Annotated in this window: 54 protein-coding genes and 2 tRNA genes (1 of these 56 cut by a window edge); 34 read left to right on the forward strand and 22 right to left on the reverse strand. The window is 46.2% G+C overall.

Going from position 1 to position 53420, the window contains the following annotated elements; all coding sequences use genetic code 11:
• Positions 1-1011, reverse strand: the 5' portion of a protein-coding gene (locus tag ACQY3H_RS04155) for an ankyrin repeat domain-containing protein (protein WP_428075154.1). Its footprint begins 57 nt before the window's first position; 1011 of the gene's 1068 nt are visible here — the first part of the coding sequence; the start codon lies at positions 1009-1011; its stop codon lies beyond the left edge, outside the window.
• Positions 1012-1199: 188 nt separating this feature from the next.
• On the opposite strand from ACQY3H_RS04155, the gene ACQY3H_RS04160 reads away from it, so the two are divergent.
• The 3 genes from ACQY3H_RS04160 to ACQY3H_RS04170 all read left to right on the forward strand — a co-directional run bounded on the left by ACQY3H_RS04160 (position 1200) and on the right by ACQY3H_RS04170 (position 3126).
• Positions 1200-1733 carry a chromate transporter gene (locus tag ACQY3H_RS04160; RefSeq protein WP_428075156.1) on the forward strand — a complete coding sequence of 178 codons (534 nt, stop codon included), beginning with the start codon at positions 1200-1202 and terminating at the stop codon, positions 1731-1733.
• The gene (locus tag ACQY3H_RS04165) at positions 1730-2251 is read left to right on the forward strand and encodes a chromate transporter (RefSeq protein WP_428075158.1); all 522 of its coding nucleotides are present in this window, start codon (positions 1730-1732) and stop codon (positions 2249-2251) included. Before ACQY3H_RS04160 ends, ACQY3H_RS04165 begins: the two co-directional genes overlap by 4 nt.
• A 137-nt stretch (positions 2252-2388) precedes the next feature.
• A complete protein-coding gene (locus ACQY3H_RS04170; RefSeq protein WP_428075160.1) occupies positions 2389-3126 on the forward strand; it encodes a hypothetical protein in 738 nt (245 codons plus the stop codon).
• A 103-nt stretch (positions 3127-3229) separates the two neighbouring features.
• Here the strand turns inward: ACQY3H_RS04170 and ACQY3H_RS04175 are convergent, their stop codons facing one another.
• Both ACQY3H_RS04175 and ACQY3H_RS04180 read right to left on the reverse strand, forming a co-directional pair.
• A complete protein-coding gene (locus ACQY3H_RS04175) occupies positions 3230-3844 on the reverse strand; it encodes a hypothetical protein (RefSeq protein WP_428075162.1) in 615 nt (204 codons plus the stop codon).
• Between the two features lie 2 nt (positions 3845-3846).
• Complete coding sequence (locus ACQY3H_RS04180) at positions 3847-4515, reverse strand: M48 family metallopeptidase (protein ID WP_428075164.1); 669 nt, start codon at positions 4513-4515, stop codon at positions 3847-3849.
• 104 nt (positions 4516-4619) lie between these two features.
• On the opposite strand from ACQY3H_RS04180, the gene gcvT reads away from it, so the two are divergent.
• From gcvT to ACQY3H_RS04230, 10 genes are all read left to right on the forward strand, one after another.
• Positions 4620-5702 carry a glycine cleavage system aminomethyltransferase GcvT gene (gcvT, locus tag ACQY3H_RS04185; protein WP_428075166.1) on the forward strand — a complete coding sequence of 361 codons (1083 nt, stop codon included), beginning with the start codon at positions 4620-4622 and terminating at the stop codon, positions 5700-5702.
• A 9-nt stretch (positions 5703-5711) separates the two neighbouring features.
• Entirely contained in the window at positions 5712-6092 is a 381-nt protein-coding gene (gcvH, locus tag ACQY3H_RS04190; RefSeq protein WP_428075168.1) for a glycine cleavage system protein GcvH, read from the forward strand.
• Positions 6093-6133: 41 nt separating this feature from the next.
• Positions 6134-7459: an aminomethyl-transferring glycine dehydrogenase subunit GcvPA gene (gcvPA, locus tag ACQY3H_RS04195; RefSeq protein ID WP_428075170.1), complete on the forward strand. Its 1326-nt coding sequence runs from the start codon at positions 6134-6136 to the stop codon at positions 7457-7459.
• Position 7460: 1 nt separating this feature from the next.
• On the forward strand, positions 7461-8894 hold the full coding sequence (gene gcvPB, locus ACQY3H_RS04200; protein WP_428075172.1) for an aminomethyl-transferring glycine dehydrogenase subunit GcvPB: 1434 nt from the start codon (positions 7461-7463) through the stop codon (positions 8892-8894).
• A 150-nt stretch (positions 8895-9044) separates the two neighbouring features.
• Positions 9045-9743: a lipoate--protein ligase family protein gene (locus ACQY3H_RS04205; protein ID WP_428075174.1), complete on the forward strand. Its 699-nt coding sequence runs from the start codon at positions 9045-9047 to the stop codon at positions 9741-9743.
• Complete coding sequence (locus ACQY3H_RS04210; protein ID WP_428075176.1) at positions 9743-10426, forward strand: M50 family metallopeptidase; 684 nt, start codon at positions 9743-9745, stop codon at positions 10424-10426. The genes ACQY3H_RS04205 and ACQY3H_RS04210 overlap by 1 nt, the downstream gene beginning before the upstream one ends.
• A 3-nt stretch (positions 10427-10429) precedes the next feature.
• Positions 10430-12724 carry an AsmA family protein gene (locus ACQY3H_RS04215; RefSeq protein ID WP_428075178.1) on the forward strand — a complete coding sequence of 765 codons (2295 nt, stop codon included), beginning with the start codon at positions 10430-10432 and terminating at the stop codon, positions 12722-12724.
• Positions 12711-13298: a phosphoribosyltransferase family protein gene (locus ACQY3H_RS04220; RefSeq protein ID WP_428075180.1), complete on the forward strand. Its 588-nt coding sequence runs from the start codon at positions 12711-12713 to the stop codon at positions 13296-13298. The genes ACQY3H_RS04215 and ACQY3H_RS04220 overlap by 14 nt, the downstream gene beginning before the upstream one ends.
• A 3-nt stretch (positions 13299-13301) precedes the next feature.
• Positions 13302-14474: a class I SAM-dependent rRNA methyltransferase gene (locus ACQY3H_RS04225; RefSeq protein WP_428075182.1), complete on the forward strand. Its 1173-nt coding sequence runs from the start codon at positions 13302-13304 to the stop codon at positions 14472-14474.
• A gap of 8 nt (positions 14475-14482) precedes the next feature.
• Positions 14483-15682, forward strand: coding sequence for a hypothetical protein (locus tag ACQY3H_RS04230; protein ID WP_428075184.1), 1200 nt, complete (start codon positions 14483-14485; stop codon positions 15680-15682).
• Positions 15683-15747: 65 nt separating this feature from the next.
• On the opposite strand, the gene ACQY3H_RS04235 is transcribed toward ACQY3H_RS04230, so the two are convergent.
• Positions 15748-16266, reverse strand: coding sequence for a type II secretion system protein (locus ACQY3H_RS04235; RefSeq protein ID WP_428075186.1), 519 nt, complete (start codon positions 16264-16266; stop codon positions 15748-15750).
• Positions 16267-16305: 39 nt separating this feature from the next.
• Between ACQY3H_RS04235 and ACQY3H_RS04240 the strand changes: the two genes are divergently transcribed.
• The 6 genes from ACQY3H_RS04240 (at position 16306) to ACQY3H_RS04265 (ending at position 20383) form a co-directional block, all read left to right on the forward strand.
• Positions 16306-17475, forward strand: a complete 1170-nt coding sequence (locus ACQY3H_RS04240; RefSeq protein ID WP_428075188.1) for a spinster family MFS transporter — start codon at positions 16306-16308, stop codon at positions 17473-17475.
• A gap of 84 nt (positions 17476-17559) precedes the next feature.
• Positions 17560-17766: a 4Fe-4S binding protein gene (locus ACQY3H_RS04245; RefSeq protein ID WP_428075190.1), complete on the forward strand. Its 207-nt coding sequence runs from the start codon at positions 17560-17562 to the stop codon at positions 17764-17766.
• A gap of 15 nt (positions 17767-17781) precedes the next feature.
• Positions 17782-18945, forward strand: a complete 1164-nt coding sequence (gene vorB, locus ACQY3H_RS04250) for a 3-methyl-2-oxobutanoate dehydrogenase subunit VorB (RefSeq protein ID WP_428075192.1) — start codon at positions 17782-17784, stop codon at positions 18943-18945.
• A 2-nt stretch (positions 18946-18947) separates the two neighbouring features.
• Positions 18948-19691, forward strand: a complete 744-nt coding sequence (locus tag ACQY3H_RS04255; protein ID WP_428075194.1) for a thiamine pyrophosphate-dependent enzyme — start codon at positions 18948-18950, stop codon at positions 19689-19691.
• Positions 19691-20227 (forward strand): 2-oxoacid:acceptor oxidoreductase family protein, encoded by a 537-nt coding sequence (locus ACQY3H_RS04260; protein WP_428075196.1) that lies wholly within the window; start codon positions 19691-19693, stop codon positions 20225-20227. Before ACQY3H_RS04255 ends, ACQY3H_RS04260 begins: the two co-directional genes overlap by 1 nt.
• 84 nt (positions 20228-20311) lie before the next feature.
• Positions 20312-20383, forward strand: a tRNA-Phe gene (locus ACQY3H_RS04265).
• Between the two features lie 124 nt (positions 20384-20507).
• On the opposite strand, the gene ACQY3H_RS04270 is transcribed toward ACQY3H_RS04265, so the two are convergent.
• The 9 genes from ACQY3H_RS04270 to ACQY3H_RS04310 form a co-directional block, all read right to left on the reverse strand.
• A complete protein-coding gene (locus ACQY3H_RS04270) occupies positions 20508-21026 on the reverse strand; it encodes a type IV pilin protein (RefSeq protein WP_428075198.1) in 519 nt (172 codons plus the stop codon).
• Between the two features lie 60 nt (positions 21027-21086).
• A complete protein-coding gene (locus ACQY3H_RS04275) occupies positions 21087-21545 on the reverse strand; it encodes a tRNA (cytidine(34)-2'-O)-methyltransferase (RefSeq protein WP_428075200.1) in 459 nt (152 codons plus the stop codon).
• Between the two features lie 374 nt (positions 21546-21919).
• Positions 21920-24475 carry an alpha-glucan family phosphorylase gene (gene glgP, locus ACQY3H_RS04280; RefSeq protein WP_428075202.1) on the reverse strand — a complete coding sequence of 852 codons (2556 nt, stop codon included), beginning with the start codon at positions 24473-24475 and terminating at the stop codon, positions 21920-21922.
• A 112-nt stretch (positions 24476-24587) separates the two neighbouring features.
• Entirely contained in the window at positions 24588-25646 is a 1059-nt protein-coding gene (locus ACQY3H_RS04285; RefSeq protein ID WP_428075204.1) for a DUF1646 family protein, read from the reverse strand.
• Positions 25647-25667: 21 nt separating this feature from the next.
• A tRNA-Glu gene (locus ACQY3H_RS04290) sits at positions 25668-25741 on the reverse strand.
• Between the two features lie 50 nt (positions 25742-25791).
• Positions 25792-26217 (reverse strand): GDYXXLXY domain-containing protein, encoded by a 426-nt coding sequence (locus ACQY3H_RS04295; protein ID WP_428075206.1) that lies wholly within the window; start codon positions 26215-26217, stop codon positions 25792-25794.
• Positions 26214-27191, reverse strand: a complete 978-nt coding sequence (locus ACQY3H_RS04300) for a DUF2157 domain-containing protein (RefSeq protein WP_428075208.1) — start codon at positions 27189-27191, stop codon at positions 26214-26216. Before ACQY3H_RS04300 ends, ACQY3H_RS04295 begins: the two co-directional genes overlap by 4 nt.
• Positions 27192-27236: 45 nt before the next feature.
• Positions 27237-28697: a hypothetical protein gene (locus ACQY3H_RS04305; RefSeq protein ID WP_428075210.1), complete on the reverse strand. Its 1461-nt coding sequence runs from the start codon at positions 28695-28697 to the stop codon at positions 27237-27239.
• A 16-nt stretch (positions 28698-28713) separates the two neighbouring features.
• The gene (locus tag ACQY3H_RS04310) at positions 28714-30249 is read right to left on the reverse strand and encodes a hypothetical protein (RefSeq protein ID WP_428075212.1); all 1536 of its coding nucleotides are present in this window, start codon (positions 30247-30249) and stop codon (positions 28714-28716) included.
• A gap of 185 nt (positions 30250-30434) precedes the next feature.
• Here ACQY3H_RS04310 and ychF point away from each other — a divergent pair, with 185 nt between their 5' ends.
• Genes ychF through ACQY3H_RS04335 form a run of 5 tightly spaced genes read left to right on the forward strand, consistent with a single transcriptional unit; the run spans position 30435 to position 36028 of the window.
• Positions 30435-31508, forward strand: coding sequence for a redox-regulated ATPase YchF (ychF, locus tag ACQY3H_RS04315; protein ID WP_428075214.1), 1074 nt, complete (start codon positions 30435-30437; stop codon positions 31506-31508).
• A complete protein-coding gene (gene rlmD, locus ACQY3H_RS04320; protein WP_428075216.1) occupies positions 31501-32721 on the forward strand; it encodes a 23S rRNA (uracil(1939)-C(5))-methyltransferase RlmD in 1221 nt (406 codons plus the stop codon). The genes ychF and rlmD overlap by 8 nt, the downstream gene beginning before the upstream one ends.
• An 8-nt stretch (positions 32722-32729) precedes the next feature.
• The gene (locus tag ACQY3H_RS04325) at positions 32730-33260 is read left to right on the forward strand and encodes an RDD family protein (protein WP_428075218.1); all 531 of its coding nucleotides are present in this window, start codon (positions 32730-32732) and stop codon (positions 33258-33260) included.
• Positions 33261-33263: 3 nt separating this feature from the next.
• Positions 33264-33584 carry a TfoX/Sxy family protein gene (locus ACQY3H_RS04330; protein WP_428075220.1) on the forward strand — a complete coding sequence of 107 codons (321 nt, stop codon included), beginning with the start codon at positions 33264-33266 and terminating at the stop codon, positions 33582-33584.
• Positions 33581-36028 (forward strand): ATP-dependent helicase, encoded by a 2448-nt coding sequence (locus ACQY3H_RS04335; RefSeq protein ID WP_428075222.1) that lies wholly within the window; start codon positions 33581-33583, stop codon positions 36026-36028. The genes ACQY3H_RS04330 and ACQY3H_RS04335 overlap by 4 nt, the downstream gene beginning before the upstream one ends.
• A gap of 35 nt (positions 36029-36063) precedes the next feature.
• Here the strand turns inward: ACQY3H_RS04335 and ACQY3H_RS04340 are convergent, their stop codons facing one another.
• The gene (locus ACQY3H_RS04340; protein ID WP_428075260.1) at positions 36064-36195 is read right to left on the reverse strand and encodes a type IV pilin protein; all 132 of its coding nucleotides are present in this window, start codon (positions 36193-36195) and stop codon (positions 36064-36066) included.
• A 44-nt stretch (positions 36196-36239) separates the two neighbouring features.
• On the opposite strand from ACQY3H_RS04340, the gene ACQY3H_RS04345 reads away from it, so the two are divergent.
• The 6 genes from ACQY3H_RS04345 to ACQY3H_RS04370 all read left to right on the forward strand — a co-directional run bounded on the left by ACQY3H_RS04345 (position 36240) and on the right by ACQY3H_RS04370 (position 42234).
• A complete protein-coding gene (locus tag ACQY3H_RS04345; RefSeq protein WP_428075224.1) occupies positions 36240-36521 on the forward strand; it encodes an Asp-tRNA(Asn)/Glu-tRNA(Gln) amidotransferase subunit GatC in 282 nt (93 codons plus the stop codon).
• 4 nt (positions 36522-36525) lie between these two features.
• A complete protein-coding gene (gatA, locus tag ACQY3H_RS04350; protein ID WP_428075262.1) occupies positions 36526-37938 on the forward strand; it encodes an Asp-tRNA(Asn)/Glu-tRNA(Gln) amidotransferase subunit GatA in 1413 nt (470 codons plus the stop codon).
• On the forward strand, positions 37935-38420 hold the full coding sequence (locus tag ACQY3H_RS04355; RefSeq protein ID WP_428075226.1) for an NUDIX hydrolase: 486 nt from the start codon (positions 37935-37937) through the stop codon (positions 38418-38420). The genes gatA and ACQY3H_RS04355 overlap by 4 nt, the downstream gene beginning before the upstream one ends.
• Positions 38421-38536: 116 nt before the next feature.
• A complete protein-coding gene (gene pheS, locus ACQY3H_RS04360; RefSeq protein WP_428075228.1) occupies positions 38537-39577 on the forward strand; it encodes a phenylalanine--tRNA ligase subunit alpha in 1041 nt (346 codons plus the stop codon).
• A 10-nt stretch (positions 39578-39587) separates the two neighbouring features.
• Positions 39588-41972 carry a phenylalanine--tRNA ligase subunit beta gene (gene pheT / locus ACQY3H_RS04365; RefSeq protein ID WP_428075230.1) on the forward strand — a complete coding sequence of 795 codons (2385 nt, stop codon included), beginning with the start codon at positions 39588-39590 and terminating at the stop codon, positions 41970-41972.
• 1 nt (position 41973) lies between these two features.
• Entirely contained in the window at positions 41974-42234 is a 261-nt protein-coding gene (locus ACQY3H_RS04370) for a hypothetical protein (RefSeq protein ID WP_428075232.1), read from the forward strand.
• A gap of 57 nt (positions 42235-42291) precedes the next feature.
• Here ACQY3H_RS04370 and ACQY3H_RS04375 read toward each other — a convergent pair whose 3' ends face one another.
• The 6 genes from ACQY3H_RS04375 to ACQY3H_RS04400 all read right to left on the reverse strand — a co-directional run bounded on the left by ACQY3H_RS04375 (position 42292) and on the right by ACQY3H_RS04400 (position 48430).
• Positions 42292-42840: a type IV pilin protein gene (locus ACQY3H_RS04375; RefSeq protein WP_428075234.1), complete on the reverse strand. Its 549-nt coding sequence runs from the start codon at positions 42838-42840 to the stop codon at positions 42292-42294.
• Between the two features lie 131 nt (positions 42841-42971).
• Entirely contained in the window at positions 42972-44357 is a 1386-nt protein-coding gene (locus ACQY3H_RS04380; RefSeq protein ID WP_428075236.1) for a peptide MFS transporter, read from the reverse strand.
• Between the two features lie 92 nt (positions 44358-44449).
• Positions 44450-44761: a hypothetical protein gene (locus tag ACQY3H_RS04385; protein WP_428075238.1), complete on the reverse strand. Its 312-nt coding sequence runs from the start codon at positions 44759-44761 to the stop codon at positions 44450-44452.
• The gene (locus tag ACQY3H_RS04390) at positions 44758-46209 is read right to left on the reverse strand and encodes a RelA/SpoT family protein (protein WP_428075240.1); all 1452 of its coding nucleotides are present in this window, start codon (positions 46207-46209) and stop codon (positions 44758-44760) included. The genes ACQY3H_RS04385 and ACQY3H_RS04390 overlap by 4 nt, the downstream gene beginning before the upstream one ends.
• A gap of 2 nt (positions 46210-46211) precedes the next feature.
• Positions 46212-47369 (reverse strand): lipid-A-disaccharide synthase, encoded by a 1158-nt coding sequence (gene lpxB / locus ACQY3H_RS04395; RefSeq protein ID WP_428075242.1) that lies wholly within the window; start codon positions 47367-47369, stop codon positions 46212-46214.
• Positions 47369-48430 (reverse strand): Gfo/Idh/MocA family oxidoreductase, encoded by a 1062-nt coding sequence (locus tag ACQY3H_RS04400; protein WP_428075244.1) that lies wholly within the window; start codon positions 48428-48430, stop codon positions 47369-47371. The genes lpxB and ACQY3H_RS04400 overlap by 1 nt, the downstream gene beginning before the upstream one ends.
• Positions 48431-48520: 90 nt before the next feature.
• Between ACQY3H_RS04400 and ACQY3H_RS04405 the strand changes: the two genes are divergently transcribed.
• Positions 48521-49381 (forward strand): alpha/beta hydrolase, encoded by an 861-nt coding sequence (locus ACQY3H_RS04405; RefSeq protein ID WP_428075246.1) that lies wholly within the window; start codon positions 48521-48523, stop codon positions 49379-49381.
• Positions 49382-49390: 9 nt separating this feature from the next.
• Positions 49391-50329, forward strand: a complete 939-nt coding sequence (locus ACQY3H_RS04410; protein WP_428075248.1) for a glycoside hydrolase family 3 N-terminal domain-containing protein — start codon at positions 49391-49393, stop codon at positions 50327-50329.
• A gap of 112 nt (positions 50330-50441) precedes the next feature.
• Here ACQY3H_RS04410 and ACQY3H_RS04415 read toward each other — a convergent pair whose 3' ends face one another.
• On the reverse strand, positions 50442-50756 hold the full coding sequence (locus tag ACQY3H_RS04415) for a YtxH domain-containing protein (RefSeq protein ID WP_428075250.1): 315 nt from the start codon (positions 50754-50756) through the stop codon (positions 50442-50444).
• 92 nt (positions 50757-50848) lie between these two features.
• Between ACQY3H_RS04415 and gltA the strand changes: the two genes are divergently transcribed.
• Together gltA and ACQY3H_RS04425 are read left to right on the forward strand one after the other, a co-directional pair.
• Positions 50849-52240, forward strand: a complete 1392-nt coding sequence (gene gltA, locus ACQY3H_RS04420; RefSeq protein ID WP_428075252.1) for an NADPH-dependent glutamate synthase — start codon at positions 50849-50851, stop codon at positions 52238-52240.
• Position 52241: 1 nt separating this feature from the next.
• Entirely contained in the window at positions 52242-53096 is an 855-nt protein-coding gene (locus ACQY3H_RS04425; protein WP_428075254.1) for a sulfide/dihydroorotate dehydrogenase-like FAD/NAD-binding protein, read from the forward strand.
• A gap of 56 nt (positions 53097-53152) precedes the next feature.
• Here ACQY3H_RS04425 and ACQY3H_RS04430 read toward each other — a convergent pair.
• Positions 53153-53420, reverse strand: a 268-nt coding sequence (locus ACQY3H_RS04430) for a hypothetical protein (RefSeq protein ID WP_428075256.1), incomplete at its 5' end; no start/stop codon positions are given.

Consider the following 53420-nt stretch of genomic DNA (forward strand, 5'->3'; position numbering starts at 1 on the left):
TTGATTTTCCAGGGAAAGATACAGCAACGAATATGGAGTCACGCTTACCCAATATTCATGTGCTTGAGTGCGTTCTGCCACCTGTTTCCCGAATATATATATGGATTTATTATTCGGACATTGTTGTTCCCAATATCCTTTGTCTTTGGCGGAAGGAAATTGTTTGCGCCACGTTTGTACTCCTTCTCTGGCCAGACTTACATTATATTGTAAGCGATCTTCTATGGTTTCTATGAAACCCCACGAAAAAGTTTCGGGGTTTGAAGAACATTCCCAATGTGAAAAATCATTATCCTGGCGTTTGGTTATGCAGTGGTGTTGAATTCCAAAAAGCATACGTGTGCGCGTGGCGGAAGAACGGGCACCGAATTGTTGAAGTAATTTGACAATTTGTTTGCGCTCGGCGGTCGGGTCTTTCCTAAAGTGGCTTTTTGCAAAATCTAACAGGGAATCTCCGTTACTATCTTGCGAACTGTTTATGTCTGCATGGGCTTGTAATAGGTATTTAACGGCTTCTACGTCTCCCCGTGCTATTGAGTAAATCAGCGTAGAGATTCCTCCCGCAAATTTTCCGTTGATATCGGCTCCATAGGATAAAAGCAATTGGGCAATATCAAAATGATGATGGGCAACCGCGGTAAAAAATGCGGTGGTACCATTTTTGGGGTGATGGTATATGTCTGGCGGAATATGGTATTTTTCTACGTAATTACGTACGGAATTGATATCTCCCATTTCGGCGTTAGAGTACATATTGTCTGCTAAGTTCATGTAAGTCAGGGTATCGATGTAATCTTCGCAATGTTCTTCCTGTCCGTTTGAGCGGGTGCATTTGCGCACCGGCATACGTAATGCAATATCATCCGGGCGAGAAGTTGAAGTATAGGGTATTATCTTATGTGTCTGCGGTTGTGCTTGGGAAGTCGCAGGCTCCTCTAGGCCGCTTGTTATATCTTTTTTAATGTGATTAAAAAGTTTTTCCGGGATCTTCTTAAAAAAAGGCCCTGTCAAAAAGAGACATGCTATTAAAGTTCCAGTACCTAGTAAGAGTGCGAACGCAAAGATAAGCGGTTTCTTCATTTTTTCTCCGTTTGATTGTGATATCAATAATTATATTATAAATTATCTCTGTATTGCTGAAATTAAACTAACCCAAGGGAATACTTAAAAGAGCCGTGGTGAAATAGTAAAATAAAAATATGTTGTTTTCTTTATTTTACACATTTGCCAAAATCGGGCTATTTACTTTAGGCGGCGGATACGCGATGTTGCCGCTGATGGAACAGGAAATCGTAGAGAAACGTGCTTGGCTGAGTCGCACGGAATTTTTAGATACGGTCGCCCTTGCGCAAAGTGCGCCGGGTATTTTGGCAATCAATATGGCTATTTTGGTGGGATATCAACGCGCCAACGTGCGGGGGAGTATTTTTGCGGCGTTGGGGGCGGCGCTACCATCGTTTATCATTATTTTACTGATTGCCGTTTTCTTTCATAACTATCAACAAAACCCGGTCATTAACCGCATTTTCAAAGGAGTCCGCCCGGCGGTGGTGGCGCTGATTGCCGTTCCTGTTTTCCGGTTGGCGCGTGCGGCTGATATCGGGTGGAAAAATGTATGGTTGCCGATAACGGTGGTGGGGCTGGTGTGGGGGTTGCACGTTTCTCCGATATATGTGGTGTTGGCGGCGATAGCGGGCGGCTTTTGGTGGGCCGTTAGACGGGAGCGCGTATGATATATGTAAAATTGTTTCTCACGTTTTTCAAAATCGGTCTGTTTAATTTCGGCGGCGGATACGCCATGATTTCGTTTCTGCAAAACGAAGTTGTTTTCAAAAGCGGTTGGTTGACTACGGCACAATTTACCGATATCGTAGCCGTTAGCCAAGTTACGCCCGGTCCCGTCGGTATCAATATGGCCACTTATACGGGATACACAGTGGCGGACGCATGGGGCGCGGCGATAGCCACCTTTGCGGTATGTCTTCCGTCGTTTTTGTTGATGATTTGGTTAGGAAGTTTTTTACTCAAGCACCAACACTCGCCGCGTATGCAAGGCGTTCTTGCCGTATTGCGTCCGGCGGTAGTAGGCCTGATTGCGGCGGCCGCGCTTGTGTTGTGTAATAGCGAAAATTTCATTGATTACAAAAGTTATTTCTTCTTTGCACTCGCCTTTTTGCTTGTCTATCTGCGCAAAATCGGGCCCGTCGGTGTGCTGCTCTTTAGCGCCGCGGCGGGGCTTATCTGCTACTAAAACTAGTTTAGACTAACTTTTATTATACATCTTAAAATATGTTTTTTAAGAAGTAAAAAATTTTTTTTAAAAAAATACTTGTTAGTCTTTCCTAACTTTTGTATAATATATCTATCTTACTTAAAAGGAAAAGGAAAATGAAAAGAATTATTGTTGTATTTTTACTTACCGCAGTATTGGGCAGCACCCAACTGGCTGCGCATCACGTAACGTCTGCCGAACTCAAAACCGAGTTAGCCCGCGCCGTTGCGCAAGAAACCTTAAAAAATTCGCTTAATGTCTATGAGGTGCAAGCGACGGTTTCTTTTGAGAAAAAAATTTTACTGAAGGATACGATGTTCCGTCCGGCCCGCCATCCGGCAGATAGCAACCAAGTACTGTCTGTAGAAACCGCGCAGAAACAATGCCTAGGGGTATTGGTGTCTAAAGGTTCGCAAGTTGTCTTGCCCGCCGTTTGTTTGGAACAAGGCAACTATCAGCCCACCCGTATTGTAATGAAATTTAAGCAGGGAAACGAGGTGTCCGTTAAAGCCGATGACTTAGTCATCCGGGAAGATGTCGCTTGGGTAAATGTAGATGCTGCTTTGACGAAACAAAATCCCTATGTGATTTTTACACGTACGGAACAAGGAAAAACGTTGCAAGATAAATTCGGGGAACCGATGTCGGAACACTTAAAACAATTCTTCCGTAAACGCGGTGTAGTAGAACGCCGCCGTTGCCGAATGGGTATGGTATATAGCGACTCGCGCTTGCGCGTGGGGGAACCGGTATTTTATCAAGGCAAATTGGTGGCGTTAGTGAAAGCGCGGACCAAAACCTATGGCGGTTTGTTGGGCGGCGTATCGGAAAGCGCTCTTGCCGTCATCCGCTAGATACTTTTGAGTTACATCCGCTGTTTAGCCATAGCGGACTCCTATAGAAAACCGCCGGGTTAAGCCCCCGGCGGTTTTGCATATTATAACGATATAATAATTCTTATTTGTTTGATTTTAGTTTAATCGGTGTTACCGGCGTTTTGGTCTTCTTTGAAAGTTTCTTTTCATTTTCCTGACGAACTTGCAAAAACGAAAACGGCGCAATTTTTTGCTTTTCAAACAAGGCTTTCGGGTTGTAATATAAGCACAAATAAGTGATAAAGTTTTCTGTGGTCATGCGGACCAAAAAATCGTCGGAAGGCAAGCCGGTATCTAAATAAGAATAGACGAAAAAAGAAGAAATAAAGTCGGAGTCATATACATTGGTTTCAAAGACGGCTATGTCCGATAAGTACTTCCAACCGATCTGGCGGTCTTTATTTTTACAACGGTGAAAAGATAACGTGGTATCTTTTTTGGCAGTTTGCAATTCTTCTTCCACGGTTTGCCCAAACCATTTAGAAACTAACACGGTTTGGTCTTCTTGGCAGACACCGTCCATTTCATAATGCTTGCAATGCAAATCAAATTCATCGTTTTTACTGCAGCAAAATTTCTCAAAGAAGATGTAAGTCGTGGTTCCGTTACACGGCGGCGGGCACGACTTTTTGGATTGGGCATAACCCAAATTGCATAAGACAATACACAACGAAAAAACAAATCCTAATTTTTTCATCATTATTCTGCCGGGTTGTTTTCAGTTTTCTCTTTCGGGGTATTATCCGGCGGAAGCGTAATGTTAATTTCTTCAAAGACGGCGTCTTTATGCTCGTTTAGCCAACGACGGTGGAGTTTGTAATCGGGGCTAAACTCGCCCACAAGTTGCCAATACTCTTGCCCGTGATTCATAAACCGCAAATGGCATAATTCGTGAATTACTAAATAATCTTGCACCACCGGCGGCATTTTAATAATGCGGTAAGAATAATTGATATTTTTTTGCGATGAGCAACTGGCCCACAGCGTGCGCTGATCTTTTAGCACAACGCGATTATATTCCACGCCGATTTTTTCCGCCCACTCTTTGGTTTTTTGCGGTAAAACTTCGGCGGCCTTATCGCGTAGCCACTGTGTAACAAGTGCCGATGGATTGCTTTCTTTGTTTTGCAGATAGACGTGGAAAACGGCGCCGTCAAACGCCACGCCTTCTTCTTGGTCGGGCGTTATATAGGTGCGTGCTTCCAATAAATCGCCGTTAAAAAGCACTTTGTTACCGGCGGTTTGCGTGGGCGCGTTACCGTTTCCTTCGGTGGTTTTTTCATCCGTACCGAAGATTTCCGGCATTTCTTTTTTTAAGCGTTCTAAAAATAATTTTACGTCGCTGACGACGCTCTGTGTATCTGCCATAATTTTATTATAGCAGTTTAGGGTAAATTGCGGTTTGAATTACCGCGGGGTGGTGCCCAAAAATTATATGAATGTTTGATATAATAACCGTAAGGAGAAATAACGTGAGCGAAACTGCAACTCTAAAAACAACCGCCCTGTGCGAAGCCTGCAAACAGGCCGGCGGTAAAATGGTAGATTTCCACGGGTGGCTCTTGCCCGTTCAATATGATGGCATTTTAGCCGAACATAAAGCCGTACGCGAAAGCGCGGGAATGTTTGATGTGTCCCACATGGGCCAATTGTTTGTGGAAGGCAAAAAAGCGTGGGAGTTTTTGCAATATATTGCTTGCAATAATATCAAAAATGGCCCGGCCGAGGGAACGTACTTTCATATTTTAACCGAAGAAGGCACTATCATTGATGACGCCATCGCCTTTTGTTTATCCACCGAAAAATTTTTAGTGGTTGTTAATGCCGCTTGCGTGGAAACCGATTTTAATTGGTTTAGAAAACAGGCCGGAGATTTTGGTGTTACCGTTCGCAACGAAAGCGAGAAATGGAGCATGCTGGCCGTGCAAGGCCCTAAAGCGGTGGAAACGGTTAATCAACTGTTGCCCGGCGTGAAAGATTTGCCGCGTTTTCACATTTCGCCGATCACGATGTTCGGGGCGGACGGTTATGTAACCCGCACCGGATATACGGGCGAAGACGGGGTGGAAATTATGCTCCCCAATGCACAAATTACCGAGTTATGGAACGTATTAAAGCAACTCGGTGTAAAACCGTGCGGGCTGGGCGCGCGCGACGTATTACGCTTGGAAGCCGGCTATTTGCTTAACGGCGAGGACGCCAACCCAACCAAAACCCCGTACGAAGCCAACTGCGGGTGGGTGGTCAAACTGGCTAAAGAAAATTTTATCGGTAAAGCGGCACTTGTTGCCAAAAAAGCCGCCGGTTTTCAAAGCCGTTTAGTCGGCTTTGTGTTGAAAACCGCGGGCGTGCCGCGTGCTAACTGCAAGATTTTTTGTGATGGAAAAGAAGTAGGAATTTTGACAAGCGGCACTTTTTCGCCGCTCTATAAGGGGATTGCCGTTGGATATTTAGCCAGCGAAATTCCCGTCGGGGCAGATGTAGAAATTGAAATTCACAGCCGTCGCGTTCCGGCGCAAGTCGTTAAACCGCCGTTTTATAAAAACCGAGTTTAAGGAGAAATTATGTATAACGAAGAAAATTGCCGTTTTTTGAAAACACACGAATGGGCCTGTAAAGAAGGCGAAAATGCCGTCATTGGTATTTCTAACCACGCCCAAGAAGAAATCAGCGATATTGTATTTGTAGATTTGCCTAAAGTAGGCCGCGTAGTTAAAGTAGGTGAAAACTGCTGCGTGATTGAATCTGTCAAATCCGCTTCCGAAATTTATGCCCCCGTCAGCGGCGAAATCGTCGCCGTCAACGAAGCCTTAAACGGGGACCCGGCCCTTGTCAACCGCGAGCCGCACGGAAACGGTTGGTTATTCAAAATCAAAATGACAAACCCCGCCGAATATGATGTCTTATTAGATTTGGCGGCTTATAAAGCAACTATCCAAAAATAAAAATTATCCCCCGGTTTGTCCCGGGGGTTTTTGTTATATTTATGTTTACTCCACATACGTCCAAAGACGAACAAGAGATGTTAGACGCTATCGGCGTCCCGTCCATACACGCCCTGTTGCAAAAAATTCCGGCCGATTTGTTGTACCCCAAATACAACTTACCGGCCGCCTTAACCGAACAACAGTTGACCGCACATATGCACGCGTTAGCCGCTAAAAATAAACCGCTGAAAAATTTTATCGGAGCGGGGGCTTATTCCCATTTTATCCCGGCGGCTGTGCCTGCTTTATCGGGCCGCGGTGAATTTTTAACTGCTTATACCCCCTATCAGGCCGAGGCCAGCCAAGGAACCTTGCAAACGATTTACGAATTTCAAAGTTGCATGTGTGCGCTGTTTGATATGGACGTAGCCACGGCCTCACACTACGACGGGGCTACCGCTTTGGCCGAAGCCGTTTTGGCAGCCCACCGCATTACCGGGCGCGAAGAAGTAATTGTGTCCGGCTTGCTTCACCCGCATTATAAAGAAGTGTTAGACACGTACACCCGCCATAGTGCCATCCGTTTGACGGAAGCCAAGCCGACTTCAAACGGTACGCTGGACGTGCAAGCCTTAAAAAATCAGATTTCGCAACAAACGGCGTGTGTAGTTATTTCCACCCCCAACTTTTTAGGATATGTGGAACAAGCAAAGGCCATTTCTCAACTAGCGCATGAACAAGGTGCGCTACTGGTGGCGCAAGTGAATCCGATGTCGCTGGGAGTATTGCAAACGCCGGGTTCGTATGATGCTGATTTCGCCGTGGCCGAAGGACAACCGCTGGGCAACCCGGTTAGTTTCGGTGGCCCGGGGCTTGGTATTATGACCGCCAAAAAAGCCTATATGCGCCAACTGCCCGGACGTATGGTAGGAATTGCGAAAGATAAAAACGGCCGTCGTGCTTTTGTACTTACGTTACAAGCGCGCGAGCAACATATCCGTCGCGAAAAAGCCGCTTCCAATATCTGCTCTAACGAAGCAATTTGTGCATTAAATGCCGTTATTTATTTAACCTTACTTGGCCCGCAAGGTCTCAAAGAAGTAGCCTCTCTTAATGTGGAACGCGCCCACCAACTGGCGGACCGGATACATAACATTAAAGGGTTTAACGTACTGTCGGGAGCGCCGTTTTTTAACGAGTTTGTGGTGTTTTGTCCTGTTCCGGCCGCGCAAGTGATTGAAAAGTTAGCCGCTAAAGGAATTGCCGCCGGGTATGATTTGGGCAAAACCGGTGAAGCCATGAAGAACGCCTTGCTCGTTTGCGCTACCGAATTAACTACGCCGCAAGATATCGCCGCGTACGCAAGTGCCTTGGAGGAAATTTAATATGGAAAATTTACTCTCTATTGAAAAATCGCAACCGGGCCGCCGGGGAATCCGGTTTGAAAAAACCGTCCACGCGCCCGAAGCCTATTTGCCGCAAGATTGTTTGCGTACTTCCGCCCCGCGTTTGCCCGAAATGAGTGAATTTGATACGGTACGCCATTTTACACGGTTATCGCAGAAAAATTATTCGTTGGACGGACAATTCTATCCGCTCGGCTCTTGTACGATGAAATATAACCCCAAGGCCTATGATGTGCTTTCTGTATTAGACGCGTTTGCTAATGCTCACCCGTTTGCACCGGAAAGTGCGGTACAAGGCACGCTTCAGGTTATGTATGAATTGCAGGAAATGCTGAAAGAAATTACGGGGCTTTCTGCTTTTACTCTGCAACCGGCCGCCGGAGCGCATGGGGAATTAACCGGTATTTTGACGGTGCGTGCTTATCACGACGCCCGCAAAGATACGGCGCGTTGTGAAGTGATCGTGCCGGACACCGCCCACGGCACAAACCCGGCTACGGCAAATATGGCGGGATACCGGGTGGTGAATATTCAATCAGCCGATGACGGTTGTGTGGATAAAGCGGCGTTGCAAGCGGCTTTATCTGAAAAAACCGCCGCCGTCATGCTTACTATTCCCAATACGGTGGGACTTTTTGAAAAAGATATCCGCGAGATTGCCGATATGGTACATAAAGCGGGCGCACTACTCTATATGGACGGCGCCAATTTTAATGCGCTGATCGGGGTATGCAAACCGGCTGATTTCGGAGTAGATGTCATGCACTTAAATTTGCATAAAACCTTTGCCGCACCGCATGGCGGCGGCGGGCCGGGAAGTGGTCCCGTCGGAGCGGCACCGCATGTCGCACCGTTCTTACCACACCCGATTGTGGAAAAACACGACGGAAAATATACGCTTAACGGTCAAATGCCGCAAAGTTTGGGCAAGATGAAAGCGTTCTATGGGAATATTGCGGTTTGCTTGCGCGGGTATTGTTACTTGCGCCAATTTGATGCAAAAACGCTCAAAAACATCGCCGAAAAAGCCATTTTAAACGCCAACTATGTGCGTGCCAAACTTAAAGGCAAATTTGACGCATTTTTTGACGAAAACTGCATGCACGAATGTGTGTTGTTTGTCAAACCCGATGACATGAACGGCGTGCATACGGCCGATGTGGCTAAACGGTTGTTAGATTACGGTTTTTATGCACCGACTATTTATTTCCCGCTGATTGTGCCGGAAGCCCTGATGATAGAGCCGACGGAAACGGAAAGTAAGGAAATGTTAGATGCGTTTGTGGGGGCGCTTGAAAAAATCTACGACGAGATTTTTACAAACCCGCAACTGGTGCATGATGCACCGCATACGCAACCGGTGGAACGGATTGACGAGGTGTCGGCGGCACGCCAGCCGAATTTGCGTTGGTAAGTTCATAATCTTATTAAGGCACACTTAACGCAACGTCCGCAAAAGGCAATGTGCTTTTGCGGACGTTTCCATATATGTTTCTCATTAAATCGGTTTATCGGCAAGCAGGGGAATTTGATATAATTTTTTAACGTCATAACGAGGTGTTTTATGGATGTGTTACTTAATACTCCACCGTTAAATGTATTTGAACACATGGCACTTGACGAGCAAATGGTACACTTGCGCCCGCGTGCCGTTACGCTCCGGTTTTATAATTGGACACCGCAAGCGGCGGTGACGTTTGGTTACGCACAGTTTGTTAGTGAAGTAAAAAAAACACTTTCGGCACAAAATTTCTCCGGTCAATTTACCCGCCGTCCGACCGGGGGCGGTATTGTGTTTCATACGGACGATTTAACGTTTTCTCTGGTGTTTTCCTCTCCGGAACGCCCGACGGAAATTTACCGCAAACTGCATACGTTTATTTTAACCCAACTCGCTCAAGCGGGTATTTCCGGGCATGTATTAACTGAAAAATTACCGGCTTCTGCGTATGCGCCAAGTGTCAATCACGAGGCAACGGCGTGTTTTATTCGTCCGGTGGAAAATGATCTCTTGGCTGATGACGGTCATAAAATTCTCGGTGGGGCGATCCGCCGTTTTGAAGAAAATGTACTCTACCAAGGCTCTTTACAACTGCCCGGTGCGCGGGAAAACCCTATTCTGAAACGTGCTGTGATTGATGCCGTGCGCGCGTTTTTAGCAGTAGATTTGCGCCCGGTATCGTGTTGTGCCGGTCGTCTGGCTGCGGTGCGTCAACAAGCCGCCTTGCAATACGATAGCCCCGGCTGGGTGGAGAAATTTTAATGCGGTTTCTCAAATTTGTACTTGCCGTTATTTTACTTCCCACTGTATTTTTTGTACTTGTTCAAACGGGCCATATCTTGCTAACTGTGCTTGGCCATTTTCAAACGGCCGCTGCCTTTGTGGCCGGCGCGGCAGGATATGCGATTTTACACTATACGGTATATGATTTTTCACGCCCTTATGTTTTTATGCACGAATTTACCCACGCACTTGCCGCGTTTTTGTGCGGGGCACGCGTGAAAGATATATGTGTCAAGCGCGATAGCGGATATGTCAAAATGGATAAAACCAATGTTTTTATCGTGCTTGCGCCTTATTTTGTGCCGGGATACGTTTTACTTACAGCATTTATCTATGTGGTGCTTGGACTATTTTGGAACGTCACGCCGTACCGTTCGTTATTTTTAGGGCTATTGGGTTTTTTTATGGCGTTTCATTTTATTCAAACGTTTAAGACGTTGTTTGAAGCCGACCAACCCGATTTACAACTGGCCGGAGGAAAAATATTTTCCGTAGTGATGATTGTGCTGGCCAATTTAGTGGTGCTGGCTATTGTGCTAAAAGGGGGCTTTGCCGAGCAAGTCCACCTAAAAAGTGCCGCGATAGCGGTTGTAAAAGATACAGTCAACCTATGGCGAAGTTTGATAAACTATATCTACATGTGGTACGCGCGCATGGCGTAATGTATGGCTGAAGAAAAAAAACGAGCAAAGTGGACAAAAAAATCAGCAAAAGCACTTAAATCTGCCTTTATAGTGTGTTTGCGTACGGTGTTATTTTTGTCTATGCTTGCGCTGCTTCTCTTTGCGGCGGCATGGCTGTTTTTAGTTAAAACCTTTAATGCACAACACGTCAGCGAAGTATTGGCCGAAGAAATTCAAAAACGTTTGCAACGGCCGGTGGTGATTTCTTCGGTAGATGTTAAATTTATCAATACGTTGGAAGTTAAAGGCTTTCGTGTCTTGGATACGCAAGGCGTACCCGGGCAAGATTTATTATCTGCCGATTCGCTTACCTTCCGGTTCAAATTGTTGCCGCTATTAGACCATCAACTCGTTATTGATGAAATCGCCCTGAATGCCCCTCGCTTTAATATCATTCGCGCGGCAGACGGAAAGCATAATTTGCCGCCGTTGCGGGCACACCAATCATCTGTTTATACCAATAAATCTTCGGGGCAAAAATTTACCGTTAGCGTAGAGGACTGGACACTCAAAGACGGTGTTATCAGTTACAAAGATTTATCTTCCGGCGTTACACACGCGGTGTACGGACTCAATATGCACTTTGAGCAATTACGGTTTGATGAACTGTCGCGCTTTACGCTGGAGATGGTATTACGTAACGAATGGGCATCGGGCATGTCGGATATGGAAATTAGCGGAACGGGACATGTTAATTTTGCCGGATTTGATTGGACAAATTTTGCCCTTCGCAGTTTACGCGCCCAACTGTATTTATTCCAAAAACCGGTAGAAATTACATTGGATTTAGATAATTTACGTACCCCGTTTTTTAATGTAAAAGCCACGGTGCCGGCCTTTGAAAGCAAAAGCCTGTCCGTCTTTCACTTGGAAAAAACACCTTTTTCCGTTCCGAAATCTACCGTTACGGCTAAAGGGGTGCTGACCAACAATTACAGTTTACTCAAGGTTAATCAGTTTACGGCTTCGGCGGCTGATGTAAAAGCCGACGGTAAAGGGAATATGAACTTTGCTAAGCAACCCTATACGGCCGATTTTTCTGTTTCCACGAAACCGTTTGACCTTAAAGGTAAACAAAAATACTATGAACCGCTTAGCCGTTATAAACTTACCGGGAAAGCCTCTTTGAGCGGTCAGTTGGTGCGTCAAGACGGTAAATATACGTTCCCGCTTATTACCATAGATGCGCAACAAGCCAGCGGCGATATTTACGGTTTTTTGGCTGAAAACGTAACGGGCCAATTCCGCGCGAAAAAAGATTTTTCCGATTTGTATGCCGAAACTTCCACCGGCAAATTGACCGTTCATAAAACGGTGTTTGATAAATTAAATTTAAGTGCCAGTTGGCGCGGCGGCAATTTGTACGGATACATTGCCTCTACCGAAGTGAACGGCGTACCCCTTAAATTAAGTCTATCGGTAAATAACCTAAAAAGTGCGCGCCGCCGTATTCGTACGGCAATGCATTGGCAACATTTTAACCCGATGGATTTTATCGATACGGTGCAAGATTTTGTGACGGTTATTGTGCCGCTGGTGCCGGGCGGAACAGGTAATACGCCCGACGTTACCGGTGATTTGGCGTGGCTGCGTAATTTTAGAAAAAACTTGCCGAACTTTATGAGTAACTTTGGCGGAAATATTTCTGCCGATACGTTTTCCAGCCCGGTGCTATCGGGCAACCGCTTTAACGGAGAGTTTGAATTGACCGGTCTGCGTGCGGGAATGAATAAATTATCCGGCAACATTGAAGCGCGTTTAGAGGGTGGTGTGGTACACCAAATGGAGAAATGGGCCGAAGAACAAGAGGCCTTAAACATTACCTTCCAGCCGTTTATCATTATGCACCGTATGGAACGGGCGGGAAGTTTCAAAATCGGCAAGGTGTTAAAAGATGTACCGTTTAACGATATGGCAGTGTCGGTATCGTTTGAAAACGGGCAAATGCAAATTAATAATGCCTATACGGTGGGGCCGTCCATTTCCGCTACGGTAAGCGGATGGATTAACTGGGTAAGCGAAAATTTTGATATTATAGTATGGACGATGTTTTCTAATACCTCTCGTTCGGGTGCGCTAGCGGAAAATTTAACAGATGAGTCCGGCAACCCCGCTTTAGCGTTTCGGATTTCGTCGTCTATGTTAAAACCCAAAGTGGAAATGTTGCGTGCTAAAAAGACGGGGGAAACGATCCGCGCCGCGCAGACCAAAGGGTTACAAACCGATTTCAAAGCCGGACAAGAGTTCTATCAAGGAGATTACCATGCCAAGAAATAATATGGATATCTTGTGCCTGTTACAAGAACACGGAGCCATTTTAGAAGGCCACTTTGTGATGCCTTCGGGCTTCCACAGCCAGACGTATATTCAAACGTCTTTGCTGATGCAACATCCGCATTTAGCACAAAAAATTGCGGGCGCGTTGTCTGATAAATTCACGCAAAAAGTAGATGTGGTGATGGCGCTTACGCCATCGGACTCGGTACTCGCGCAAGAAGTAGCGCGTGTGCGCGGGGTGCGTGCCATTTTTGCGTCTAAAGACGAAAACGGCGTGATGATTTTTAAGCATAATTTCACGATTAAAGAAGGCGAAAATGTGCTTATTGTTGACGATGTAGCCGTTTCGGGCCGCAAAATTAACTCTGCTATTGATTTAGTTAATAAATTAAACGGAAATGTAATTGGAGTAGGTGTAATTGTGGACCGCTCTATGGGCTACTTACCTTTGACGGTACCGTTGCGTTCGCTCTTGTCATATCCGATGCAAACATTCACAGCCAAAGAATGCCCGCTCTGCGCGGCTAAAATTCCCTTTACCGAAGTGGAAGAAATGCGCGAAAAAGGGATGTAAGGTATGCAGCAAATCAAACTAAAAGCCAAAGAAGAACGTCGCTTAAAAGCCGGACACTGGTGGGTGTTTTCCAACGAAATTGACGGGTTGGATACGTCTATTGAACCCGGTACGTTGGTGCGTGTGATGTCCAGCGAAGGCGTACAAGTTGGTATCGGTACGTTTAATCCACACAGTTTAATTGCGGTGCGGCTACTTCAAAAAGGCGAAGATGATTTGCCGAAAGATTTTATCTTTGAAAAATTAGACGAAGCCTATTCGCGTCGCAAAGAAATCGGTGTGCGCAAATACGGACGTATGTGCTATGGCGAGGGAGATAATTTGCCCGGACTCGTCATTGACCGTTACGGAGATGTTTTAGTGGTGGATGTTTTAACGGCTGGCATGGAGTTGTTGAAACCGCAAATCACTAAAGCACTTCAAAAGATTTTCAAACCCACCGGCATTTATTACAAAAACGACAGTGCTTTCCGCGCGTTAGAAGGTTTAACTAATACGCCGGAAATTATCGGTGAAGTGCCCGAAACGGTAGAGATTGAAGAAAACGGCGTTAAATATATCGTGCCGATTCGCGGCGGCCAAAAGACAGGTTTTTATTTTGACCAACGTGAAAACCGTGCGTTTTTGAAACCGTATTTCAAGGATAAACTGGTGCTTGATTTATATTCCTATATCGGTTCATTCGGTATCACGGCGGCAAAAGCCGGCGCGGCGCAAGTGTGGGGATGTGATTCTTCCGCAGCGGCCGTTGAACTGGCCAAGAAAAATGTCGAACTTAACGGCGTAAGTGATATCGCTGTTTTCCATCGCGATGATGCCGAGCGGTTGCTTTCTGCTATGAAAAAAGGCGAACTACCCGACCAACCCGATATTGTTTTATTAGATCCGCCTGCTTTTGTTAAAAGCCGCAAGGCCTTGCCGCAAGCGGTGGGGTTGTATGTCAAACTTGTCAAAATGGCGTTAGAAGGGTTGAAACCCGGCGGCTATTTGGCGTTTTCCACTTGCTCGCATCATGTATCGCGCGAGTTGTTTGTGGATATTATCCGCCAAGGCGTGAGTAAATCAGGCGTGCAAGCCGCGCTGATTGAACTGCGCGGGCAAGCCAAAGACCACCCGGTTTTAATCGGTATGCCGGAGACGGAGTATTTGCATTTCGCATTGGTGCAAGTGCGGTAGGAAATAACATGAAAAAAGTAATGAGTGTAGTGCTGATGCTGTTGTCAGTTGGTGCGGTAGCGCAGGAATTGAAATTGCCATACTATAACGCTCGCCCGCAAGCGGCTGATTTTTCGGGACTATGCAAGCAATTTTCCCCCGACGGACAACCCGCTAAAGTGGTTCCTCCGGCGGAATTGGATGTCCGTTCATGTGATATTTCTTCGTGGAATTTGACAGAGTATACCGCACAAGAGTTGTCTGATGTCATTTCATTTGACAGCAAAACTAAATTTCCGAAAAAGAAAAAACTGCCTAAAGGTTTTTCTCCTAAAAAGATTTTAGCCAACGGGAAAAATCCCGGATTAAATCTGCGCGCGTTGCACAAACAGGGTATTACGGGAAAGGGTGTTTCCATAGCAATTATTGACCAAAATCTTTTACTTAATCACAAAGATTATGCCGCAAATGTGGTCTTTTATGAAGAAGACCCGTTTTGGAGTCACATAGAAGAGGCAAGTATGCATGCACCGGCGGTTGTATCTATTGCGGCGGGCAAGGAAATAGGTGTTGCTCCGTCTGCCCGTGTGTTTGTGTTTGCCCCATCCTTTGGCGAAACGACGAAAGAGCAATATGACGCCCGCCCGACGGCACAGGTGTTACGTCGCGTGGCCGAAGTAAATTCTCAACTTCCGGCAGAGAAAAAAATCCGCGTCGTTTCCATTTCGCGCGGGTTTAGTCCGGACGATTTGGGCGCGGAAGAATTTGAAGCCGCCAAAAGTGCGTTAGAAAAAGACGGCGTAGCCGTTTTTACCACAAATGATGTGTTTACGTTAAGCCGAAATCATACCTTAGATAACCCGGACAGGGTGGCTGATTATTGCCGTACGGCGTATTGGTTCGATGAAAATGACGTTGGATTTTTGTCAGCCGATATGCAAGACGTGATTGTGCCGACTGATTTTCGTGTGATTGCTTCTCCGACGGGGAAAAACGATTATGTGCATTACACTAACGGCGGTTTGTCGTGGGCGGTGCCGTATGTGGCCGGGTTGTATGCGCTAGGGGTGCAAGTGTATCCACAACTGACCAAAGAGATATTTATGCAAGCGGCGCATGAAACAGTCTCAGTGCGAAATTGCAAGTTGCAAGGCAAACCGTTTTCGGTGCCGCTAGTCAATCCTTCGGCGTTACTTAACAGATTGCAAGCATTACATACCGATAAGTAATAGGAATACTTTATTCCATAAAAAACCCCCGGATAAATTCCGGGGTTTTTTTGTTACAAAAGGGTTTAATTACCGTATGTAATTCTATATTCTTCCCCAACCAGTTCCGCGCCGACATTTTCGCAAATGTTTGCGGCGGCTCCCGTGCCGGCAACGCAAGTGATGTATTTAAGTTCTCCGGCTTGGTTGACGGCCGTTAAGGTGTATGGTTCGGGCCCGTTGCGTACAATGTCAATATAAACGGTAGCAGCAGTAGCGGACGTGCAGTTGGCCCATCCGGTGGTGCCGGATACGCGTAAAATCGGTTCTCCAAAGTAAGTGGGGCGGGTAAAGTTCCCGGTAGAGGCGCCGGCTATTACAAACCGTCCATTGGTGGCATTAGCCGCTCCGCTGCAACGATACGTATTTCCGTTCATTACATAACGTGCGTTAAGCACTTCGCTGGCGGCTTTCAAATTGTTAATCCCTTCCATGGAACGTCCATGTTCCATAGCCGCATAATACTTCGGTAATGCTACTGTAACTAAAATACCTACTATGACCATTACAATCAGTAATTCAACAAGTGTAAAACCTTTTTTCATAATTCCTCCACTAGGTTTATTATAATAAAATAAATGGGTATGCGGCGAATTTTTTGGATCTTGTTTTTACTGAACCTGTTCAACTATATGGACAGGCAAGTTTTGTATGCCGTTTTTCCGTTGCTGCAACTTGATTTGCATTTAGCCGATTGGCAACTGGGCACGCTGGCTTCCGTATTTATGGTGGTGTATATGTGTTATGCACCGGTGATGGGGGTGTTGGCAGATCGCTTTTCCCGCACGCGGTTAATTGGAATAAGCGCACTTATTTGGAGTGTGGCTACTTTATTAAGCGGAGCCGCTAAAAATTTTTCGCACTTGTTGTTTGCACGCGGGCTGACCGGTGTAGGCGAGGGTGGTTTTACAACGATTGCCCAACCTTTTCTAGCGGAGCACGCCCCGAAAGAAAAACACGCTTTGTTACTGGCGCTATTTGGTCTTGCGTTGCCGCTTGGCAGTGCCTTAGGGTATGGACTTGGCGGCGTGATCGGGCAGACGTGGGGGTGGCGGATGGCCTTTATCGGACTGGGTGTGCCGGGAATATTGTTGGGGTTATGTGCCTTCTTCTTACCGGATAAAGGCCGCGCATTACCAGAAAAACCTCGCCCGTCTTTAGCCGAATATACACAACTGTTGCATCATAAACCGTTTTTGTTTGTGTGTTTAATTCAAACGGCGGTAACATTTTTGATGGGAGGATGTTCGGCTTGGGTGCCTACGTATTTTGTGCGTTACTTGCATGTGAACGCGGCGCAAGCGGGAGTATGGTTTGGAATTTTAGTTATTATGTGTGGCGCTTTAGGTACGCTAGTGGGGGGAAAGTGGGCCGAAAAACGGCTTGCCCATTCGGCGCGTGCATATTATGAAGTAATGTTTATTAGTTTGGCGGGTTGTATTGTTCCGTTGTGGTTAGGTTTGCAAAGTGCACATGTTGCTACCGCGCTTGCGTGGTTTGGCCTTACTATCTTTTTCTTATTTTTGCCGACGGGTGCAATTGCCGCGGCACTGGTGGCTACTTCTCCCGTTTCGGTACGCGCCACCGCCTTTGCGCTTAATTTACTTATTATTCATTTGTTGGGGGATGCTCTTTCTCCCGTGCTTATTGGTATATTGTCCGGCGTATGGAGTTTGAAAGTGGCCATTGCCTTGTGTTCGTTGGTAGTTTTCCCCGGACTTGTTTTGTGCCATTATATAGGCCGTCAAAAATAATCCACTTTGTCGGTTGCGCCCGTAGTCCTAAAAGACATATACTATATATAAGCCGGTTTTTTGTCCCCGGCTAACAGGAGACTTATGCCTAGAATAGAAGTGGACGCCAACCGCTGCAAAGCGTGTTATTTGTGCGTAAGTGTGTGCCCCAAAAAATGTTTGGGTCCGTCTAAAACAATCAGCAAAAAAGGATATTTTCCGGCCGAAATGATTCACCCGGAAAATTGTATCGGCTGTGCGATGTGCTACCGCATGTGTCCGGACATTGCCATTACGGTAATCAAAGAATAATTTTGAGGTTTTTATATGACAGAAAAAGCATTACGAAAAGGCAACGAAGCACTCGCTGAAGGTGCTATTCGCGCCGGGGTGCGTTTCTTTGCGGGATACCCGATCACGCCGCAAAACGAAGTGCCGGAATATATGTCTGCCCATATGGCAGATAACGGCGGCGCATTTGTGCAAGCCGAAAGCGAAGTGGCCGCTATCAATATGGTCTATGGGGCTGCCGCTACCGGTACGCGCAGTATGACTTCTTCTTCATCGCCGGGAGTGAGTTTGAAACAAGAAGGTATCACCTATTTAGCCAGTGCCGATTTGCCGTGTTTGATTGTCAACGTAATGCGCGGCGGGCCGGGTTTAGGCAGTATTTCCGGTGCGCAAGGCGATTATTTTCAAGCCACGCGCGGCGGCGGTAACGGCGATTATCACGTTATTGTACTTGCACCCAACTCCGTAGAAGAATTGGGCAATTTCCCTAAACTCGCGTTTGATTTGGCGGAAAAATATCGCATGCCTTGTATGATTTTAGCCGACGGCATTTTGGGGCAGATGATGGAAAGCATGTCGTTTAATTTTGAACCGGTGGATCCTAACAAACTCGGTAAATTTGACTGGGCCGTAGATATCAACAAACAAGGCCGCGGCAAAAGCAAAGTGTTTTCCTACAAAGGCGATAATTTAATTGCCGATGTTATCGAACGTGCCAAACGCTACGGACTCATTGAAAAAACCGAAGCGCGCTTTGAAGAACGCAATACGGAAGATTGTGATATTTTGCTCGTAGCGTACGGGCTTTCTTCCCGCGCGTGTTTAGAAGCCGTCAATATGGCTAAAGCGCACGGAGTAAAAGTGGGCCTTTTCCGCCCAATCACCTTGTGGCCGTTCCCGTCTAAACGGTTAGCCGAACTGGCCAAAAAAGCCAAAGGAATTGTGGTCGTGGAGCAAAGTTTAGGCCAATTGGTGCAAGATGTAAAATTAGCCGTAGGCGATCGTGTGCCGGTGGGACTTAATGCGTATCCCGCAGGCGGACAACCGGACGGCGAAAAGATTTTAACGGCAGCCCGCTCGCTCTTAACAGGCAAAAAAGAAGGGCTGTTTGATTTACAGGAACACGCTACTAACTTTACTTACAACTGTCAGCGTGATACGTCGTTAGGAATGCAAGGCGACGCCAAAGGAGGCAAATAAGTATGACGATTATTGCCCAAAAACCGAAAAGTTTAACAGATGTGCCTATGCACTATTGCCCCGGTTGCGGCCACGGTATCGTGCACCGCTTGATGGGGGAAACCTTTGATGAACTCGGTATTGCAGACCGCGTGATTGGGATTGCTCCGGTAGGTTGCGCGGTGTTTGCCGATGACTATTTCAAATGTGATACGGTGCAAGGGGCGCACGGGCGCGGCCCGGCCATTGCTACGGGTGTCAAACGCTCTAAACCCGGTGCGATTGTGTTTTCGTATCAGGGCGACGGCGATCTGGCTTCTATCGGCATGGCGGAAATTGTGCACGCGGCTGTTCGCAGTGAAAACATCACCGTTATTTTTATCAATAACGCCATTTACGGTATGACGGGCGGGCAGATGGCCCCCACCACACTGGTCGGACAAGTAGCCACGACGGCCCCCAAAGGGCGCGATCCGAAGTTACAAGGCTGGCCAATCAATATGTGCGAAATGCTGGCGCAAATTACCGGCAGTAAGTTTTTGGCGCGTGTGGCGGTGGACTCTCCGCAAAATGTTATCAAAGCCAAACAGGCCATTAAAAAAGCGTTTGAAAATCAAGTCAATAATGTTGGGTTTTCTATGGTGGAAGTGTTAAGCCAATGCCCGACCAACTGGCATGCCAGCGTGCCGCAAGCGCTTGAATTTGTGCGCACTAAAATGATGCCGCAATATCCGCTGGGTATTTTTAAGGACGAGGGGGCGAACTAATGTATCAAGGTATTCGTATAGCCGGATTTGGCGGGCAGGGCGTTGTTTCCGCCGGAATTTTACTCGCTCAAGCGGGCGTAGAAGATAAAAAGAACGCCAGTTGGTTGCCTTCCTACGGGCCGGAAATGCGCGGCGGTACGGCTAACTGTTCCGTCGTGGTAACAGATGGCGAAGTATATACGCCGATTGTTTCCGTCCCCGATACGGTAATTGTAATGAACGAGCCGAGTTTGCCCAAATTTGAGCCGCTGCTCAAAAAAGGCGGACTACTTATTTTGAACAGTTCGCTCGTTAATTCCCGCCCGACGCGCAAAGACATTACCGTGGTTTGTGTGCCGTGTAACGAGATCGCCAAACAAGTCGGTATGGACCGAATTGCCAACTTGGTGGCTTTAGGTGCGTTTGTCAAACTAACGGGTGCCGTTACTTTAGATAGCGTGGCCGACGCCATGAAAAAAGTATATAAACGTGCAAAACCGGAAATGTTGGAACTTAATAAAAAAGCCTTACAAGCCGGCTTTGACGCGGTGAAATAAAACGAAGTTGATTTTGCCAAACGGCAGAGATTTTTTTCTGCCGTTTGCGTGTGAAGTAAAAATTTAGTATTATATATAAGTAATGCCGAGGTAGCTCAGTGGTAGAGCACTGGTCTGAAAAACCAGGTGTCGACAGTTCGATCCTGTCCCTCGGCATTTCTTTTTTGTCTAATTTGCCGCATTTCGTTGTTGTTTGTCGGCTTGAATATCTCGGTGCTATCGCGCCGCTTTGCGCGGTACGCTTTATTGAAAAACACCCCGCTTATACAGCGGGGTGTTTTTATCTAACCGTATATACTCTGCAAGGGACTGACGAGCCACCGTTAGGGTTGCAAGTGGTGGTAGTTTTGAACGAGCCTGTGTTGTTGCAAACCTTATCAAATCTGGAACCCGCTTCGTTAGTCAGACTTACGCAATACGCATGGTCTTCCCACCCGCTTCTGCTACTGTGAATATAGTACACGGTATAGGCGTTGTTCAAACGGGCGGTGTCAAAACAGATTACTTCTTGTTGAGCGGCTAATCGACACGTGCCCCAGTCAAAAGTGGCTGTATTCCCGGAAATACTGGTAGCGGGGATATCCACAGATAATGCCTCGAAATCAGTCGTATATTCTCCGTTAGCCAAATAATATACTTCGTTGGCTTGTGCTAAGGCATTTGTAATGGCCATTAAATTAGAAAAACGACTTTTGTCCACCGCTTTTTGGTATTGCGGTAAAGCCACTGCCGCTAAAATACCGATAATGAGTACCACCACTAATAATTCAATGAGCGTAAATGCTTGTACGTTTTTCATAAAACTCCTTTTCGTTTGTACGGCTAAGAACATTATATCTTTTATTTGTAAAGATAAAAATTACTTGTTGCGGTTTTGTCGTAAGGCTTCAAATAAAACAATCGCCGCGGAAGAAGATAAATTAAGCGAGCGTACCGGGCCTGTCATCGGAATAGTAAATAAACGGTGTGCGTAGCGCGTATAAAAATCTTTCGGTAATCCGCACGATTCCGCACCAAAAATCAAATAACCGTCTGCAGGAAATTGTGCATCCCAATACGATTTTTTACCTTTGGTAGATAGAAAGAACATTTTATCTTCCGTCGGTTTTTCTTCCGCTAAAAAATCTTCCCACGTATTATGTCGTTTATAATCTAAATTGGGCCAATAATCTAACCCCGAGCGGCGAATTTCTTTAGAAGCGATGATGAAACCAAGTTTGCCGACAAGGTGCAACCGCGTACCGGTGGCTACACAAGAGCGGCCGATATTACCGGTATTAAAAGGAATTTCGGGGTTAATGAGTACGATATTTAACATAATAATAACTGTTGGTATCTTATGCTTTACGCACAATGCACAAAATTAGTTCATTTTGTGCATTGTTGCTTTTTAGGATAAACAATTTTCCAAATTTGGACTATTTTGCGGTCTCGCGGCCTTGACGTAACTGCCATTACGCCTAGCGGCCGCCTACATCCCGCAAACTAGACTCAAATTTGAAAAATCATATAATCTTCCGCTTTGACTCGTCTTGGGGGAAGTGGGCTGTTTTAACAGTTCCCGGGTAAGTTTTCAGTTTTGGGATAGATAGCCGCCGTAAGTTGGCGCGTAGCGTACAAAGAAAAGTACGTAAGAGCCAAGTCGGCGGCTAGATGCTCAAAAATGAAAACCGTTACTTTGCATCTATTACGTTACTCTTCCCAGCGGATAAATAACGGTGTAAGCACGTTGGGAATTGCGTTATTGGCCGGTAAAATACGCAACGCATAATCTTGCCGTCCGCTGTTAAACGGAGCGATCGTTACTTCGTAATTATACGCATTGTCTTTTTGGCCTACGCATTTCATAGCCACCGCGTTTTCTTTAACCATATCACCGCGCGTGCCGCGTTTGCCCAAATACAATTCTACTTGCACGTCTTCGGGCGATAAACCGCCTAACGTTACGCGGGCGGTAAATTTGACTTGTTCGCCCATAGAAATTGCTTTTTCCGGAGCGGCGGTCGTGTCGGTTACGCTTACGCGGTACCAATTTTCGGCAATTTTTTGACGCCATGCCGCTACTTCGGCGGCTTTGCCGTCTTCGCTTAAGATTTGACCGTAGTTATTGGCGGCCACATAAAAGCGTTCGTAATATTCTTTGACCATGCGGTTGGTGTTAAAGAACGGAGCAATATGCTTGATAGATTCTTTCATCAAGTTGATCCACGTTTTAGACATACCGGCTTCGTCTTTAGCATAATAGGCAGGGGCAATTTCCTGTTCAATTAAACTATATAACGATTCGGCTTCTACGGCATCGCGTTCGGCGTCCGATTTGTAATTTTCCGGACCGCCGATAGACCACCCGAATTCACACGGACCGACTTCATCCCACCAACCGTCTAATACGGAGAGCGCAAGTGCGCCGTTAAGTGCGGCTTTCATGCCGCTTGTACCGCTGGCTTCCATGGGGCGAATCGGGTTATTGAGCCATACATCTACCCCTTGTACCATATAGCGTGCGGTGTTCATGTTGTAGTCTTCCACGAAAACGATTTTCCCTTTGAAGCGCGGGTCGTTTTGCGTAAGGCCGACGATCAGTTTAATATATTCTTTTCCGGCGGTATCGGCGGGGTGGGCTTTACCGGCAAAGACGAATTGTACCGGGCGGGCCGGGTTGTTGACAATCTTGTCTAAGCGGTTCAAATCTTTGAATAACAAAGTCGCGCGTTTGTACGTTGCAAAGCGGCGGGCAAAACCAATCGTTAATACATCAGGTTGTAAAACATTGCTGGCTTTTTTGACGGTCATTACGTCAAAGCCTTGACGTTTGAGTTGGCGTTTAAGGCGTTCTTGTACCAATGTGATCAGTTTGTTTTTGCGTTCATTGTGTACTTTCCACAATTCTTTATTGGGGATCGTATCAAATTTTTTCCATAACTTTTCGTCAGACGGATCAAATTCCCCGAATTGGTCGTTATCAAAAAGGTATTTGCGGAATAATTCGTTGTGTTCGTGTGAAATCCACGAAGAACTGTGGATACCGTTGGTGATGCTGGTAACGGGCACTTCGCTGACCGGTAATTCCGGCCACAAGTTGTGCCACATTTCGCGGCTGACGGCTCCGTGTAGTTTGGCTACCCCGTTGGAATAGGCAGATAAGCGTAATGCTACTACGGTTAAACAATACGTAGCCGAAGTCGGTTTTTCTTTACCCAGTTCCAAAAATTGTTCCCATGAAATATGCATTTGGTCCACATAGTATTGCATGTATTTGCGTACGAGTTGCGGATCAAAATGTTCGTTTCCGGCGATAACGGGGGTGTGAGTCGTAAAGACGGAAGAACCCCATACGATTTCGCGCGCTTGGGCGAACGTTAAATTCTTCTCTTGCATGATATCAATAATGCGTTGGAAGAGTAGGAACGCGCTGTGCCCTTCGTTAATGTGATAGACGGTGGGTTTAATGCCCATCGCGGTTAACGCGCGCACACCGCCGATACCTAATACGATTTCTTGGCGGATGCGGTTTTCGCGGTCGCCGCCGTAGAGTTTTTCGGTAATGGCACGTTGGGCGGGGGTGTTTTCCTGCAAATTCGTATCTAACAAGTAAAGCGAAGTGCGGCCTACCGGTACGCGCCAAATGCACGCTTTAACCGTTTCGCCGCCTAAAGGAATATCAACTACTACGTCTTTGCCGTTTTTATCTAATACACGTTCTACCGGCATGTGGGCCCAGTCGTTATCGGGATATTCTTCATTTTGCCAGCCTTCGCGGTTAAGCACTTGTTGGACGTAACCTTGTTTGTAAAATAACCCTACCCCGATAATCGGCATACCAAGGTCGCTGGCGGATTTCATGTGATCCCCGGCGAGCATCCCTAAACCGCCCGAATAAATCGGCAACCCTTCGCCAATACCGTATTCCATGGAGAAATAGGCCGTTAATAATTTGCCGTTTTCGTGTTTGTGGTCGTTATACCAAGTATGGGGGTTGTTTTTGTAGTTGTAATACGATTCTTTGACTTTGTTGAGTTGTTCTACAAAATTTTTATCTTTGCTAAGTTCTTCAAAGCGTTTTTGCGGTACGCTGCCTAAAAACCATTTCGGGTTGCGTTTGGAAGCCGTCCATAATTCATCATCTACTTGTACAAAAAGCAAAATGGCTTGCCAATTCCACGTGAACCACATGTCGTTGGCCAGTTCTTCTAAAAATTTAATATTTTCGGGTAAGTGCGGTTGCACATTAAAAGAATGGATTTTCATCATTTCTCCTTAATTACTAGTAAAATACACGTTATATTATATAAAATTCGTACGCGTATTAGGGAAAAGAAAAACCCCGGTTGCCCGGGGTTTTTGTAAGAAACGACTCGGTTTATAAGATAGCGGAAAGCAATACGAAGTACGCTACCATCAGCGCAAGGCCCAAACCAAAGGCGGCTTTCACCCACTCTTTGCTCTTAATGCCCAGTTTAGAAGCACAGATAATGTTAGGAATATTGCCCGGAATCAGCATGCCGCCGGATACTACCAAACTCATGAGCAGAAACGTAAGTGTGCGATCGTCAATGGCGGGGGTAACTTCAATAGCGGCCAAGGTGGCATTATCCAATACCGCAGAAAGCATATTGATCCAATACAACCACGAAGCGTGTAGGTGCGTAATCGTTTTAAGGGCTAACGGTTTTAAGCCATCTCCCAAAAAGGTTAAAGCCATTACAAACAGATAGACTTTTCCGGCGCGGATAACAATACCTTTAACGGTGTTGTCGCTACCGATATCGGCGGCTTTTTCACCGGGAGCGCGGGTAATGGTGCTTTCGCGTAGTGAACTGGCCATGCCCGCCATAAATAAAATACCGCCCAGCACAAACCAACCTAAATGGTTGATTAAGTAGAAAAAACCGGCATAATGTGGCGCTCCGGATAGTTTGGAAATCACAATCGTTCCCAACGGCTCCCCTACGGCCGTAAGTACCGCACCCATACCAATAGCATAACAGGAAAAAGTGACCAGTTTAATGCGTCCTTTGCGTTCAAGCGGTAACATGACGGTAACTTCCGCCAAGATGAGAGCCGCAATAATAGCCGTAATCAAACTGGAGGCAAGGCCTAAAATAACAACAATTAGAAATAAAGTCCAGCGTAGCCCGATGGTTTTAACTGATTTTTGGGTAAGTTTTTGTAAGTGGGTATTAAACTGACGGAACAGTAAACCGGCAATGAGTACGGCGAAGGTAATAACAAGGGGATCTTTTATGGCTGCCCAGATTAAATGTCCGCTCCAAACGTGTGAGACGGTTACGGCAAATATACCGCAGCAAAACAAAAAGGCTTCTAAATTTTCTTCTACTTTGTGTATAGTGAGTGGTAGGAAAAGTACAACAACAATAAGTAGCGATAATAACACCGTTTGCACAACCGATAATTCCATAATGCAACCCCCATAAAAATACGTCCCGTACGAGATTCGAACTCGTGATCTCCGCCTTGAGAGGGCGGCGTCCTAGACCACTAGACGAACGGGACCTATACTGTTATTTTAGCAAATTAATAGCCAAAGAATAAAACCTTATCGGCTATTTGATGGCAGCTTTCCACGCGCGGCCGTTGATTAACATTTCTTTCGCAAGCGGCTTATGTCCCGGCCGGTAAGAATATATGATTTCGAAAACGGTATCGGTGGAATTGCGTTTGCGAAACAGATCATCCAATTCTTTAGCGTATTGTTCCGGTATATAAAACCGGCATTGGCGGCCCCAACGTGCCTGATGACAGAATTTTTCCTTGGGGCAAATGCTGTCCGGGAATTGGTCGCAATCGGTTTTTGCCCAATCAATTTGGTAAGCAATGTAATGCCCGGAAAGTAAATCGCGCGGGTCGTAGCCTCTGACGGCTACTTTTACTTCCGTTCCTTGGTTGCGTGAAACGGTTAGAAAAATTGTCCACCCTATCAAACAAATAAGCGGTAAGAAAAATACCGCAAGCAACAGGCGTTTTTTCATTGGAAGGCCTCCATGCTTTTAATATAACGCGTGGTTCTGCGTAATACATAAATCAACCCCAGTACGAGAAGCCCGCCTATAATAAATCCGAAACCGGACGCTAATAAATTGCCAAAGCGCGAGGCAAAAATACCGAATACATACACTTCCGCTAATATCGCATTGCGCTTAAAGGAGATGCGGTTTTGGGTTTGTACCGCCAGATACATGCGCGCGCCTAAAAAAGCAAATACAATTAAATAGGCGAAGCATTGCAAGAAAAATGTATTTTCCCACCGTATCATTCCCCAACGGATGCCTACAAAAGCAACCGTCGCATAGGTACACCACATCATGACTTTTTCAAAGGCCGCCGCCAAACGCGTGTAAACGGATAGTTTTTCGTTGGCTTTTCCGCCGGCGTAACTGAGGAGCCATAACCCGGCGATAAGTGCTAAGGCCGTAGCGTCCAAATGTTTGCCTAAATATTCAAAAAGCGATTCTAGCCACTTCCCTTTTAATACACCGCTTAAAAGAAGAATCCACCAACTCATTCCTATAAACAGCACCCGGCTTGCCCATACATATACCAGCCCCAACAATGACCAAAATACCGCAAACGATTGCCACCCGCCGTCTAATTGAAATACCTGGGCGATTAGCCCGATGGAAGCCCCCGACAACAGAAAAGCAATAACAATAAACAATTCTTTAAGCCCGCTGCGTTTTTGGCAGATGCTCCAATATACGGCGTAACTAAATCCGCCCAAGAGCAAAAAATCGCCCGTTAGTTTTACGGGAGCGCCCAGCGCATCCCAATTAGAGGCCACGATCAGGCAAATGCCCAGCCCGATTAAAAGCCCCGCAAAAATAAAAGCGGTTCCCCAAAAGGTGCGGTTACCGCGGGCACGTTCAAAAGCCAAAATTTGTTCGGCTTGCTGTTCGGAAAGAAATTTATTTTCTTGCCAAGTTTTAATTTTTTTTGCAATTGACATAACGTTCCTATAATCAACTTATTATATCAAATGCTTAAATGAATTTTACGGAGCGAACGGAATGGTGGGCGTCGGCTTGAGCATGGCGGGCATCTGCCGCTTAAGTTCTTCTGCATACGCCCGGCGCTGCGGAGTTTGTATTAAGGGTTGGTAAAAGTCTTTATCAAAACTGATGGCATAGCGGGTTTGTCGGTCCAATTCCTGTTTTAATTTGAATAATACAGGGCCGAACGTTGGATGGACCCGTAATATTTCCCCATTGTTATGTAACGGGACGGTGGTAGAGAAATGCTCTCCGTTGTCGTAGATATCAACTTCGGTGTAGGGTTGTTTGCTGAGCAATCTGTTTGCTACCGTCATGGAAATATGACTATGCCCGGCTACATTGGTGTGGATCAGCGAAAGAGATACAGCCCTGAGTTTTTGTTTGAAAAAATCCAAATGTATTGTATTTTTGTCATGAATTTGAATCTGCCATTCCGCTGCCGTAGGAAGCGGAAAATGGAAATCGGGCTCTTCCTCGGGCTTGGGGCGGCTGTTGCCTTTAACGCAGTAAATGTTCAGTTGTTCGTAGGCCTTGTCGTAGGTAAATACACGCCACCTGCCGGAACCGGCCGGACAGGGGGGCACGGCACTGCCGTCATTTATGTCCGTTACTATTTGGGTATCTTTGTCACGCCGAATTGCACGGGAATTTGAGGTGAAAAATAACGGCAAGACATTGTGAGAAATACTGAAGATTTTCCCGTTAAAAGATGATCCCTTGCTTTTGGTGCTTTTTTGATATTCCAATTTATCGGTACATAAACTTTTCCACCCATAAATGGCCCGGCTGGGGAATTTGCCGTTCTTTTGGAATAAACGTAAATCAACCAAATTGATAAATCCGTCAGCGTCGTCGCAAGTAAATTCCTGGTGGAAACTGTCGTTTGGCAACGAGTACATAACACTATACTCGGTTTTGTTGACGCTGCCGTAATACTGTTGGCTGGCATTGTGGGCTTCGGGGTATTGGTCGGCTAATCCGTAAAAGTGGCCGATTTCGTGTAAAGAGATTTCATCAAACTTGTGTCGGCAAGCGGGATTGATGGAAATGACATGCGGATAGGAAGAAGTATGTGTCCCGCAGGCGTCATAGCCCAGGTCCTCTCTGGCAAAATCAGATTCTTTTCCGATATTAAAGATGACATCGGCCTGTTGGGAAGTTGTTTCTTCTAATTTCACCGGCCGTTGCAACAACGGTAAAATATCGCTAAATTCGTTTTTGCGGTCCTGGGGAATCGTCTGCCAGGTTTTTTTCGGCCAAGCACGTAAATTATTTAAGAACAACGTTCGTTCTTGGGGGGTAATGTCCGACTCAATCGCATAACGGATAGGCCGCCCGGATAAAAAAATATCAATACCATAAGAATGGTTTTGTTCGGCATTTTTCAATACGGCATACGGCTCACTTTGTGCTGTCAATGTGCCGATAAATAATAATATTATTCCGCAAAACCATTTCATAACTATTACTCCATATTTATTTATGTTTGGATAGTTTCTTTTGTAAAGCACGGTTTACCTGTTGCCATTTGGCCAGGCCGAAAGCCGGCTTGTAAAAGTTTTCGTAAAAACTCCATGCGTATGGGACAACTTGATCATACGCGGTTTTGGCTTCCATTAACACGGAGCGGTGATTAGGTAAAATATGTGCGCCGAGTAACTGACGTTTGAAATCGTTGGCTGTTAAAAAGTAGTTCAGTGTTTGATTTCCTTCTACTTCGGCTATATAATTGAATTTAGAGACCGGGCGTGATAAACGAAGCCCATGATGTTCAAATTCGTTGCCGACAGGTATCATATCGCCGCCCGATACGGAAAATTCGGTCGCGTGATTTTTATCAAACTGAATGACTACGTTATAAGAATTATCGCTTAACGGAAATTCTTTGCGCCAGTAGGGTATTTTCCCCGCAACGGGCACGGGCACAAACAATATCCAGTCGTTGTCTTTTACTATAGGAACGGAATAATTTTTCTTCGTGGAAGCACATTGAATATGAATTTCCTGAATTAATGCATCCTTTTTTACATATTCAAATGTCCGCACCGACTTCTTGCCCATGAACGGACACATGGGTGATGATACGCCGGACTCAATACGGGAAATTCGGCCCTGCTTATCGCGGGTAATCTGATCTCCTTTGTTCACGGCAAACAACGAAAAGGGGTTGCTGTCTATAAAGAAAGTATACTCTGTTCTAATGGGGTTACCTTTTTTATCGTATTCTGTGGATATCTGCGTGTTATCATTGAGTTCCACGGAGTCGAAAGACTCGCTACGGTTCGTAGTTTTGGCTTCTTGGTAGAAATTTTTTGTTTTCTTACACAAACTCCACCAACCGTCACTGGCCCGCTTGGAAAACTGACCTGTGTTTTGACTGATACGTAAATCAATTAAGTTAATCAAGCCGTCATAATCGTCACAAGTAAGGGTGTCGGCGTCATTCATAATACTGCCTTCGATAAAGTTGGCTTTGCTCGAATAGATTCTGCTGGAATTATGACGCGCGTTCGCATATTGGTCACCAAGTCCGTAATAATGCCCTATCTCATGCGTGAGAACAGAGGCGGCTTGCTGGCGGAATTCTTGCACAAGGGCAATTTGGTTGGTCGTTGAAGAAAAACAGCCCATGGCGACTTTGCTGCACAAACTGTTGTTTTTGTCTATAAAGAAATAGATGTCGGCATGCTCCTCGTCGGTTTTAATAAGCGTTACCCCACGTTGCAAAAGATCGGTAATATCCTTAAACTCATTGGCGCGTCCCAATTGCTGGATAGCCCGTAATGTCTTTTTCGGCCAGAGATGAAAACCATTGATAAAAGTTCGTTCTTCCTGCGGGGTAACATCGGCAGAAACAGCATAATAAATCGGTTCATTAGCCAACAGTTTATCCACGCCGTACGAACGACCGTCCACGGCTTCCTCAAGCACGCCCCACGGCACTGCATGACTTAACATAGGCGCGCTTACACACAAAATTCCTATTAAAAATAAGTAAAAAATACGTTGCATATGTTTTCCCCTAATACTAAGTATAAATAGTATAAGGAAAAAGCATATAATCGTCAAGGGACAAAGGGCCTAACCCGATATGGGCCCCCGAATTATGTATCCTGTCGGGACAAAATGCTAAAATATTTATTAAAGGGAACATCCTTTCGGGTGTTTCGGCATTTTTTTCTTCAAGGAGTATTTTCATGGAAATCGGTATCGTCGGACTACCTAACGTCGGCAAATCTACTTTATTTAACGCACTTACGTGTGCGGGAGCGGAAGCAAGCAATTATCCGTTTTGCACTATTGAACCCAACGTCGGCATTGTGCCGATACCGGATAAACGGTTGGATAAACTCTTTGACATGTTTAAGCCACCTAAGAAAACCGCCGCGTTTATCAAGTTTGTAGATATTGCGGGTATTGTTAAAGGGGCCAGCCAAGGCGAAGGACTCGGCAATAAATTTTTAGCCAACATCCGCGAAGTGGACGCCATTATTCACGTGGTGCGGTTATTTGAAGACGAAAATGTCACCCACGTGATGAATTCCGTAGATCCTTTGCGCGATATTGAAGTGATTAACACCGAGTTAATGCTGGCCGATTTGGAAAGTGCCACTAAAATCTGCGACCGTTTGGCCAGTAACGCTAAATCGGGCAAGAAAGATGCCGTGGCTGCCTTTGAGCGGATGAAAGAAATTAAAGCCGCGTTGGAAAACGGTAAGCCGGTTTCGTCTTTAGGTTTAGAGCCGGAAGAATTAAAAGAGTATCAATTTTTAACTTCCAAACCCGTTTTGTATGTGGGCAATAACAGCGAAAAACGCAACGCGGAAAATGCCGCCAAAGTAGCCGCATACGCTAAAGAAAACGGGGCGGGATTTGTGGAACTTTGCGTAAAATTTGAAGCCGATATCGCCGAGTTTAGCGAAGAAGAAAAACATGCTTTCTTGGCCGAAACGGGTAGCGATTACACCGGGCTTGAAAAAGTGGTGCGCGAGGGGATGAAGTTATTAAATCTCTGCACGTATTTTACCGCCGGGCCGGAAGTGGAAGTGCGCAGTTGGTTAATTCCCGTAGGGTGTACGGCTCCGCAAGCCGCCGGCAAAATTCACAGCGATTTTGAAAAAGGTTTTATCCGCGCCGACGTCTATACGTTTGACGATTTAGTCAAATACGGTGATGAAAAAACCTTGCGCGAACATGGGCTAATCCGCAGCGAAGGAAAAGACTATATTGTAAAGGACGGCGACGTTTGCCTGTTTAAGATCAATGCCTAATCCGACTTGCAAACATTTCGGCGTGTGCGGCGGGTGCGCGCTACTTAATTTATCCTACGACGAGCAAGTGGCTCAAAAACAAGCCAAATTGCAAGAAACTTTGCGCGAATTTTGGCCGCACGAAATTTCCGTTACCAAAACGGACGAGCCGTTTTATTTTAGAAATAAAGTAGAGTTGGGTTTTTGCCACCAAGTCAAATGGCGCGAAGATTACAATAAAAAAGATCCTGCCAACAAAACCCGCCCGCTGGAGTTTGAACAGGCTCTCGGCTTTAAGTATAAAGGACGTTTTGATAGAGCCGTAGAAATTAGCGAGTGCCTTTTATTTAGCCGGCAATTAGTGCCGCTTTTGGATGCCTTGCGCGTGTGGGCCGCCGCCGAAAATTTACCGTATTACGATACGCGCAAACATACAGGCGTCTTGCGCCACCTTTTGGTGCGTGAAGGCAAAAATACCGGCGAGCAAATTGTCGTTTTATTTGTAACGGATGATTTTAACGAAAAAACGTTTGTGTCCGCGGTGGAGTCCGTGTTGCCAAACGCCAACATTATGGCCGCGGTAAATACGGGGTTGGCCGACACTGCCGCGCCGGAAAGTTTGCGTGTGTTAAAAGGCAAAGACCATATTTTTGAAAAGATTATTTTAACGGGCGAAAACGGCACGCAAGAGCGCGAAGTTTTATTCAAACTTTCTCCGCAGTCGTTCTTTCAAACCAATACCAAAACGGCGCAAAAAATGTATTCCGTCGTGCGCGGGTTCGTTAAAAAACTCGCCCCGAAGAAAATTTACGACTTATACGGCGGCGCGGGGAGTTTTTCTTTGTCTTGTGCCGACTTGTGTGAAAAGTCAATTTGCGTGGAAAGTGTCGCGCCTGCTATTTACAACGGCATTGAAAACGCCAAACTAAACGGCGTGAAAAATGTGCAATTTTTCTGCGCCAAAGTGGAAGATTTTGTTAAACAACAACCGATTGAAAAGAAAGACGCCTTGATTATTCTGGATCCGCCGCGCGGCGGTATGCACCCCAAAGCCGCCAAGGCGGTAGCGGAGTCGGGCGTGGAAAATGTGCTTTATATTTCGTGCAACCCGGTTACGCTGGCTAACGATCTGAAAATTCTCACGCAGCATTATGAAATTCTACACGTGGAAGCGTTTGACTTCTTCCCGCACAGCGAGCACATTGAAACGTTTGTGCAGTTGAAATTAAAATAGGGGTAAATATGAAACGTATTTCAGCAACAAAAAAAATATCTTGGTGGCGCGTGTTGCTAGCCTATTTGTTGGATACATTTATGATATTTCTGTCTTCGCTGATTGTTATATTTAGTTGGGGAATGTTTTGTATGCAGTGGGGGATAGAAGTCCACAGTACGGATATGTTTATCGGTAAGTGCTTTTGGCGAGGATTGGGCGTATGGTTGGCTTTAGGATATTTTGGCTGGTATGAAAAAAAACACGCTACTTCTATTGGTAAAAGTGCGGTTGATCTAAAAATCGTTGCCGCTAAAACTAACCGGTGGAATGTCTTTGGGGCGTATCTGATAGATTTTATTTTAATGGCTTTATTTTGTGCCGCTTGTGTGATGTTCCGTTTCGTCCAACCGGGAGACGGCCTATGGTTTTTAGCGTGGAGTACCCCTTTTGTCTATTTTACTTTGACGGAAGGAATTACCGGTTCTTCCGTCGGTAAAAAATTATTTAGGATACGAGTTCGTAACGAAAGGATCTCTCGTAAATCACGCAAGAACTAATGTATGGCAACCGGTAAAGAGTTTGTAGATTTTATTTTAGACCAACTGTCCGGCTTGCCGGGAGTGCGTACGCGCGCCATGATGGGCGAGTATGTGTTGTATTATCAAGAAAAAGTAGTCGGTGGGTTGTATGATAACCGCTTACTCGTTAAGCCGGTTTCATCGGCCCTTGCGTTGGTAAAAAACCCGGTGTTAGAGCCGCCTTATCCGGGGGCGAAACCGTTACTGCTTATAGAAAATGTAGAGGACCGGAAATTTTTAACAGATATAGTCAAAACAGTTGCCGCGCAATTACCCGCGCCAAAACCTAAAAAATCAAAATGACCTTACAAGACGCTCTAAATTCGCTTAACCCCCAGCAACTTTCCGCCGTTAATTATGACGGCGGGCCGTGCCTGATTGTGGCCGGGGCCGGAACGGGAAAAACAAAAACGTTAACCACCAAAATCGCCAAACTGATTGCGGATGGGTATAACCCCTCGCGCATTTTAGCGGTTACATTTACGAACAAAGCCGCCGGAGAAATGCGGGAGCGTGTAGAGCAACTTGTTCCCGGTAATGCCCGGCGTGTGTGGATACATACATTTCACTCTTTTGGGGTGCGGCTCTTACGTCAACACGCAGAAACGTTGGGTTTGTCAAAAGATTTTGCTATTTACGATGAAAACGACCAAAAAAAGGTAGTTACTTTACTGCTTGAGCAAATGGGCGTTAAAGAGCCTAAAAAAGAAGTGGGGCAGATTGTCAGTGCGATTTCCCGCGCTAAAGACGATATGATTTCGTCCGATATGTTCATGCAATCGGCTACTGCGTCCGGGTTAGACGGTAAAATCCGCGCCGCGGAAATTTACCGCCGCTACGAGCAAAAATTAAAAGAAGCGGGCGCGTTAGATTTTGGCGATCTTTTAGTAAAAACGGCCGTTTTATTGCGCGATCATGAAGATATCCGTACATACTATCAATCTTTCTTTCAATATGTTTTAGTGGACGAATATCAGGATACGAACCGTACCCAATACTTAATTACCAAAATGCTCGCGGCGCAACACCGCAAATTGTGTGTAGTGGGCGACCCGGACCAGAGTATTTATTCGTGGCGTGGTGCGAACATCCGCAACATTTTGGACTTTGAAAAAGATTTCAAGGACGCTAAAATCATCACGCTGGAGCAAAATTACCGCTCTACCAAAGTTATTTTGGATGCGTCAAATAAACTGATTTGCAAAAATAAACAACGCAAAGAGAAAAACCTCTTTACCGAAAAAGACGCCGGCGACCCGATTGAAGTGCGCCAATTAGAAAGCGAAGGGCGCGAAGCGCGTTGGGTTAGTCAAAATATTAAGTCGCTCGTGGAAGTGGAAGGGGAAAGCCTAAAAGATATTGCTGTTTTCTATCGCACCAACGCACAGAGCCGCAGTTTTGAAGACTCGTTTAGACGTTATCAAATTCCGTATCGTTTAATCGGTACGGTGCGCTTTTATGACCGTAAAGAAATTAAGGATATGATGTGCTATGCGCGTATTTTAGTTACGCCGCAAGATGACGTCAGTTTGCTTCGTATTATCAATACTCCCACGCGAGGTCTTGGTAAAACGGCGCAAGAGCGGTTGGTGGCTCACGCGCAGGAAAAACAGATTTCTTTGTACGATGCGCTTAAAAATGCGGCCTATGTACCGGGGTTGAGTTCGGCGGCTGTCAAAGCATCTATCAAATTCGCGCAACTGTTTGAAAAGTGGCGTAGCGAAATGCTTTTTACAACGCCTACCGATATTTTCCAAAAAATTTTGGCCGAATCGGGCTATATGGATAGTGTCAAAGCCGATATGGAAAAAGACCCGGAAGCCGAGAGCCGTTTGCAAAACTTGGACGCTTTAATCAACGCCGTTAAAGAATATGAAGAACGGTGCGAAAAAGGCGAAAAGCAACCTTCCGTAGCCGATTTTTTACAGGAAATTTCACTTTTGTCCGGCGATGATGATTCGCAAGCCGGCGAGGGCGGAGCGGTAACTTTGATGACCGTGCACCTGGCTAAAGGGCTTGAGTTTGAGGATGTGTTTGTAACGGGTTTAGAAGAAAATCTTTTCCCCATCGGGCGCGATAATGACGATGAATTGGAAGAAGAACGCCGCCTTTGCTACGTGGCGATGACGCGCGCGCGCAAGCGGTTGTTTTTAACGTACGCCCAAACGCGTCGTAAATTCGGGCAACTGCAGGAAAATTTACCGTCGCGCTTTTTGTTTGAAAGCGGTTTGTTAGACGAAAACGAAGTGGAAGAAACCGCGCCGCGCGCACGTTTTGCGTGGGGTGGAAATTCGTCTTATTCCGGCGGTAATTACGAACGCTTTAGAGAGCGAAAACGCCAATACGGCGGTTTTGAGGGCGCAGTACATAAGAGCCGTTTCCAAAAACGCTATGATGAGGACGGCTATGAAATTCAAGAAGATGACAATTTAGATTATACGTCCTATTCCTATCCGCAGACGCCAGGCGTCGGCTCGCTATACGCCAAACCGCAAAAGCCGTCTAATTCTTCCGGCTATAAATTGTCCGATCCGCGCCGTATTTTAGGTGAGCCGCCCGCTCCCAAACCGGCTGAAAAAAACGCGGACGGAGTTGCGGTGGGCGGCATGGTAAAGCATGGTGTTTTCGGGCAAGGCAAAATTGTGCAGATTGCGGGCAGCGGCGAAAGTGCCAAAATTACGGTAGTATTTGGTAACGGAACCCGCCGGACATTTATGCTCAAATTTGCGCCGTTAGAAATTTTATAGAAAGTGATTTCCCCGCGGGTGTAGACTTATCTTAGTTATTCCAAAATACATGGCTTCTTTTGGGTTATAGTGCCGTCGGCTAAAATGCCGATAATTAACACAACGACTAATAATTCTATCAACGTGAAACCGATTAGATTATTTTTTCCATCGGTTGCTCCTTGTATAAGGTTGTCTTATTATATAAAATAAATTTTAAGGAGCCTTTTTTATGGAAATTACAAAAAAAGATGTAGAATTGGCGGGCAAACTCGCCAATATGCGTATTAACGAAGAAGAAACCGCTTTGTATGAAGCCCAATTAAAAGCGTTGTTTAATTGGGTGCAAGAATTATCCGCTATCAATACAGATGGCGTGAAACTGACGAACGTCAATTTGGCCGCACATATCCGCCCCGACGTGCCGGTGGAAAACGAAGCGCTCGCGCAAGAATTGCGTAACGATTTTGCCGCCGAAGAAAACGGCTGTGCCAAAGTAAAAAAGGTGCTTTAATATGATGACGATTTCCCAAATTATTGAGTCCATTTCGTCCGGTAAAAAAACCGCCGAACAAATTACCCGCGAGTCGCTGGCCGTCATCGCCGATAAAAACCCTACCATTAACGCGTTTGTGGAAGTGTTTGAGCAAGACGCGCTCGCACAGGCCAAAGCAGTAGATGAAAAACGTGCGCGCGGGGAAAAATTAGGCCCGCTTGCCGGTGTCCCTGTGGCTATTAAAGATAACATTTTATACAAAGGTCACAAAGCCACCTGCTGTTCCAAAATGCTGGCTAATTATGTGGCGCCATATACTTCTACCGTCGTAGAAAAATTGCTGGCGGCCGATGCGGTCATTATCGGGCGAACCAATATGGACGAATTCGCTATGGGCAGCACGAACCAAACTTCGGCTTGGGGTATTGTGAAAAACCCGGTAGATATTGAGCGCGTCCCCGGCGGAAGTTCCGGCGGAAGTGCGGCTGCGGTAGCGGCGGGCATGGTGCCGTTAGCCCTCGGTACGGATACGGGCGGCTCTGTCAGACAACCGGCCAGTTTTTGCGGTATCGTCGGTGTAAAACCGGGGTACGGACGTATTTCGCGTTACGGAGTGATTGCGTTTGCTTCCAGCGCGGACCAAGTCGGCGTGCTCGCGGCAAACGTGCATGACGCCGCTTTGGGATTAGAAGTGTTATCCGGTAAAGACGAACACGATTCTACTTCGTTAGAAGCCCCCGTGCCTGCTTACACAAAACAATTCACGGCAGACTTAAAGGGGGTAAAAGTCGGTCTTCCCAAAGGATTTTTGGACGGGCTGTATGAAGATATCAAAGCGCGTATTGTGTTGGCTGCCGAACACGTTAAAAAATTAGGCGCAGAAGTGGTGGAAGTAGATGTGCCGTATGCTAAATACTCGGCGGCGTGTTATTACATTATTACCAGCGCGGAAGCCAGTTCCAATTTAGGACGCTTTGACGGTATCCGTTACGGATATTCGGCCCAAAACGCACCCGATTTAAATGCTTATTACCAAGATTCCCGCGCGGAGTTTGGTATAGAAGTTAAAAAACGCTTGATGATCGGTACGTTTGCGCTTACATCCAAACGCTATGAAGAATGTTTCTTAAAAGCGATGAAAGTGCGCGAACTCATCCGCGACGATTTCAAAAAAGTATTTGAAAAAGTAGATGTTTTGTTAACACCCACTTCGCCGATGACCGCATTTCGTATCGGCCAACACAAAGATAATCCGCTTGCGCTCTATCTGGCGGACTTATATACTTGCCCCGGCAATATCGGCGGCTTGGCCGGTATCAGCGTGCCATTTGGGTTAGATAAAAAAGGTCTTCCGGTAGGGGTACAATTCTACGGGCCGATTTTACAGGAAGAAAAAATCTTGAACGCAGCACATGCGTTGGAGCAAAGTTTATGATCGTTTCCGAATTTTCGTGCGGTGGCGTGGTCTTAGACGGGAAAAAAGTATTATTGGTCCAAGTCAAAAATATGAAAGGCAAAAAGATTTGGACGTTCCCCAAAGGCCATATTGAAGCGGGGGAAACACCCCGTCAAGCGGCACTGCGCGAAGTGTTGGAGGAAACAGGCTATCGTGCCAGTATTATTTACCCGATGATTCGCGTGCATTACGCATTTACGCTGCAGGGAAACTACATTAAAAAAATGGTGCAGTGGTATTTGATGAAAAAGTTGGGCCGCATCGGCAAACACGACGCCTCCGAAATTATTGCGATACGGTGGGTATCTTTGCCCAAAGCCCACGAACTGGTACAATATCCCAGCGATATCCGTTTGTTGGATATGCTGATGTCGTCTATGCATATCCGCCGTAAAGAGGAAGAAATGCCGGAAGATTCGGAAAACACGCAGTTATTGCGTGAGCACGGTGCTAAAGAATAAACGTTGCATTATTCTTATTTCAAAAAGTCCAACCGGTGCGGTTGGACTTTTTGTTGTCAGGCGGGGATTGTATCTCGCACTATACGCGCGCGTGCGTAAAATACTATAATATCATTATGACTATTGCCGAATTTCAAACCGCTTGCGACACTATTGCGCAAGAATATACTGATAAAATTGCCCACGCCGCCGATCTCGCCGCCGTGGAAGAACTGCGCGTAGCCTCTTTAGGGCGCAAAGGCGCGCTGACCGAACTACTCAAAAATCTCAAAGATTTTTCTATTGAAGATAAAAAAACAGCCGGGCCGCTCGGTAATGCCTTAAAGGCTAAACTAACCGCTGCGTTAGATGAAAAAACCGACTTGCTCGCCGCCAAAGAAATCAACGAAGAATTAAATAAAGTAGATTTGGATTTAACACTCCCCGGTTATCCCGTTGCAAAAGGCCATCGTCATCCGTTATCGGTGGCGCAAGACCGCATGACCGAAATTCTGTCGCAACTCGGTTTTGAATGGGCAGAAGGGCCGTGGGTGGAAGACGAAAAGCACAATTTTGATTTGTTAAATATTCCTTTGCACCATCCGGCGCGTGACGCACAAGATACTTTTTTTGTAGATAGCAAAATGCCGTTGGTGCTTCGTACGCATACGTCCAATGTGCAAAGCCGGTATATGGAAAAACACAAACCGCCGCTTCGCATCATGGCCCCGGGCCGCGTGTTCAGAAACGACAGTTTAGACGCTACCCACAGCCCCGTGTTCCACCAAATTGAAGGATTGTATGTGGATAAAAACGTTAGCATGGCCGACTTAAAAAGCGACTTAACTGCGTTTATGAAAGGGTTATTTGGGAACAAGGCCGAAATCCGTTTTCGCCCGTCATTTTTTCCGTTCACAGAGCCCAGCGTGGAAGTAGATGTTAAATGCGTATTTTGCCAAGGCAAAGGCTGTAACGTGTGCAAAGGCAGCGGATGGATTGAAATGCTCGGCGCGGGCGTAGTCCACCCTAACGTCTTAAAAAACTGTGGCATTGACCCGAATGAATTTAGCGGCTACGCGTTTGGTATGGGCGTGGAAAGATTAGCGATGATGATGCTGAATATCAAAGATATCCGCACTTTTTACGAGAACGATTTGCGCGTACTCAAACAATTTTAAGGAGTCTTTCATGAAAATTCTATACTCTTGGCTTAAAGATTTTATTGATCTGGATTTAACGCCCGAAGAACTGGCGCAAAAATTAACCGATTTGGGTATTGAAGTCGCTTCTATGGAAACGACCGGGGCCGATTTTGAAGGCGTGAATGTGGCCCAAATTACGCAGATTGAAAATCACCCCGATTCCGACCATTTACATTTAGTGACGTTAGATCTTGGCGGCGGAAAAACGCAACGCGTCGTGTGCGGTGCGCCGAATGTGGCCGTCGGGCAAAAAGTGCCTTTGGCGCGCGTAGGTGCACGGCTTGGCAAGAATGTGCTAAAGCCGGCAGTTATCCGCGGTGTACAATCGGAAGGAATGATTTGCTCGTCTGATGAACTCGGACTTACTAATACCCGTGCCCGCGGTATTATGGTGTTGGATGAAAACCTGCCGCTCGGCACAGATGTTTCGTCGTTATATGGCAAAGCCGATACGCTTTTTGATTTGGAAATTACCTCTAACCGTCCCGATTTGCTCTCGCATTTAGGTGTAGCCCGCGAACTCGGGGCTTTATTAAATAAGCCGGTCAAACTTCCGGAAATCAAAGATATTGCCGGGCAAGGCAAAGCGCTGGATATTGAAATTCAAAATCCGCAAGCCTGTACGCGCTATATCGGGCGCGTGATCCGCGGTGTAAAAAATACCGAGTCGCCCGAGTGGCTTAAAATGCGTCTTTCCGCCATGGGCTTAAACCCCAAAAACGCGCTCGTGGATATTACCAACTATGTGATGTTTGAACTCGGCCACCCGATGCACGCGTTTGATTTGCGTTTGGTAGAAGGCGGAAAAGTGATTGTACGCAACGCACAAGAAGGTGAAAAATTTACTATTTTAGACGGCAGAGAACTGACGTTAAATGCTAATTGTTTGTTAATTGCCGATACCAAAAAGGCCACCGCGCTTGCCGGTATTATGGGTGGGCTTAACAGCGGTATCCAAGAGGATACGACGGATATTTTTGTGGAAGCCGCCCACTTTGACGCGCCGACCATTAACAAAACCGTTAAGAAATTCGGCGTGTCGTCCGATTCGTCCCAACGCTTTGAACGCGGTACGGACGTAAATGGGGCGTTACTTGCCATGCGCCGCGCCAGTGAACTTTTTGTGCAACTTTGCGGCGGAACAGCCAGCGAAATTAATGACGTATATCCTACGCCGTATAAGAACCCGACGGTGGAATTTACGCCCGCGGAAATTAACAAAATTCTGGGTACGCAAATTTCCGAAGAACGGCTCAAAGAAATTTTCTCGCGCTTGGCGCTTGAGTTCCATGCGGACGGCGACAAATGGACGTTTGTAGCGCCTACGCACCGGCGCGACTTAAATCATAAGTGGGATCTTGCCGAAGAAGCCGCCCGCTTTGCCGGCTACGACCAAATCCCCGTGCATGCCTCGCGCGCGTTTGTAGCGTTTACCGATGCGCCCAAAGGGATTGAACTGGGCCGGCGGTTTGCCAAAACGCTTATCGGCCTTGGTTTCTGCGAGTGCAAAAACATTGATTTTGTGGGAGAAAAAGAATTAAAAGCGTTTGGGCAAAACCCGCAATTTTGCATTAAAATAAAAAACGCTTTGGCGCAAGGGTGGGACTATTTGCGCCCGGTGCTACTGCCCGCGTTACTGAAAAACGTAGAGAGTAATTTGCGTTTCGGTAACCGCAATTTGGCGTTATTTGAAACGACCAAAACTTTCCAAAACATCAAAGGTTTCCCGGTGGAAAATTACGGCGTAGCCGGAGTGTTATGCGGAACGTTGGAACAGGAAAAATTCTTCGGTATGTCCGAAAAACCCGTTGATTTTTACTTGTTAAAAGGGCTCATGCAGGCGGCATTCTCAAGCGTGGATGGTATTAGTTTTGCGGTGTCTAAAACGGTGCCGTGCTATATGCATCCCAAAATCTGCATGGATATCGTTTTGGGCGGAAAAGTAATCGGGCAATTCGGTAAACTCCACCCGCTTACGTTAAAAGCGTTTGGTATCAAAACCGCAGATGTGTGGGCGTTTGAATTTGCTACCAAACAAATTGAAAAAAGTTTTTCCGCGCAAGATTTCAAACCCGCCAAAGATGTAGCGGTATTCCCGCCGTCTTTGCGTGATTTGTCCGTAGTGGTGGATAAAACCGTCACGTACGCACAAATCGTATCTGCGTTGGATAAAACGCCGCTGGATGTTGATTTAGCGTATCATCTGATTGATAAATACGAAGGCGAACATTTGCCCGCAGGGAAAAAGAGTGTCACGTTCTCGCTCGCATTTTCCAATCCGGCGCGTACGCTTAAAGATAAAGAAACCGACGAGGCCTTTAACCGCATTGTAGAGCAGTTAAAAGCGGCTGTCGGCGCGGAATTACGCTAATATGCAAGAAAAATTAAAAGAGTTAGAATTGCTTGCTTCTCAACTACTTGCGCGCCAAAAAGACGCGCAAGCGCAAAACGCTGCCTTAAAACAACGGTTGCGTATCTTGGAAGAAAGCGTAGAAAAACTCAAAAAGACGGAAGCCGAATTGCGTGCGCTTAAAGAATGGAAAAAGAACACGCAAACGGTGTTGCGCCGTCTGGCTACGCGTGTGGATAAAGAATTGGAAAAAGCCAAACAAGAAGAAAATAAGATTGTGTAAAGGTATTTGGTACCAATTTTACATCCCTTTTATCGTGAGATAAAAGGGATGTTTCGTTTAAGGCATCGTGTACCAACGCAATTGGGGATTTCCCGCAATAAAAGAGCCCTTCATTATTTGGGTACAGTAAGAACCTGCTGTGCCGGAAAAACTGTAACCGCCGGAAATGCGCTCTACGCAAAGAGGCACTTCTTTAGGCAAAGAATGTTGGGCTGTTGATAAATAGATCATAAATCCGCATCCCGTATATTTACCGCTAATATGCCCGACCGAAACCCCCGGTTCTTGGCCCCCGGTGGCATTATACAACTGCAGACTCCATTCCCCGTTAGATTTGGCATCGCCGTCCACCGAAGAAGTCCATTTGGCTGTTCCCGTCCACGGGATATCTATACTTAATTCATCAATAGAAGTGGCATGTGTACCGTTGGCTAAATTATAAGCAGTGGCCGCATCATACGTAGATTTTAACAGTGTGAGTGCTTGCGCCGAGCGTGATTTTTCTACCGCTTTATTATACTGCGGCAACGCCACGCCGGCCAAAATACCGATAATTAAAACTACTACTAACAGTTCAATTAACGTAAATGCTTGGGTGTTTTTCATGTTGGATATCCTTTTTCGTAATTTTCTACGGATATTTTATTGTTTTTATAGGCTATTATCAAGGGGCGCTCTTTTATCAGGCGTAAAAAAAGGCCTTCTTTACGAAGGCCTTTTTTGTGTCTGAAAACTACTTAATGTACCCCATGCATCCAGTGTAAGATTTTGCGGGTCATTATCCACATAATCACACCAAATAGCATGGATCCGATGGCCGGCACAGAGAACAACGTGGCTAAACTCCACGATTCGTACTGGCTGGCGAGCATACCGGCTAAAATGTTACCGAAGAACGAACCCATTAACCATATACCCATAAACAAGGACATGAATTTAACAGGGGCCAGTTTGGTAACCATGGAAAGCCCCACCGGGCTTAAGCACAGTTCGCCCATCGTGCAGAACATGTACATAAAGATTAACCACAAGGCGCTGACCGGGCCGCTGGATTGATACAAGGAAGCGGCTACGGCGATAATCGCAAAAGCGATACCTTGTAAGAATAACCCCCAACCGAATTTTGTGGGGATGGACGGATCTTTAGAACCGAGTCTAATCCACAATTTAGCAAACAGCGGCGCAAACAGTACCACGAAGATCGGGTTAATGGCTTGGAAGTACGAGGCTTTCAACGTAATTTTCCCGATAAACGGCAACGTCGGCGTCAGGTTAGTGGCTTCGGCTGCAAAGAAGTTAAGCGAAGTGCCCGCTTGTTCAAAGAACGTAAAGAAGAATACCGCAAAGAACGTAAAGGTGAAAATCGCTTTGATTTTATCCCAATCTTCTTGCGAGAGCGGTTTTTCGGCTTCTTTGGCTTTGGCAATTTCGGTCGGGTCTTTAATGGCATCGGCTTTGGTAGCGGGTAACAACCCGATATGGCCCAAGTATTTGTTTTGAGAAAGTAAGTACCATACTAAACCAATAAGCATCCCGAATCCGGCAGCCATGAAACCATATTTCCATTTATAGGCTTCCAAGACGTTGTTTAAGTCGGTCGGCTCGCCGAAGAATCCGCAGATAAACGGTGCAAAGAATGCCCCAATGTTAATACCCATGTAGAAAATGGTAAAACCACCGTCACGGCGTACATCGTTAGGTTCATACAGTTCACCTACAATCGTAGAAATGTTCGGTTTGAAGAAACCGTTTCCGATAATAATAAGCGTAAGCCCCGTTCCCAAGGCAACAATCGGGTTAATGATTTCATAAGAGGCCAAGGTAAATTGACCCATCGCCATCAAAATGGCACCGATCGTAATGGAGTGGCGTTTGCCGATATAACGATCCGCTAGGTAGCCGCCAAGTACCGGCGTCAAATAAACTAGGGCCGTAAATATCCCATATACTCTGCTGGATGTAGCCTTGCTAAACCCAATTACGGTACTGATCATGAACAGCGACAAAAGCGCCCGCATACCGTAGTAGTTGAAACGTTCCCACATTTCCACCATGAAAAGCATATATAAGCCTTTCGGGTGGCCTGTTTTGGTTACGTTATGTTTTACTTCTTCGTCAGTCATTTTTCGTTTTCTTCTCCTTATATGAATAAAAAATAGAAATAAACAACTATCTTATATTTTACAAAATATATGGGGGTATCTGCCTGATTTTTTTAGAAACCGCCGCCGATAAGTAGTTGCGTGGCTTCTTGCGTGAGTTGGAAGATGCGGTAACAGGCTACTATAAAATAATAGCCTACGAGTCCCAAAATGATACTGTAAATGATTTTAGCGGTTAGCCCTAACCGTTTGGACATCCACACCAGCGGCAATACAAACGGCCCTAACACCAGCATCAATAAAATGATTCCGCTGTGTGAATACCAAAACCCATGGCCCGGCTTCAAACTGCGCCCGCAATGACGGCAATAATTGTCGGTTTCGTCCACGAGTAAGTGGCATGATTTGCAAGTAACCGGGTTCATAGTTTGATTCCTTTACTGCGTAAAAAACGTTTAATATGGCTGCGTGCGGCGGCAGTTTTGGCAAAGTTGAGCCAATCTTGTTTCGGCTCACCGTTTTTGCGCGTGATAATTTCGCACACGTCGCCCGTTTTGAACGTGTAGTCCATACGCACCATACGGTTATTGACTTTGGCCCCTACATAGTGGTTGCCGATATCGGTATGAATGGAATAGGCAAAATCAATAGGCGTAGAGCCGACCGGTAACGATTTGACGTCTGCCTGCGGAGTGAAAACGAAAATCTGTTGCAAGTTGACGTCGGTTTTGAAACCTTCCAAAAATTCGCGCGGGGCGGTTAAGTCTTGTTGCCACTCTATCCAGCGGCGTATCCAGTTAATTTTTTCATCAAAGTTTTTATCTTGCTTGGTGTTACCCATTTTATAGCGCCAATGCGCCGCGATACCATATTCACAGGTGCGGTGCATTTCTTCGGTACGGATTTGCAATTCAATAATATCCCCGTCGGGTGACACGACCGTTGTGTGGATACTTTGATACATATTGGCTTTGGGCGTGGCAATATAGTCGGTAAATGTACCGGCAATCGGCTTAAATACGCTATGCACAACGCCTAATGCGCGGTAGCAGTCTTGCACGGTTTTAGTAATGATACGTACACCTAACGAATCTTGAATTTCCGCAAACGATAAATGTTGGCTTTGCATTTTGCGATAAATAGAATAATAATTTTTCGCCCGTGCCAAAATGCGCGAGTTCAACTGCGCTTCTTTTAAGGCCGGCTCTAAATGGGCCTTAAAGTGTTCCAACGCGGCTTGCCGGTCGGCGGTGCGTGCTTCTACTTCTTTTTTCAAATTGGCATATTCGGTGGGGTGCAAATACTTAAACGATAAATCTTCCAAATCGGTTTTAATGGTGAACATCCCAAGCCGCTGGGCAAGCGGCGCATAGAGCGAAATAGTTTCGTAGGCTTTTAATTTTTGCCGCTCGGGGGGGAGCGCGTCTAACGTGCGCATGTTGTGGGTGCGGTCGGCGAGTTTAATTAAAATAACGCGCACATCTTCGGCTACCGCAATTAACATTTTGCGCCAATTTTCCACAGTTTCTTCGTCGGTGGACGAAAATTTTAAGTCGCTGATTTTCGTTACCCCTTGCACCATGTGGGCTACTTGCGGGTTAAATTCTTTGCGCAGATCGTCCAATGTAATAGAAGTATCTTCTACGGTATCGTGTAACAGCCCGGCGCAAATGGTATCTGCATCCAAATTGAAATCCATTAAGATGTTGGCCACATGCTGACAATGGATAAAATACGGTTCGCCCGTTTCCCGTTTTTGGTTGGCATGTGCTTTTTCGGCAAAGTGGTAGGCCTTCTCAATAAGGGACGTATCTTGAGTAGGGTTATACTCTTTGAATTTATGAAGTAACGCGGGTAAATCAGGTGCTTGCATAATTAGTTTTTCTGTTGTAAATCATTCAAAATTTCCTGTGCGGCTCGCTGAGCGACACCGGGTTCCCCTAATTCGGCACGCAACGTAAGTAATTGCTTACGCATATCGGCGAGCAACCGGGGATTTTGGAACATCGCCATTGTTTCGGCGGCTAATGCGGTGGGGGTGGCGTGATGTTGAATCAGCTCCCGTACAAGCGGCTTATCCGCCAGCAAATTCACGAGTGAAATATAGCGTACTTTGATGACTAACCCGGCAATCAGTGCCGTCGGCCAAAACATTTTATAGGCTACGGCCATCGGCACCCCCAAGAGTGCATTTTCCAAGGTGGCTGTGCCTGAGCACGCAAGTAAAAAATCCATTTGGCTGCGTTTCTCGTAATTTTTGTCTTTGACAAAATGAAATTGTTTATGGAGCGGTTCGCCGATCATTTCGGCAATTTTTGTTTCATCCGCATCCGGCAGTAGGAACATAGAGGCTTGCGTGTTGGGAAATTCTTTCAAAACTTTCTTAAATGCCTGATAAAAAACCGGGGCCAAACGTTTGATTTCTCCGCCGCGGCTGCCGGGTAAAAGCCCTAATTGCCACGCGTGGTTTTTAGCATCTTTGACGTCGTAAGTTTTTTCCAGCGGTGCGGGAAGTAAATCTAAAAGCGGATTACCCAAAAATACCGCATTACCGCCGAATTTTTGATGAAACGCCGGCTCAAACGGATAGATGACAAACATTTTGCGCGTGAGTTTGGCTAATTTTTTAGCGCGGTATTGGCGGCTGGCCCACACTTGCGGCGTTACATAATAGTATGCCGGAATGTGACGGTGAAAAGCCATTTCCAATACTTGATGATTAAATCCGTAAAAGTCCACCACGATTAGCGCAATCGGATTTTTTGTTTCCATATATTCGCGGATACGGTTGACTAAACTAATCCACAACGGCATTTTTTTAAGCGGTTCAATAAATCCGTTAGTGCCTTTGCTGGCCAAGTCATACCAAAAATCGTCGCACAGCGGTTGCATATTTTTCCCGCCGATAGCGGTAATATGAATTTGCGGATCTGCCGCTTTTAAGGCGCGAATTAAGCCGGCCGCGTGAATATCGCCCGATACATCGCCGGCTACGATTAAAATGTTTTTATCAATCGGGGTAACGGTGGACATTATTTATCTCCTTTGAGTTTGCCAACCGCTTCATCAAACACGGTTTGCGCGGCGCGCGCCACGGTCGTGAGCGTTTGGAGCGGTTTGGGGGTGTGTAAGTGGCCGGTTTTGGGAATATCAAAACGGTTCATTTTTTCTAAAATGTGCAACGCCAAATCTAACGCTTTAGAACCCTTTTCTCCGCTGGGGGCGGGGGTTTTGGCGGTGCGGATGCAATCCATAAAGTGTAAAATTTCAGACGTAATGGGAAGTTGTTTCTCTACTTTAGGATAATTAACCGTTAAATCGCTCATGGCATTAACAACGGGTTTTTCTTTGCGGTACGTTTTAACGCGTGCGTTCATAAAATCTACGGAAACATAACCGTCTGGTTGGAACACATGCATAAAACGGGCGCGTTCAAAACTGGCGCGGCTGGCAGTAATGTCGGCCACGGCACCGTTTTCAAAATGCAACCGCACGTTAGCAATATCTTCGTGTGGGGAAAACACGCTAAGTCCCACGGCTTCTACGTTAATAACTTCGCTGGGGATCAAGGTGTAAAGTAAATCTAAATCGTGAATCATCAAGTCCAGCACTACGCTGATGTGTGCCATGCGCCCGTCGTAAGGCCCTTGGCGGGTGATGGTAATAAAGCGCGGATCTTTGATGTAATTGCGCGCTTCTACCACGGCGGGATTAAAGCGTTCCACGTGTCCGACTTGCAAAATCAAATCATGTTTTTTGGCGGCTTGAATTAAATCGCGTGCTTCTTCCATAGTCACGGCAATCGGTTTTTCTACAAGGGTGTGTATGCCGTTTTCCAAAAATAACATGCCGAGTTTATGGTGAAGCGGAGTCGGCGCGGCAATGATTACCGCATCCACTTGGCCGAGTAATTCTTCGGGGTGCGTGTAGGGGGTACAATTGTGTTCCCAGGCGAGTTTTTGCGCGCGCATTTGGTCGGGGTCGCAAACGCCTACTAACGTAACACCTTTCATTTTTGCTAAGGTGCGTGTGTGAAATGTGCCGATTTTTCCGGCACCGATAACGCCAAAACGTATATTCTTTTCTTCTGCCATAAAATACTCTCTATTTTTTATTATACTTAATTCTGGGGCGACTTCGCGTACGGAAAAAAGTAACGGCGGTTTTAGTGGTATAATATAAATATGATACGAAACCGAATTTTAACAATTTTAGTCAGTTGTCTTGGCGTGCTTTTTGGCACAGCCGTTCTCTACGCCGCGCCGAAAGCCACCCCCGTAACGTTATCTACTAAAGACGGTTGGGCGTTAGCGGCGGCTTATCTTCCCGCTCAATCGGAGCAAAAAACGGTTGTGTTATTGCATGACGGCGGAAAAAATAAAGAAGCCTTTTCCGCTCTGGAAAATGCACTCGCCCCGGAAGGAATCGGTTATTTAGCGTTAGATTTGCGCGGATATGGGCAAAGTGTCGGCGGCGGGAAAGCCTCGTCGTTCAAACGCGAAGGAGTGGATAATCCGTTTAACAAAATGACACGTGATGTAGATGCGGCCATAGAATTTTTACATAAAAAAGGTGTGAAAGACGAAGATTTATGCGTTTTGGGTGCCGGCTTGGGCGCGAATGTAGCCGCTAAAAGTATGACATTTTGGCCCGATACCGCACTATTGGCCCTGATTAGCCCGACGGCAAACGTGCGTGATGTCTTATCTATTCCGGCCATGCGGTTATATAAGGGGAATGTACTGATTGCGGCGGGGGCGGCCGATAAAAAAATGTTTTTGGAAGCGAGCGTTATTCGTAATGTGGCGTATTTAACGACGGGGCCGGAAAATGGCAAAGTCACTTTTTTAACGGCGTACGATAAAACATCACACGACATGTTAAACCAATATTTGATTCCGTCCGTTGTCCAATGGATTAAAACACCCCAACGCCCCGAAGTGCTTGCGGATACTCCGGTGGAAGTAGATACACATGAACAAACCGATGGGGTAGCCATTTTACCTTCAGATACGGAAGAAGCATTAGTCCCTTCTGTTTTATAAGGAGCCATTATGAAACCGGCACGCATTGTTTTCCCTGCATTTTGGTTTGGACAGAGCGATATTAAACAAGCCGAAGAATTGGCGCGGATGGGTGTCGGCGGATTTTGTTTGTACGGCGGAACAGCGGCACAAACATTAAAACTGACGCAACGTCTTAATGCGGTTTCTCCTTATGGGCGGCTCCTGTTTTGCGCAGATATTAAAGACGATTTGAGTGAAGTAATTAAAGATGCACCCGCCCTACCTAAAAATCGTGCTCTTGTTGAATATTCTTCCCCGGAAGCAGCGTACCGCAAAGGTAATTTGCTGGGACGTATGGCCCGCGCGGTCGGGTTAGATTGGGTGCTTGCGCCCATCGTAGATTTAGGGTATGCGGCTTCATCTATTTCCGATGATCCGGCTATTGTTTCGCGCTTGGCGGGAGATATGCTCGCGGGGCTTTCCAATGCGGGTGCGCTGACGTGCGTAAAGTATTTTCCCGGCGTATCCGGCGCATTAAAAACGTTGGTGCAATTAGAGGATGCCGAGTTTATCCCATATAAAAATTTGTTTCGCCGTACCGATGCGGTTATGCCGTCAGACATGACTTTTGTCAATATAGATAACGACAATCAGGCCTGTCTGTCCGACAAAGTAATTAAGGGGCTCCTTCGCAAGCGGCTTAATTACAAAGGATGTATTATGGGATTTCCGTTACATGCGGCGCGGCTTCGCTACGAAGAAGCAAGTGCCGTCAAAATGTTGCACGCCGGTGTGGAAAATATTTTGGCCCCGCGTGATGCTTTTGGTGTGATCGCCGCCATTGAGCGCGAAGTGAACCGTGGGCTTTTGTTTGATAATATGGTGCAAGCCATTTCTAATCACGAAATGTTTATCAGCAAAGTTTCTTCCGGCCCGGAACCGGAGAGTATTTCCAAAGCATTTGAAGCAGCACGCAAATCATTTTAAGTATTAGGGCAGACTGTAAGAACGTTATAATAATCTAATAAAACAACCCCCGACAAAAAACGAAAGTTTATTCGTTTCCTGTCGGGGGTTTTAATGGGAAAGTATCGCTAAATTACTTTTCTTCTTCTTTGTGGAACTTGGCAGAGATTTCGTCTTTGCGTTTGTTCCATTCTTTCATTACTTTTTCTTTGCCTTCGGCAATTTTTTCACGCGCATTTTCTACATGTTCGGCGATTTTTTCGCGTGCATGGCCGGCGTGTTCCAATACATATTCTTTTTGTTCTTCATACGTATCGTCCGCCCAGCGTTTAAGTTTGCGGCGGGTTGTTTCGCCTTTGGCGGGCGCAAACAAAAGCCCTAACGCAATTCCTGTTACCGCTCCCAGTAAAAAAGCGGCGAGTCCGGTTTCAGCATTTCTGTTGCACATAATAGCCCCCTTGTTTAGTTTGTATAATGTTATATAGATATTATACAACAAAAGATTTTTTTTGCCAGTGGAAAAAATCAGGGAGAAAAAATATGCCAAACCCGTCATCCCCGCGCCAAAACGGCCGGCAACTTGCACCCGAAGTGCGTAAGCAGAATTTTGAAGAAGTTGCCCAAATTTTTACCAAAGAAGAAGCCCAAGCCGAGGCCAACCGCTGTTTGCATTGTGCTAATGCACGTTGTCAGGCCAACTGCCCGGTAGGAGTGCAAATTCCGGCGTTTATTGCCTTGTTAAAAGACGGTAACGTCGGCGGAGCGATTGCTAAAATTATGGAAACCAGTTTGCTCCCCGCTATTTGCGGACGCGTCTGTCCGCAAGAAAAACATTGCGAGGGAAACTGTGTGTTAAAAGAAAAATTCGGCTCGGTCAATATCGGCATGTTGGAACGTTACACCGCCGACACCGCACGCAAAGAAGGGTTATTGCAAGCCCCCGTTTGCGCTCAAAAAACAGGCAAAAAAGTAGCGTGTATCGGTTCGGGCCCGTCGTCCATCGCGGCGGCGGCGGAACTAGCGCGCGCCGGACATGACGTGACCGTTTTTGAAGCCTTGCACGCGTTTGGCGGAGTGCTTCGTTACGGAATCCCGTCTTTTAGATTGCCGCGTGAAGTAATTGATAATGAAATTAAAACCGTTCAATCAATGGGCGTAAAATTTCAAACCGATGTGCTTGTCGGCGCCAGCGAAACGGTAGCAGATTTATTAAAACAATTTGATGCCGTATATATCGGTAGCGGGGCAGGGCTTCCCACCATGCTCGGTATCCCCGGCGAAAGTGCCGTTGGCGTGTATAGCGCAAACGAATTTTTAACGCGCGTCAACTTAATGCAGGCTTATAAATTTCCGCAGACCGATACGCCTATCCGTATCGGAAAACGTGTGGTAGTGTTGGGCGGCGGAAACAGCGCAATGGACGCAGCGCGTTGTGCCATGCGTTTAGGGCCGGACAGCGTTACCGTGGCTTACCGCCGAAGTGCGGCTGAAATGCCTGCCCGCGCGGCCGAAGTATTGCACGCGCAGGAAGAAGGGGTGGCGTTTGATTACCTGATTACGCCCAAAGAAATTTTACAAGATGAAACCGGGCACGTTACCGGCATTAAATGTACCCGCAACGAACTTGGCGAACCGGATGCCAAAGGTCGGCGCCGGCCGGTGGAAATTCCTAACTCGGAATTTATACTTCCCGCCGATACGGTCATTGTGGCTATCGGCCAACGGCCCAATCCGATTATCGCCAAAACCACCCCGCAGTTGAAAACAACGGAGCGCGGCGTTTTAGCGTTAGACGAAGAAGGCAAAACCTCTATCCCCGGTGTATATGCGGGGGGAGATATTATCCGCGGTGGAGCAACGGTGCTGCTTGCTATGAAAGACGGTATTGAAGCCGCCCGCCGTATTAACAAGTATCTCAATGGGGGAAAATAATATGCAAGAAAATACCATTTTAATCAAAGAACAATTAAATAGTGCAGTCGTTAAATTTGTGATTTACAAACCGCTGATTGCCAAATCGGCTAAAGCCGGGCAATTTGTCATCTTGCGCGGGCGCGAAGGCGGCGAACGTGTGCCGGTTACGCTGGTGGATTGGGATAAAGAAAAAGGTACGATTACCGTTATTATCCAAGCCATCGGTAAATCCACGTCGCTATTTAATTCGCTTAACCAAGGGGATCAATTTTTGAACGTAGCCGGGCCGCTTGGCACTCCCGTGGAAATTAAAAAGTACGGCACTGTGGCGGTAGTCGGCGGCGGGGTAGGTATTGCCGAAGTGTACCCCATTGCCCGCGCGTTAAAAGAAGCGGGTAACCGCGTGATTGCGGTACTCGGCGCGCGCACAAAAGAACTGTTGATTTTAGAGCCGGAAATGACTGCCCTGTGCGATAAAACCGTCTGCGCTACGGACGACGGATCACACGGAATGAAAGGCATGGTAACCGACGCTATCCAAGCGTTGCATGACGGCGGCGAAAAAATAAATGCCGGATTTATTATCGGGCCGATTCCTATGATGAAATTTACCGCGCGTTTAATGGATAAGTTGGGCATTACTCCCTATGCCAGTTTGAACCCGATTATGCTAGACGGTACGGGGATGTGCGGTTGTTGCCGTGTGACGGTGGAAGGCAAAGTGCGTTTTGCGTGTGTGGAAGGGCCGATGTTCCCCGCCAGCACGATTGATTTTGACGAACTCATCCGCCGCACCAGCGAATATAAACCGCTTGAAAAAGAAAGTTTGGAAAACTTCCGCAAAGACCACGTTTGTAAATGTGGGTTGCATTAAAATTTGGCACCAAAAAGCCCTGCTATCAAGCAGGGCTTTTTTAGAATTTAGTTATCCTATTGAATTCCAAGTTCATTGTCTTCATCTATTTCCATTATACCTTTGATGGTAACTTCTGATGAAGGCTTGTCGTCTTTGACATAGGTACTAAGCACCGTTTCGATTTGTAACCACAGATTGTTATAAATGTCTGTATACTGAATTTGTAATTCCGGTAACGTCAGCTCTTTTTGTTTCCAGGCATTAAGAATTTCTTTCCTTGCTTGTTTGGTAAGGGCCTTTATCTGCTTAGTTAACTGACGTTGCTCTTTAGGAGTCAAACCT

It is taken from the genome of Candidatus Avelusimicrobium luingense, from assembly GCF_902757105.1.
GTDB classification, from domain to species: domain Bacteria; phylum Elusimicrobiota; class Elusimicrobia; order Elusimicrobiales; family Elusimicrobiaceae; genus Avelusimicrobium; species Avelusimicrobium luingense.

Excerpts from the sequence above, each read along its gene's own strand:
- ACQY3H_RS04160 (WP_428075156.1), top strand. The coding sequence starts at position 1,200 with ATGTTGTTTTCTTTATTTTACACATTTGCCAAAATCGGGCTATTTACT.
- ACQY3H_RS04165 (WP_428075158.1), top strand. The coding sequence starts at position 1,730 with ATGATATATGTAAAATTGTTTCTCACGTTTTTCAAAATCGGTCTGTTT.
- ACQY3H_RS04170 (WP_428075160.1), top strand. The coding sequence starts at position 2,389 with ATGAAAAGAATTATTGTTGTATTTTTACTTACCGCAGTATTGGGCAGC.
- ACQY3H_RS04175 (WP_428075162.1), bottom strand. The coding sequence starts at position 3,844 with ATGAAAAAATTAGGATTTGTTTTTTCGTTGTGTATTGTCTTATGCAAT.
- ACQY3H_RS04180 (WP_428075164.1), bottom strand. The coding sequence starts at position 4,515 with ATGGCAGATACACAGAGCGTCGTCAGCGACGTAAAATTATTTTTAGAA.
- gcvH (WP_428075168.1), top strand. The coding sequence starts at position 5,712 with ATGTATAACGAAGAAAATTGCCGTTTTTTGAAAACACACGAATGGGCC.
- gcvPA (WP_428075170.1), top strand. The coding sequence starts at position 6,134 with ATGTTTACTCCACATACGTCCAAAGACGAACAAGAGATGTTAGACGCT.
- gcvPB (WP_428075172.1), top strand. The coding sequence starts at position 7,461 with ATGGAAAATTTACTCTCTATTGAAAAATCGCAACCGGGCCGCCGGGGA.
- ACQY3H_RS04205 (WP_428075174.1), top strand. The coding sequence starts at position 9,045 with ATGGATGTGTTACTTAATACTCCACCGTTAAATGTATTTGAACACATG.
- ACQY3H_RS04210 (WP_428075176.1), top strand. The coding sequence starts at position 9,743 with ATGCGGTTTCTCAAATTTGTACTTGCCGTTATTTTACTTCCCACTGTA.
- ACQY3H_RS04215 (WP_428075178.1), top strand. The coding sequence starts at position 10,430 with ATGGCTGAAGAAAAAAAACGAGCAAAGTGGACAAAAAAATCAGCAAAA.
- ACQY3H_RS04220 (WP_428075180.1), top strand. The coding sequence starts at position 12,711 with ATGCCAAGAAATAATATGGATATCTTGTGCCTGTTACAAGAACACGGA.
- ACQY3H_RS04225 (WP_428075182.1), top strand. The coding sequence starts at position 13,302 with ATGCAGCAAATCAAACTAAAAGCCAAAGAAGAACGTCGCTTAAAAGCC.
- ACQY3H_RS04230 (WP_428075184.1), top strand. The coding sequence starts at position 14,483 with ATGAAAAAAGTAATGAGTGTAGTGCTGATGCTGTTGTCAGTTGGTGCG.
- ACQY3H_RS04235 (WP_428075186.1), bottom strand. The coding sequence starts at position 16,266 with ATGAAAAAAGGTTTTACACTTGTTGAATTACTGATTGTAATGGTCATA.
- ACQY3H_RS04240 (WP_428075188.1), top strand. The coding sequence starts at position 16,306 with ATGCGGCGAATTTTTTGGATCTTGTTTTTACTGAACCTGTTCAACTAT.
- ACQY3H_RS04245 (WP_428075190.1), top strand. The coding sequence starts at position 17,560 with ATGCCTAGAATAGAAGTGGACGCCAACCGCTGCAAAGCGTGTTATTTG.
- vorB (WP_428075192.1), top strand. The coding sequence starts at position 17,782 with ATGACAGAAAAAGCATTACGAAAAGGCAACGAAGCACTCGCTGAAGGT.
- ACQY3H_RS04255 (WP_428075194.1), top strand. The coding sequence starts at position 18,948 with ATGACGATTATTGCCCAAAAACCGAAAAGTTTAACAGATGTGCCTATG.
- ACQY3H_RS04260 (WP_428075196.1), top strand. The coding sequence starts at position 19,691 with ATGTATCAAGGTATTCGTATAGCCGGATTTGGCGGGCAGGGCGTTGTT.
- ACQY3H_RS04270 (WP_428075198.1), bottom strand. The coding sequence starts at position 21,026 with ATGAAAAACGTACAAGCATTTACGCTCATTGAATTATTAGTGGTGGTA.
- ACQY3H_RS04275 (WP_428075200.1), bottom strand. The coding sequence starts at position 21,545 with ATGTTAAATATCGTACTCATTAACCCCGAAATTCCTTTTAATACCGGT.
- glgP (WP_428075202.1), bottom strand. The coding sequence starts at position 24,475 with ATGAAAATCCATTCTTTTAATGTGCAACCGCACTTACCCGAAAATATT.
- ACQY3H_RS04285 (WP_428075204.1), bottom strand. The coding sequence starts at position 25,646 with ATGGAATTATCGGTTGTGCAAACGGTGTTATTATCGCTACTTATTGTT.
- ACQY3H_RS04295 (WP_428075206.1), bottom strand. The coding sequence starts at position 26,217 with ATGAAAAAACGCCTGTTGCTTGCGGTATTTTTCTTACCGCTTATTTGT.
- ACQY3H_RS04300 (WP_428075208.1), bottom strand. The coding sequence starts at position 27,191 with ATGTCAATTGCAAAAAAAATTAAAACTTGGCAAGAAAATAAATTTCTT.
- ACQY3H_RS04305 (WP_428075210.1), bottom strand. The coding sequence starts at position 28,697 with ATGAAATGGTTTTGCGGAATAATATTATTATTTATCGGCACATTGACA.
- ACQY3H_RS04310 (WP_428075212.1), bottom strand. The coding sequence starts at position 30,249 with ATGCAACGTATTTTTTACTTATTTTTAATAGGAATTTTGTGTGTAAGC.
- ychF (WP_428075214.1), top strand. The coding sequence starts at position 30,435 with ATGGAAATCGGTATCGTCGGACTACCTAACGTCGGCAAATCTACTTTA.
- rlmD (WP_428075216.1), top strand. The coding sequence starts at position 31,501 with ATGCCTAATCCGACTTGCAAACATTTCGGCGTGTGCGGCGGGTGCGCG.
- ACQY3H_RS04325 (WP_428075218.1), top strand. The coding sequence starts at position 32,730 with ATGAAACGTATTTCAGCAACAAAAAAAATATCTTGGTGGCGCGTGTTG.
- ACQY3H_RS04330 (WP_428075220.1), top strand. The coding sequence starts at position 33,264 with ATGGCAACCGGTAAAGAGTTTGTAGATTTTATTTTAGACCAACTGTCC.
- ACQY3H_RS04335 (WP_428075222.1), top strand. The coding sequence starts at position 33,581 with ATGACCTTACAAGACGCTCTAAATTCGCTTAACCCCCAGCAACTTTCC.
- ACQY3H_RS04345 (WP_428075224.1), top strand. The coding sequence starts at position 36,240 with ATGGAAATTACAAAAAAAGATGTAGAATTGGCGGGCAAACTCGCCAAT.
- gatA (WP_428075262.1), top strand. The coding sequence starts at position 36,526 with ATGACGATTTCCCAAATTATTGAGTCCATTTCGTCCGGTAAAAAAACC.
- ACQY3H_RS04355 (WP_428075226.1), top strand. The coding sequence starts at position 37,935 with ATGATCGTTTCCGAATTTTCGTGCGGTGGCGTGGTCTTAGACGGGAAA.
- pheS (WP_428075228.1), top strand. The coding sequence starts at position 38,537 with ATGACTATTGCCGAATTTCAAACCGCTTGCGACACTATTGCGCAAGAA.
- pheT (WP_428075230.1), top strand. The coding sequence starts at position 39,588 with ATGAAAATTCTATACTCTTGGCTTAAAGATTTTATTGATCTGGATTTA.
- ACQY3H_RS04370 (WP_428075232.1), top strand. The coding sequence starts at position 41,974 with ATGCAAGAAAAATTAAAAGAGTTAGAATTGCTTGCTTCTCAACTACTT.
- ACQY3H_RS04375 (WP_428075234.1), bottom strand. The coding sequence starts at position 42,840 with ATGAAAAACACCCAAGCATTTACGTTAATTGAACTGTTAGTAGTAGTT.
- ACQY3H_RS04380 (WP_428075236.1), bottom strand. The coding sequence starts at position 44,357 with ATGACTGACGAAGAAGTAAAACATAACGTAACCAAAACAGGCCACCCG.
- ACQY3H_RS04385 (WP_428075238.1), bottom strand. The coding sequence starts at position 44,761 with ATGAACCCGGTTACTTGCAAATCATGCCACTTACTCGTGGACGAAACC.
- ACQY3H_RS04390 (WP_428075240.1), bottom strand. The coding sequence starts at position 46,209 with ATGCAAGCACCTGATTTACCCGCGTTACTTCATAAATTCAAAGAGTAT.
- lpxB (WP_428075242.1), bottom strand. The coding sequence starts at position 47,369 with ATGTCCACCGTTACCCCGATTGATAAAAACATTTTAATCGTAGCCGGC.
- ACQY3H_RS04400 (WP_428075244.1), bottom strand. The coding sequence starts at position 48,430 with ATGGCAGAAGAAAAGAATATACGTTTTGGCGTTATCGGTGCCGGAAAA.
- ACQY3H_RS04405 (WP_428075246.1), top strand. The coding sequence starts at position 48,521 with ATGATACGAAACCGAATTTTAACAATTTTAGTCAGTTGTCTTGGCGTG.
- ACQY3H_RS04410 (WP_428075248.1), top strand. The coding sequence starts at position 49,391 with ATGAAACCGGCACGCATTGTTTTCCCTGCATTTTGGTTTGGACAGAGC.
- ACQY3H_RS04415 (WP_428075250.1), bottom strand. The coding sequence starts at position 50,756 with ATGTGCAACAGAAATGCTGAAACCGGACTCGCCGCTTTTTTACTGGGA.
- gltA (WP_428075252.1), top strand. The coding sequence starts at position 50,849 with ATGCCAAACCCGTCATCCCCGCGCCAAAACGGCCGGCAACTTGCACCC.
- ACQY3H_RS04425 (WP_428075254.1), top strand. The coding sequence starts at position 52,242 with ATGCAAGAAAATACCATTTTAATCAAAGAACAATTAAATAGTGCAGTC.